The organism is Endozoicomonas sp. ALB032 (assembly GCF_049310125.1).
Classification (GTDB): Bacteria; Pseudomonadota; Gammaproteobacteria; order Pseudomonadales; family Endozoicomonadaceae; genus Endozoicomonas_A.
This window is the reverse complement of the sequence record NZ_JBLYNW010000001.1, coordinates 1,717,501-1,775,171: the sequence shown is the minus strand read 5'-3', so window position 1 is coordinate 1,775,171 and position 57,671 is coordinate 1,717,501. Positions and strand designations below refer to the sequence as shown.

Genomic DNA, 57,671 nt, shown 5'->3' with positions numbered 1-57,671 from the left:
GAAACAGGCACTCTATGGGGCTGCGTGACAGTGGAGGTAGAAACTGCCTCCAGTCACTCTTCAGAAAGCCAGTCATACTGTCTCCACTCAAATCAGCCGATGCGTTTCCTGTCTATTCGGCACAGACAGAGTAAAGTCGACATGACCAGACCTGTGATTAATTTTCTCGTGCTTTTGCCCAGACGCTCTGCCATGGGATTGATCAAGGTGTACCGTTACTGCCTGAGCCCTATTATGGGCAGGCATTGTCGCTTTTACCCCAGCTGTTCCAGCTATTCACAGGAAGCTCTCCAACATCATGGTTTTCTGAAAGGCAGTTTTCTGACCTTGAAACGACTGCTGCGTTGCCATCCCTGGCATCCAGGAGGTTATGATCCGGTGCCTGCTCCCTTGGACAAGCAACGCCGGTCATCAGACGATCATATTCATCACCAAGACTCTTTGGCTCGGACATCATGGATCTGCAAAGAACACTCTTGATAGGTGCTATAGCCGTTGTTGGTGTGTTTACACTTCAGCAATGGAATGAAGATTACAATCAGACCCGGCCGGCCAGCGATGCTGTTGTGGCTAATGTCTCCACTTCTCAAAGTGGTTCTGATTTACCCACTATCTCACCATCATCTTCCTCTCCGGAAATTCTGGATGACAAGGTTCAGACTTCTGCTCAACTGATCAACGTTAAAACAGACACACTGAACCTTCAGATTGACCCCGCCGGTGGTGACATTGTCGGACTCAGCCTGCCCAAATACCCAGCCTGGCTGCCTGAAGAAGGCGAGAAAGCTACGCCTTTCCAGCTACTGGTTAACAGGCCCAACTGCACACCGGGTGAAGTGACCTGTGTCTACACTGCCCAAAGCGGCCTGATTGCTACTGATGGTCCCACCAACGATCAGAATCAGAGACCCCTCTACAGCACTGCACAGACCAGTTACACCTTGCCAGCCGGTCAGGACCAGCTGACGGTTAAACTGACTCGCAGCACTGGCGAAGTTCAGGTAACCAAAAGTTATACTTTTAAGCCCGGCTCCTATGAAGTCGTATTGGCTTACGAAATCGCCAACAACAGCGACAAGGAATGGCGTGACACCTTCTATGCTCAGCTGAAGCGGGATGGTTCAGAAGACCCAAGCTCAGTAAACTCCAGCGCCCCCATGAATACCTACCTGGGGGCGGCTGTTCGTTCTATTGATGAGCCATACAGAAAGCTGCCTTTCGATGATTTCCGAAAAGAGCCTTTCAAGGAAAGAGTCGAGGGTGGTTATGCAGCCATTCTTCAGCACTACTTTGTCAGTGCCTGGGTACCCGCTCAGGACAAGCCTCACAATTATTACACTCAGGAATCCCGTAACAATGAATACTATAGGGTGGGTTTCTACAACGACCCTCTGGTAGTCAATCCTGGTGAGAAAGTTGTCACCGGTGCAACGCTTTATGCTGGTCCTAAAGATCAGCCTGCCCTGAAGAATCTGGCGGATGGTCTGCAGCTGACCATGGACTTCGGCATGCTGTGGTTCCTGGCTCAGCCACTGTTCATGTTGCTGCAGTTTATCCATTCTCTGGTAGGCAACTGGGGTTGGGCAATTATCCTGCTGACAGTTTGTGTGAAAGCGGTATTCTATCCACTGAATCAGGCCAGCTTCCGTTCTATGGCTAAAATGCGCAAGCTGGGGCCAAAAATGCAGGAGCTGAAAGAAAGATACGGCGACGATCGCCAGAAGATGTCTCAGGCCATGATGGAGATGTACAAGAAAGAGAAGGTCAATCCAATGGGTGGCTGCCTCCCGATTCTTGTCCAGATGCCAGTATTCATTGCCCTCTACTGGGTGTTGCAGGAGGCTGTAGAGCTGCGTCAGGCACCCTGGCTCGGCTGGATTCAGGATCTGTCCCAGATGGACCCTTACTTCATCCTGCCGTTGATCATGGGTGCTTCCATGTTCGCGCAGCAGATGCTGAACCCGACACCTCCTGACCCTGTTCAGGCTAAAGTGATGAAGTTGATGCCGCTGATTTTCACCATATTCTTCCTGTGGTTCCCGGCAGGTCTGGTACTGTACTGGGTAACCAACAACATTCTGTCGATTATTCAGCAATACATCATTACCAAAAAGATCGAGAAAGAAGGCTCCTGAGTCTGAAAATCTCAAAAAAAACGGACCGCAATGGTCCGTTTTTTTAGATCCATGACGGCCATGGCACCAGCAGCCACCTTAGATTAGACTAATCATTTTTCTCATTTCTCAGCCAGTAATTGCTATGTCCGATCTCCGTGCACTCCATAAAGACACTATTGCCGCTCAGGCAACCGCTCCCGGAAGAGGTGGGGTGGGGATCATCAGGGTCTCAGGCCCTGAAGCTTTGTGGGTTGCCAGAGAGGTTCTGAAAATGGAGCCCAAGCCTCGTTACGCTCATTACGGTCCTTTTTACGATGAGCAGGATGAGGTTCTGGACGAAGGACTGGCTCTTTACTTTCCTAATCCAAATTCATTTACTGGAGAGGATGTCATAGAGTTCCAGGGACATGGTGGTCCTGTCATTTTGGACTTACTGTTGAAAAGAATTAATGCCCTTGGGGTCAGGCTGGCCAATCCCGGAGAGTTTTCCGAAAGAGCCTTCCTGAATGACAAGATGGATCTGGCGCAGGCCGAGGCCATCGCAGATCTGATCGACAGTACTTCAGAACAGGCAGCCAGATCGGCATTAAGATCACTGCAAGGCGCTTTCTCCAGAAGAGTCAACGAGCTGGTCGAATCCCTGATTGAACTGAGAATTTACGTTGAAGCTGCCATCGACTTTCCCGAAGAAGAGATTGATTTCCTGGCCGACGGCAAAGTGGCAGGCGATCTCAAAACCATCATCAGCCATCTTGCCCAGGTCATGAGAGAAGCGGGTCAGGGGGCTATTCAACGTGAAGGTATGACCGTAGTGATTGCCGGACGTCCCAATGCCGGTAAATCCAGCCTTTTGAATGCGTTATCAGGACGGGAGTCAGCTATTGTAACGGACATTGCCGGTACCACCCGTGATGTCCTCAGGGAACACATCAATATCGATGGTATGCCCTTGCATGTCATTGATACCGCCGGTCTGCGAGAGACAGATGATAAAGTCGAACAGATTGGTGTAGAACGTGCCTTCAGGGAAATAGAAGACGCTGATAGAGTACTCCTGATGGTGGACGGATCAACCACTGACGCAACCGATCCTCACGACATATGGCCTGAGTTTGTTGATCGACTGCCTTCCAGAGAAAAGCTCACTGTGATCCGTAACAAGATTGACCTGACAGGCGAACAGGCAGGCATAGAGGACGTTGAAGGGGTCCCCCTGATCAGGGCCTGTGCTATGAGAGAACACGGCCTGGACGCTCTCAGAGTGCACCTGAAAGCCTGTATGGGCTATGAGGGCGCCATGGAGGGTGGTTTTTCTGCCCGGCGCAGACATCTGGATGCGCTGCGAAGAGCAGAGGAGTTTCTGGATAACGGTCAGAAGCAGCTTGTATACATGGGGGCAGGTGAACTTCTGGCTGAAGATCTGCGACATGCCCAGAAGGCCCTGGGCGAGATTACCGGCGAGTTCTCCAGCGACGATTTGCTGGGCAGGATTTTCTCCTCGTTCTGTATTGGCAAGTAGGTGAAATTCAGAGGTTCAGTTTACTTTTTTAAGGTTTGCTCTGAAGTTTCAGGCTCTGCCTCCGTGGGTTTATCACCGGGTGGAGCCAGAAAGATCTTCAGGCGCTGCTTTGGTGTCAGGTGTTCACCTTTTGCTTCTCTAAACATATCCCGCCATTCAGAGAAGGTAACCGTCAGAGGGTTATGGCTGTTGACAGGCTTACTGACCCCGTAGCGCACAGTTTCTACTTCTGGTTCAAAGGTACCGAATAGCTTATCCCAGACGATCAGAACACCGGCATAGTTTTTATCGATGTAATGAGAGTTGATACCGTGGTGAACCCGATGATGGGACGGTGTGTTAAAAATAAGCTCGAACTTGCCAAGACTGCGAACCCACTGAGTATGGACAAAGAACTGAAGCCCCAGATTAAGCAGCACTGCAAAGATAACCCATTTAGGCTCAAAACCAATGATGACTAAAGGAACCCAAAACAGCCACATACCGGCAATTGGGTACATCAGGCTTTGGCGAAACGCGGTGCTGAAATTCATTCTTTGCGAACTATGATGTGCGACATGGGCAGCCCACATCCAGCGTATCCTGTGGCTGGCACGATGAAACCAGTAGTAGCAGAAATCCTGTAAGATCAGCAAAGCAACAAAGGAAGCTGCGTTCATTTCAATCTCTAGTAACTTCCAGCCAAAAAGCCAGAAATAGAGTTTGACGATCACCAGGCCTGTAACGATATCTGCCAGTTGATGCATACCTGCTAATGAGAAATTGCACAGTACTTCTGGCAGTTTATAGGCGGAATTTTCCGGAAGCATTCCGCCCCTTTGGCCGATGAAATATTCTGCCAACATTAAACCAATAAACAGCGGAGCCAGCAGCATCAGCAACCATTCGGGATGGTCAATAATCATTTGAAACTCCATCTTCTGCTTTCGTCAATAAGGGTTAACATTTGGCATAGTGATCTTTACTTTGCCCGGGTAAGTAGCCAAATAAACTAATGCTCTTTTGGGGCTTTAAGAGAGGCTTTCAGGTTGTCGAGCCAGAGCGTGATTCTTTTCTTGTTCGCGCCAAGATCGGAGTAGCCGTAATGTGAGCGAGAGTAAATGGCCAGTGTGCTGGTATCTTCCCCCTGACTATAAAAACGTACGGTAATGGTATCCGGATAGCCCATGAAAGGGGTTCTCTGAACGTAGTCGACCTGCTGACCATCGTCACTTGTCCGCAAGACTTCTACCTTCTCCTGACTTTGGGCAAGGTCTGAAAACCGCTCTTGCAGCTCTGTGACACCAACGTTCAGAACAGGGCTGATCTGATGGGGCTCTGCTAAAAACTTGCCTTCTGGCAAAACCAGATATTGATTGGGCTTTTCGTGTAGTTTTAATGTTTCAAAATCAATGACCCGGTCATCAATCGCTGTGAAAAGGAAGTCCAACATCAGATTTTCTCCGAATCAGTTTTCAGGGCGTCAGTATGACGGATCTGAGTGGAGCCTGAAAGACCCCTGTATGCGTTAAACCTCCCTAAGCTCATTTCAGGGCCTCAAGCATAATCAATATCCCTGATCACACCTTCGTCAGAAGTTTCCAGCAAAATCGGTTTGTGGATTTTGAGAATAGATTTAGCACCTTCATCACCACTGAGCAATGTTAAATCAGATTGCAGAAAAGCCGGAAATAAAACGGGATGAGCAGGGACGGGATCTGAATCTTCAGATTGATAGATTGGCCTGATGATTTTCTTGTACTCATTGTTTTTAAAGCTTTTTGTGAGCTGCCTGTAGGTGTCAAATTCAATGTAAGGCATATCTCCCAGGCAGAGAAGGATGTTTTGATCTTCAGGAATATTGTTAATAGCTATAACAATGGATGAGCTCATACCTCTTTCAAAGTCAGGGTTTTCAGTGTAAGCAAGACCGTATTTGTCTAATGAATGTTTAAGAATGTCATCCTGAGGCCTGACGATCACTAAAACCTGATTAACATGGGGCTGGACATTCAACGCACTAAGAATGGCCATTGGGATGCCGTTAATCTCATGCATCATTTTATGGCCATTAAATCGCGAGCCTTTGCCTGCAGCTAAGATAACCGCTGTTATTTTCTCGCAAGGGTTGAATTTTTTGATGTTAGCTGATGTCACAGGCGGTCGTCTGACTTATTTGATCTTCTTTCTTTTCCAGCGCCTTACCAGGCTGTATGCCATTTTTAATGGCAGTGATTTCAGCAAGAATAGAAAGTGCAATTTCTGCGGGGGATTTACTACCGATATTTAATCCAACCGGGCCATGGAGCTGGTTAACCTCAGCATCACTGAAATCAAAGTGCTCCCTGAGTCGTCTGCGACGCTCCTGATTGTTGAGTCTTGAGCCAAGAGCACCAACATAGAATGCATCGCTTTTTAGTGCTGTTAGTAAGGCCATGTCGTCTACTTTCGGGTCATGGGCTACTGCGACAATGGCAGTGCGGACATCGACATTTAAATCCTGAATGACATCATCGGGAAAGCCTTTTAATAACGGCAAGTCTTTTAAGGGCCAGTTGCTTCGATAATCAGGTCTGGGATCGCTAACCAAAACTTCAAATCCAAGGCCTTGTGCAAATTCAGCCAGATATCGGCCGGTTTCACCGGCACCAATCACCATTAATCGCCAGATTGGTCCAAAGACGTTTTGCCAGTGGGTTTGTGACAACCCTGGTTCTTGTTGCTTCCAGGGCTTATAAATCACTTGACCCGTTTCAAGGCTTACCTTTCTTAAGCAGGTTTTTCTCGCTTCAATGTGATCAATAAGAAATTTAACGTCTGCTACTTCATTGAGAGGCTCCGCCATGAGTTCCAGAGCCCCTCCGCAAGGTAATCCGAATCGGTGACGTTCTTCAGCAGTTTCTCCGTACATGATTTTTTGCACGAATCTGACAGGGTTTTGGGCTAGCTGTGCAATTAAATCTTCTTCAACACATCCGCCACTGACGCTACCAAAAAAGCGACCAGAAGAACTTACCACTAAAAGGGAACCTACCGGTCGGGGTGAGGTGCCCCAGGTTTTAGCGACACTGACCAGGGAGATTTCATCACCTTGTTCAAGACAAGATAAACAACCTTTCAGAACGTCTAATTGTGAACCTTGCATAGTGAACCTTTGCTTATACATTCCAGGCAGGATTCCGTCCCTCAGGCAGCCTCTGGGCAGTAAACTGCTGCAATACCTATCCAGCGGTTTGATGCTGAGGGACGAAGCTCGACAAATCAACTGAGTTTAAGAGGCAAGCTTCTTAAACGATTACCTGTTGCTGCAAAGATGGCATTGCCCACAGCCGCTGCAATTGGCGGCAGGCCTGGTTCACCTACACCGCTTGGTGCTTCATCACTGTCAACGATGACTACATCAATTTCTGGTGATTCATGCATTCGCAGTATCGGGTAATCATGGAAGTTACTTTGAACCACTGCACCGTCTTTGAGTGTGATCTCTCCGTAGAGAGCAGCGGTTAAACCAAATAAGATGCCACTTTCCATTTGTTGGATAACTATTTCGGGGTTAACCGCTAAACCGCAATCTACCACACAAGTCACTTTGTGAACTTTGATTTGGCCGTTGTTCACAGATACCTGTGCGATTTCTGTCACATAGGACATGAACGAAGTATGAGCTGCTACGCCATGATAATGACCTTCTGGTAAAGGTTTTCCCCAGCCCGCTTTGTTGGCAGCAATTTTTAGAGTGTTCGCCAATCGAGGATTATTTTTCAAGTGTTTAAGGCGATAGTCGACAGGATCCTGTTTTTGCAAAATGGCGATTTCATCCATCATGCTTTCTTTAAAGAAACCACTGAATGAGTGACCAACACTTCGCCAAAAACCTATGGGCAGTCCCGGATCAACCGTGACATGGTCAACGGATTTATGGTCGGCATCATAGTCTTCGAATAAGCCTTCTACTGAAGTAGGATCTACCGTCCAGCCATCAAACAGGCCGTAACCGGCTTTACTGATCCAGTCGACCATACCGTCAGGCAGGAATGCTGGCATCATGGCATCGGCCAGTTCATCCATGGTATAAGGTATGACGTTTGCACCAGAGCGCTTAACGTTCCAGCTGTCGATATTACCGTCTTTATCTAAGCCAACTTGAAACTTAGCCAGGGTCGCAGGGCGGTAATAGTCGTGTTTTGTATCATCTTCGCGACTCCAGATCAGTTGCACTGGCAGGCCTGATGCCTTGGCTATGGAAACGGCTTCGGCAACAAAGTCGCTTGATATACGACGTCCGAATCCTCCCCCGAGGAATGTACTATGAATCGTGACATCATCTTTTGCTACATCACCATAAAAAGCACCCAGTTTGGCGGCAATTCCGGGGTTTTGGCTTCCTGTCCAAATGTCTAATTTGTCACCCGTGAATTTCGCAGTACAATTCATAGGTTCCATGGTGGCGTGAGCCAGGAAAGGGGCCCAGTATTCTCCAGATACAAGGGTGTCGGAAGCTTTTAAGGCATTGCGACCCTCTCCTTCTTCGTGTGCATTATCCGCTTCATCGCTATCCAAAGCTTCTTTAAAGAGTTGTTTACCGTTACCTGCTTCAGTGGCAGCGCTGGAAAAGTTTGAAAGGGTTTCAGGTAATTCCCACTGCACGTCTAACAGAGGTAAGGCCGCTTTTGCCTGATAGTAATGATCAGCAACCACTGCTACACCGTTGAAGATTCTGACAACAGCTTTTACGCCGGGCATGCTTTTCACTTTGCTGTCATCAAAGCTTTTCACAGTGCCACCAAATACCGGGCAACGCTTTAACACAGCCCGGTGCAGGCCCTCAAATTCTACATCCAAACCAAATTCCGCCAAGCCTGTGCTTTTTGCTACAGCATCAAGACGTTTTGAGTATTTACCAATATATTTGAAGTCTGCTCTTTTCTTGATGGGTGTGTCTTCAGGAAGGCTCAATTGAGAAGCCGCTTCGCTGAATGCACCGTAAGGTAGCTTTTTACCTTTGGCTACAATCATTCCATTATCAGTTTGAATTTGATCAACTGACAAATGAAGTACCTTTGCTGCAGCTTGTCGAATAACCATACGAACATTTGCCGCCATTTGGCGAAGTGGAATGAAATGAGTACGAATACTGTTGCTGCCACCTGTTAGTTGCAGCCCATATTCCGGGTTTGCATATTCTTCGCAGGCGCCAACCTGTTTAACCTTGATTTTATCTGGATGAACGTCGAGTTCTTCTGCCAGCACTGTGGTCAGGCCTGTGTATACGCCCTGTCCCATTTCCGAGCGGGGAAGATAAAAATAGATTTCATTATTGCCGGTAATTTGCAGCAAAGCATTGGGTTGCAGATCACCGGTCATATTATTGTGGGATTTATTGCTGGCACAGGCAGTCAGTGGAATTCCAACGACCAGACCGCCACCAATAATGCCCAGTTTTTTGAGAAAGCTACGGCGGGAGCTGTTTTCTAATGCCTGTTCGTTTTTCGTTAGCAATTTTTTTTGCTCAGTGACACTCATGATTGCACTTCCTGTGTGTCCAGTGAAGAAGTTGCCGTTGGATCAAACGGTTGCACGGCTTGCAAACGGCCTTTGCCATTTCTTAAATCTGCTGCTGCATTTTTGATGGCTTTTTTCACATTAGGATAAGTACCGCAGCGGCATAGGTTGCCGCTCATGGCGTTGTCGATGTCACTGTCACTGGGGTTTTTATTCTGGCTTAGTAATGCGGTAGCACTGATGATTTGCCCGCTCTGGCAATAGCCACATTGTGGAACGCCGACTTCTACCCAGGCGTTCTGTAAAGTGGACATCATTTCTGGATTACCAATGCCTTCAATGGTGGTTATATTTCTATTGGCCACGGCCTGAACGGGCATAATGCAGGTTCGGGAACTCACACCATCGATTAACATGCTGCAGGCACCACATAAGCCCATACCGCAACCGAATTTTGTACCTTTCATTTTTAAATGTTCGCGAACCACCCAAAGCAAGGGTGTATCGCCCGGTGCGTCTACATTGACTGTTTGTCCATTGAGTTTAAAGCTAATCACTTGTCCCACCCGGCTGTGCCAGTTTCTTATCTGGCTCATAAGTTTTGATAGACTTTGAGCCATTTATTATTTTTGTGGTTTACAGAAACCACTTTATATCCGTCGTTTATACTGCTTAAACAATTGTCCCGGCAGCCCGGCGAAAGTGGTATCAGTTGTGGGTCATTATACGGAACTCTACCCACAAACATAGTGGGAAATCTGGTCACATTTTCAAAGACGACAATGGCCTTACAGAGAGAGCGGGCATGAATGGTTCATAGAAGCAGTTCGGATCAGACTGACAACCTGATTTTGTTTTCAGGATACTCAGGCTTGGCTGCAGCGGGTAAAACATAAACTCTGAAGCATCAGATTGAATCCCCTTTCTGATCAAACAGAAGCAGGTCGTGAGGTCTTACCGAAATATCCACAGGTGTGCTTTCAGGGAACGGGGTTGAGTTTTCCACAACCAGAACATTTTCTTTCAGCTTAACCTCGGTCCTTAATCGGGTTCCCATAAACTGCTGGCTTTTGATCTGGGCAGGATTCACCGGTTTTTCGCACCGACACCTTTCAATCGAAAACATTTGTGGACGGATAAACAGCTCCGCAGTCTGACCGGGGTCTGCTGAAATATCAGTGGATGACTCAACGACACCGACTGGTGTTGAAACGGTGCGACTGTTTATTACTTCACAGGGCAGGAGATTTCCAGACCCCATAAACTCTGCCACAAAACGAGATGCCGGGCGGTTATAGACGTCGAAAGAGTGACCTCGCTGCAGAATATTGCCATTGTGCATAATGGCAACGGAATCGGCAAAGGCAAAACCTTCATCACGGTTATGGGTGACAAACAGTCCAGTGACTTTCTGTTGCTTGAGAATATCCCTGACCTCCCTCACCAGTTTCTGTCTTACCTGACTGTCAATATTGGAAAAAGGTTCATCCAGCAACAACAGGGAAGGGTTGTTAGCCAGGGCTCTGGCAATGGCAACACGTTGCTGCTGGCCGCCGGAAAGTTCATGAGGATAGCGCTTGTCCAGGCCAGAAAGGTTGACCAGCTCCAGCATGGCTTCCACACGCTTACGGGTATCTCTGCGGGAAAGGTTTTTCAAACCAAAAGCAATATTGTGAAACACGTTCAGATGAGGGAACAGAGCGTAGTCCTGAAAGATCATCCCCATTCCACGCTGTTCCGGGGGCAGTGTTCCATGGACTGAACTGACGACCTGACCGTGCAGGGAAATGGTCCCTGCAGAAGGCTGAAGAAGACCTGAAATGGCTTTTAAAAGCGTGGTTTTGCCGCAGCCGCTTCGACCCAGCAGGCAAACAATTTCTCCCTGTTCTACCTCAAGGCTCAGGTTAGAGAGTACTTCTGTCTGTTCATAACGGCAGCTCAGGCCAGCAATTGTCAGGGCGGTCATTTTTGTTCTGCCTCCAGTGAACGGTTCAGAAGTATCAGTGGTATCAGCCCGGCCAGTACCATTATCAATGCTGCCAGAGCAGCCTCTTCCAGTCTTTCATCGGAAACAAACTGGAAAACCCGGGTAGCCAGTGACTCAAAGCCAAAAGGTCTTAAAAGGAGAGTCGCCGGCAGCTCTTTCATGGATTCGATAAAAACCAGCAGAAATCCGGTCAACAAGCCTTTGCGAATCATGGGAATATGAACGCGCCTCACCATTTCTGAAGGTTTGCATCCCAGTGTTCGGCTGGCCATATCCAGAGACGGGGAAACTCTTCCCAGGCTGGATTCAACACTGCCAACGGCCACGGCAGAGAAACGAACGGTATAGGCGAAAACAAGCGCAAATATCGAGCCACTGAAAATCAGGCCAACGGGCGGTAACTCAAAGGCCATAATCAAATCATTCAAACCGTGGTCAGACAGGGTTAATGGGGTTAACACCGCTATCGCCAGAACATTTCCGGGAAAGGCATATCCGCTAGAAACCAACCGGGAAGGAATATTGGCAAAGCGACTGCCCTGAAGGCGCTGATACAGTCCCAGAAATAAGGCGACCAGTGTTGCAGATGTGGCTGCGGTTAATGAAACCTTCAAACTGTTGAAGCTGTAAGTCAGCCATTCCTGGTTCCAGGAATCACTGAAATATCGGAAAACGTAATCCAGCAAAATAGCAGCAGGTAGAAGAAAGCCCAATATGACCAGCATCCAGCACCAGAACAAGGCCAGGGCCTTTTTCCAACCCCTCAAAACGGAGGCTTTCCTGTGGTCCTGCCCGGTGCTTTTCTGGTACAGCTGTTGTCTCCTGCGACTGAAGCTTTCCAGTGAGATCAGCAGCATCACTGCAACCAGCATGATAGCTGAAAGTTTGGCAGCGGCATTCAAACTGCCATAACCCAGCCAGGTATCATAGACAGCTGTCGTGAGAGTCGGTACAGCAAAGTAATCAACCGTGGCAAAATCACCCAGTGTTTCGATACCCATGAGGGCAAGGCCGGTGACAATAGCCGGTCTGGCCATGGGGATTGAGACCCTCAGAAAACTGGAAACAGGAGAGCATCCGAGCAACCGGCTGGCAAGCATCTGACTCTGGGAATGTTCAAGAAATGCGGTTCTGGCCAGTAGATAAAGATAAGGATAAAGCACTAGCGCCAAAATGATGACTGCGCCACCCAGACTGCGAATATCCGGGAAAAAATAATCCGCAGCACTCTGCCAACCCGTTAAATCCCTCAGCAGTCTTTGCACAGGGCCTGCGTATTCCAGCAGGTCTGTATAGATATAGGCGACCACGTAAGAGGGCATGGCCAGAGGCAGTACCAGAAGCCATTGCAGATAACGTTTACCGGGAATTTCACAGTTTGCCATGATCCAGGCTGCAGGAAGGGCAAGGATCAAACCCAGAATACCGACACCCAGGATCAACAATACGGTGTTGAGGATATAAGTGCCCAGCACAGTATTTCGCAGATGAGCAAAAATCTCACCGCTAGGCGCCGAGGCCTCATAGACCAGAGCCAAAAACGGAGTAAAAAGCAGAAGAGCCAGCAACCAGCTGCCAGCTCTCCAGAAGATCGAAAGGCCTTGTCTTGAATATGACTTATCAATGCCACACTGCAAAGAGAGTGGTGATAAGTCATTTTCCTGTGTTTCTAAGGCGGTAAGCACCTGTTTCATGAAAGTCTGTTTAAATATCTGTCCGAACTCTGCCAAGCGGCCAATTTTACAGAAAACGGAATGAATATCAGTAAAATTTGCATCTGTCTTTCAAACAGCAACGCAATTAGGGCCCCGGCCTGCAAAATTGCTTTTACGTCAGAAAATCGCCTTAACGTGCTGATATATCTGAAATAAATGGCTTCATCGACAGCTTCCATTTGTTCGTCTGCAAGTGCCGAATGAAAGCACTTGCAGATGTAGTCAAGTCAGAACAAATTAGCCTTGTTTACTCGGAAACCAGTATGAGCCTCCTTTGGGGATGTGGCCTTCTTTACGACCGTATTTTTCTCTTATAACTTCTATTGCTTTTTCTGAAATAACTCCGGGAGCATAGTCCATCATTGCAACAAACTCGTCGAATGAGGGATGCTCTTTCCAGTAACCATCATCTATCGCTCTTTCCAGAGAGCGGTCAAAATGAGAACGGAATACTTTTAAAGCTGCATTTATTTGCTCGTCGAGCCCAAACGCCGAATGTATGGCGCTGTATGCTTTTTCCTTAGAGTCTTCTCTATCAACAAAACCTTCTGGCTTATAACCCAATGCCTTCACTGCCTTTTCATAATTTAAGTGGCGATCTTCATGCCATTTCAAGTCGTCAGCTATGTCTGCACAATACGTGAACCCACAATATTTGCATTTAGCCATGCCTGATCCTTGGTCCTCTTGCAGAGAAGCAATATATTTTTTATGCAGTGTAATCGCCTCATGATAATGTCGAAGCTTTGCTAGTTTCTGAGCTGCATAATCCAGTCTCTGAGAGTGTCCTAAGTCAGGATGGGTTGTCTTGAGTTTCTTTGCAAAAAACTTAATTTCGGCAAGCCAAAGGTAGCCATAGTGGTTGCTATTGCTCATAGTGGAACCTAATCATAGTGTTAGATATTCCGTAGTCCACTTAAGGAATGACCTTGATCAGGCCGCAACTGAGGAGGTAGTGCAAGATGCTTTGCCAATGTGGACAGCAGGCTCCTACCCAAGCCATGAGGCAAGATTAACGGCTTAATTTTGTGAAATCAATATTTCCGATACCTGTGTGTCACTGCGCTATTCCTCACCTTGAGAGCGGTTTTGATAATGCTCTGTATTCCCGAAGATATTTCTTGACCAGCCAATCTTTACCATGCTGTAAAGTGACAGCACCCGAATCGTGCAACTGCCGTCCATACTGCACAAGTTTTTGAATGTCACTTTCATATATGAATCTTGAAGCAAGTATTTCTCCTTGGTTTGGATGAGAAAAGGTTTTCGGATTTGCGAGCCAACGGCTTAATCTGGAATCTTCAGGGGATAATAAAAATAAAGCTTTTATTGCCCTGATCATACCCACATAAAATAACCTTCTTTCTTCTTCTAAGCCTAACTTTTCCAATGGATTATCATTGCTAATGTCAAAATTTCCGGATGGAAATTGCTCGTCATATAAGTCAGCCATAATGACATATGGAAACTCTAAACCTTTTGATCGATGGCAAGTCATAAGACTTACTGAGTTTTCATCTTCTATTGGTAACGGACTGATTAATTGACTAATGAAAACATTAGGGGCAATATTGTTATCACTCAGTACCTGTCCGAATAAAGATAAAGTCCTAACCCTGTGATTTGAATCAATAGTTGAATTTGATTTTTTATCCCATAGAGAGAATAAATCAGCAGTTCTTACCATATGATCAAAAATAGAAAAAGCCGATATTTCTTTTTGCTTTATTTCTATATTGTGTAGCTCTTTCATTATTTTTGATAATTCAGATAAGTCTTTTTTGTTTAGCTCTCTGGCTGCTTGCTCAAGGACAATACATAGATTGATAGTATCATCTTTTGCAATCTCTTTTGCTATTTTCTTTGCATCAGAAATTTTTAAAAATGGACTCATACCTCGAAGGAATCGGCTAATAAAGTTATCGTTTCTAACTCTTTCCGGGCATAGTTTCTTGTGCATTAAGAAATGCATTAGTAAGCCAATGGTGCAGAAAACATCTTGACTTGAATCATCATGTTTCGTCTTGCCTTTATAAGGAATACAAAATAACCTCATCAAAAATTGTATTAACAAAAGTTGAGCATTATTTCTCGTCAAAACGGAAATATCACTAAGAGGTATATTCTTGTTTTTCATTGTCTGAATAAGAGTAATCAAAGAAATACTTGGCTTATTGCTTTCTATTAATTTAACTTTTGTATCTGGTGTTGATAGGTGAGAAATACAGATTTTTTTCTCTCTTTTCTGATTGTTATTAATGACCGAGTTTGCAACCAAGGATAATGAATGTCCGAACCGAAATGTAGTGGTCAGTTTGTAAAATGAGCTGCCAGGGAAGGTTCGCAAAAATACTTCATCACTCATCAGGTCTGGCCTAGAGCCTCTCCAGCTATAAATACACTGGTCTTCGTCACCAACAGCATTTATGACTCCCCCCGTTTGACATAGGGAAGTAAGCAGCCTGTTTTGACCAATATTGATATCCTGATATTCATCTACCAGTATGTATTGATATCTAGGCAAACTGAGATCAGTAGAGTACAAGGTATTAACCAAATCTGGAATCCAGTCCTCCTCAGTACGAATATTATGAGCCAGCCGTTTCTCTTCAAAACCCTTATAAGCTCTCTCAAAGAGTTCTTGTTCTTCTGTCGTTTCTATGTATGGGTTGTAACACTCTGCCTTTAGGTTTCTAACCTTATCTATAAACTCTTCAGTCAGCTTATACTCATCATACTCTTTACGCTCTTTTTGAGCGTATTCCCTCAATGTATCTCTTAATAAATGTTTGCGAATTTCTTTATCTTCATCAGCTTCACCCTTAAAAATATTAAGATAGCCGTATTTTGAAGCTTTTTTTAATTCTTCGAGAGCAAATGAATGAAATGTACAAACCCTAACATTATTAGGTATAACCTTTTTGTTATGAGGGATGTTGAATCTCTTTTCAGACAGTTTTTTTGAAAAACTATCTCTTGCATCTCGATTAAACATCAAAACTAATATATCTTGCGGTGCTATCTTTTTTTTGTTTATTAAATAGCAAATCCTTCCAACCAAGGTCTTGGTTTTTCCAGACCCAGGAACTGCTCTGACAAGCATGTGGCCATTTTCATGTGAAATAACTTTTTTTTGTTCATGCGTATAATAAATCATGATTGAATTTCCTTATACTCAATGCATCGAGTAGCTTCAATAGGAAAAACAGCCTGACTTTTCAGTGTACAAAATATTTTTTTATAACTGCTGTTTATCTGTGAGTGTTCGCAGCAATAGCATCGAACCTCAATGTAACCTTTGCTTTGAGACTTTCGATATAACTTGGCGATTTCAGTCTTACTCGGAAAATCGTCACTGTAGAGTGTTGCTATGAATTGACTGGTTGCTTCCTGCTCTTGTAATGCTGAAAGTTTGATGTCTGTTATTGATAGGTCTGACTGTTTATTTACAGTGATTTTTTTTGCACTTGTTGGACATTTCTCTATTAGGCACTGCTTTGCTTCAAATTCAGACAATATAAAGTTGTAAAATTTAACTTCATCACCGCTTTTTATTCCGTCTGACCAAAGAGATTCAATTTCAAGAGCATCCTGAATCTGGAATTCTATAATTTTTGCTCCCGTAGAGATTTTCTTGTCTTCACACTGGTGTGTAACAGCAAACTCTATGAGCAATAAACGCTCAGGATTGTTCGATGAACTTAAAAGTAAATCGGGTCTTATTTTGTAATCATATCGATCCAGAACCACTTCTTTTTGTGGGCATGATATCTGGTCAAAAGACCGTGTTAGGTCATGAGTAATAAGCTTTTCATATCGACACTTCAGTGACTCGCAGTTGGTTTGGACTGTTGGGCAGATCTGTATTGAGTTAACATGTATATAAAACGGTCTTTTTTCTTCCAATGCAGCTTGATAATCGCGGTGGAAGAGGATTTTGCCTAATTTGTGTAGGTATGTTTCTCCTGTGCAGGGTGGAGAATTATAGTGCCGGAAATAGTTTATTCTTTCGCCTTCTGTTTTTGCTACCATTCTTTCCTGGCAATTCAGGCATGTATAACGTCTGCTTTTATGTGCGCTGTTAATGTGAAGAACAACACCATTTTCGTTGTAAGCGTAAGGATAATGAGGCTCTTTCATAAGGATTTTGAAGAGTTACATGCCCGTTCTGCCGGATGCAGGAAGCCATCGGTAAAGTGTTGGCACAGAAACGCCAAGGTTCGCAGCAACTTCTTTGGGAGGAATGCCGTCAGTCAGCAGCTTTTTAGCAGCCTCAATTTTTGAGTCTGTCATCTGCCGTTTGCGCCCCCCAATCTTTCCTCTCTGGCGTGCAGTTTCAAGACCGGCCTTAGTGCGCTCAACAATCAATTCACGTTCCATTTGAGCAAGGCTTGCCATGACATGGAAAAAGAAGCGTCCTGCTGTTGTTGTAGTATCAATGCTGTCTGTGAGACTGACAAAATGGCAGTCCTGTTGTTCAAGCTCATTTACCAAGGTAATCAGACTTCTGGCACTTCTCCCAAGGCGATCCAGCTTCCAGACAACCAGGGTATCCCCATCACGTAACACTTCAAAAGCGAGTTTTAAGCCCTCTCGGTTACTCTGTGTTCCGCTGGCTTTGTCTTCATATATCTTTGTGCAGCCAGCTTCCGATAGAGCCTTCCGCTGTAATGAAAGATCCTGATCTTTTGTTGATACTCTTGCGTAGCCGATTTTCATATCAGCCTTCCTTGATCATCTCTGTAAAATCAGACCACTGCTCAACTCTGAAGGCTCTGATATCTCTGACAGAAGCAGGAAACCAGGGAAGTGCTTTCAAAGCCGTGATAGCGCGGAATAAATTCGCCATGTTCTCGTCGTCTGTGACGTAAAGGCTTCCCTGAACTCGTCTGAAGCCAAAGCCAGATAGCGTGGAGCCAATCTCAACATAAGCCTGTGGCACACCTTTCGGGTGATGCTTTTCAGTCTCAGCGACAACCAGATCAAAGGCAATGGCGAACATCAGTGAGCTACCGGATCATTTTTGATATTTGAATACCTGTATTCAGCTTCTTCTCCAGACTCAGGAATCTGAATTAAAACAATCCAGTCATCCTGATCGATCGGTCTGACAGGCGCAACAATTTTGTACGCAGGACCCAACTCGCCAAATCGTCGATACTGACCGATTAGTTGGGGATCAGGGAATCGATCTTGGGGCATTTTTTGGTCTCCTGATTATCAAAACTCATTTAAGAGTATGGAATCGAGAATTTAATTTCAAGAATAGTTTTTGAGAATCAGAAAGCAAGATTTTTCGGGACAGATTCTGAAACTCGGCTATCTTATCGAAAACCAACGTTTTTGAGAATAAAGATAACCGCCACCGATGGTCGCAATTCATGAAACGGCTTACCCGAGGCTGCGCTCTCGTACCACTTTTGATGATCTGGATGGTTCGATCTGGGAGCCTAAACCTGATGAAATGGACTGGATTAATGGTCAGGTAAAAAAGCCTCTGCACCGCCAAGTACTTTTGACCATGCTGAAGATGTTTCAGCATTTGGGCTATCACACAAGTTTTGATGACCTGCATGATGGATACACTCAATATTACGGGAAGATAACAAAGAGCCGGAGTTCCGATGCAGAAGTCAGAAAACACCGAGACTCTTCCGCAAGAAGCATTTATCTGCGTCTGCTGAGAGACCGCTTCAAAGTAAAACCCGCTGGTAGAAATATCTTCATACAACTGGCCTATGAGTCAGCCAAAAGCAAACACCACCTGGCAGATATCATCAATGAAGTCCTCGAAAACCTGATCAAGGACTCTTATGAGCTTCCCCCCTTTGATGCACTTGCACGGGTAGCAAGTGACCAGCGCCGAAGGATCAATAAAGAACTCTACAGCAATTACCTCGATTCTATTGATGAAAAATCCAGACAGGTTCTCTCATCATTACTAAATGAGGAATCCTGGGAGAAGCTGAAAAAAGAACCAGGAAAACTGACGACAAAAAACACAACCAATACGCTGGCAGTGTTGAGCTGGCTTCGCAAGCAACAGGCAGGTTTACCCAATTTACCGGATATCACACCGGGACTTACAATTGGAAGCCCGCGCTCTGGATCGTTCGGAAATGGCGCGATTGAGAAAGGGTAAGCAAGAGCTGCTGCTGACGATCCTACTCCGTTACCGACTTTCCCGCACCCTTGATGATGCGGCTGATTTACTGATCAAACTAATGCGGCGCATGCATACTCGGGCAGATAAGAAGCTGAAAGACTGGCTGAAAAATAAAACGAAACAGCAGGAGCAGCTTATCGGGCAGCTGAAGGATGTTACCGTTGCTTACCAGGGGAGTAGCAGAAACGATCAGCATAAACTCCGGAATATAGGCACAGCCCTGAAACACAATCCGCAGGAAGTGAACGACTCCTGCGACCAACTACTGACCTACTCAAGCAACAATTACCTCCCGTTTTTGTTGCCTATGTTCATAAATCATAGAGCAAATCTGTTTGATGCCCTGAGCTTACTGAAGGTGAGAACGCCTCATAGTGATTATGAGCTGTTCAAAGCCATACTGTTTATCAAGAAACACGAGACATCACGTAAAAGCCATATTGATGTATCCAACAGCTCTGTATCCCTAAAGTGGATACCTGCAAGAAAGTGGTGGACTTCAGTCACAGATACCAAAAAGAAAGGCGAACCCGTTACCAAAGTACATCGCCTTTATCTTGAGCTATGCCTCTTTACTCTGGTTGCAGAAGCACTCAGGTCTGGCGACTTGTTTGTTGAAGACAGTGAGAATTTCAGTGATTTCAGAACGCAGTTTATCTCAGAAGAAGAGTATCAAGAGCAGTTCGAAGATTTCTGTCAAATGATGGGCTATCCCTCCAATGGTGCAGACTTTTGCAGGCAGCTCAAAGCCAAGCTTCACGCCGTTTGCAAAAAGGCTGATGAGCAGTTCCCTGATAATACTGAAGTGCAGATCATTAATAAAAAGCTATGTATCACCCCAGTCAAGGCAGAGAAACCAACACCTGAGCAAGAGGCTCTCGCATCCCTGATCAAAGAGCGTATGCCGCCCAAAAATATTCTGGATGTACTGTCTGAAACTGAAAAGTGGCTGAATCTCAGCAAGCATATCCGGCCTTTGTCGGGCAATAAATCCAGAATCGACAATACAGAAGAACGCTTTGTCCTCAACCTGCTTTGTTACGGCTGTAACCTTGGGCCAGTCCAGCTGTCCCGCTCAGTTCAGAATATCAGCCGCAAACAAATTGCACGGCTGAAACTTAAGCACTGTTCCGAATACACTCTCATCAAATGTATCCGAGATGTCATCAATGGCTATAACCAGTTCTTGTTACCTGGCTACTGGGGAACTGGCAAAAGAGCATCTGCTGACGGCACTAAATGGGATGTGTACGAAAATAACCTTCTGTCCGAGTACCATATTCGGTATGGAGGCTATGGTGGCATCGCCTACTACCACCTCAGCGACAAATATATCTGCCTCTTTTCCCGCTTTATACCCTGCGGTGTTTACGAGGCAATTTATATCCTGGACGGGCTTCTGGAGAATGACTCGGACATTCAACCTGATACCGTCCACTCTGATACACATGGGCAAAGCCTTGCAGTCTTCGGTCTGGCTTATTTGCTGGGAATTAAGCTTATGCCCAGGATAAAGAACATCAAGCGGTTAAATTTGCACCGGCCAGAAGCTGGCGCCAGGTTCAAGCACATTAACGGTATCTTCGCAGAGCCTATCGACTACAAGGTAATCGAAAGAGAGTTTCCAGAAATGTTGGGAATTGTCATGTCAATCAAGGGCGGTAAGCTCACCGCATCAACTATTGTTCGTCACTTAACTGGAAAGAGCCGGAAAAACCAGTTGTATTATGGCTTCAGGGAGCTTGGCAGGGTCATACGAACCCAGTTTTTGATGGAGTATATAGCGGATGGCGGCTTACGCCGTATGATCAACGCTTCAACCAATAAAAGTGAGCACTTCAACAAGTTTTCTGACTGGGTTTTCTTCTATAACAAGGGCGTGATTCGGGAAAATGACCGTCACGAACAGGACAAAATCATTAAGTGGAATCACCTTGCCACTAACATGCTCATTTTTTATAACGTCGAGGTGATGACGAGAGTATTGAAGGAGCTGAGAGAAGAAGGACACAAGATCGCTGAAGATGATTTGAAGCACCTGTCTCCTTACATAGAGAGTACAAACCGGCTGGGAGACTACCGTCTTGAGTTAGCCAAGCAGGTACGGCCTCTGGATTTTTCTATTTCGGTACTGTGAGCAACCCTTTCAGAATGTCACTGAAATCACTTATTATTTGGCACAATAGTTCTGAACATTAAAGGCGGCGAAATGCCTGGATACTATCAATACCGTTTTAATCTTGATCTTCGTGCCAGCGACAAAATCATCAAGAAGACAGCTAAGCTTAACCGCCTGAAATCGTGGTCGTTCGAGGACCATATCCATCACTATACCAACTACATCGAACCAGACTTCATTAATACATTAGATTTCGGAATTTGTTGTGAAGAGTATTACTGGCGTATTGGTCAGCGCCGTATGATATTTCCCAAGGATGCAGACGTTCTGAACATGCTGTTACAGGCGAAGTTTTCCCTATCAGCGGTTGAAGGTTTTCGGTTGCCCTATGATCAGTTTATTTTAGCGATCCCGAAGGAATATAAGTTTGCCGAATTGTCTATAACGGGAGTTCTGGTGACGATGTGCCGGAATACTGACGAGATGAATGAGAAAATTGATCCACTCATCAAGGTATGCAGCAAAGGCACCGAGTCGGCACAAACGCCTCCTGGTCGCAAGGGAATGCTGACGTTTAATTTTCAGTTTGCTCATGATCCGGCAACAACATATTCTCGCATATCTGTAAAATTAGAAGATTTGCCACGTATTCTGTCTGCAAACCGATATCAGGACCTTGCCGACATTCTCCCAGGGTTTGCTTCAAGAGGATATCTTCACACGGAGCGTTGTGATAATGCGGAATTGCAGGCTCATTATGAGTTGCTGAAACTGGTGGTGTCCATGTCAGTGTATGTTATGTACGCACGCAGCAATGATCGCCACGATATTTTGCAGGATGGACTGCCAGGAAAGTTCAGCAATCACCAGTTTGCATCTCTGGGTCATCGTCGTAGCAAACATATGACTTTAGGCAGTATGTCTGGTGTTAGGGAAAATAGAACATCCCCGAACAGCCACTACAGGTCATGGCATTTTCGTCAGCTGGTACATGACAAGTATTATCAGAATGAATATCAGGGCATGGAGAAAGGGAGCCGGATCGTTTTTGTTTCTGATACTTTGGTTTCCAGCAAGGCCAAGCCAGTAACATTGGTGGGTTAATCTTTGTACCCCTGTATTGTCGATCTGCAAAATAGCATTGCTTTTGCAGATCGAGGAGCGTACCAATATTATTAAGCAGATACTGTGTTCAGGCAGGCGTAGTTACCAGCCTTGCACTTAGTATTCACCATGTACAACTTATTGTTAAGGTAAGCGCGGATTAGCGCTTTGTCCATTGGGATATGAACAACCGGAACTTCGTTTGCAGCAGCGGCTAGGCTGGATAATTTTGCCATCAGGTCTGCAACTGTTTTTTTGGGAGTATTCCCGTTGTACATTGCCTCTCGGCTTTTGAAATCTGGGTATACGACAATGATAGGAAGCCCGATACTGGCTGCGTAAGTGATTTCCTCTCGGACTGCAACAGAATTTTTTGTGTGCCCACTTAAGAAAAGGATCATGTTCTTGGATGCTCGGAGGCGTTCACGCAACCGAGGCTTCAGGGTCTTTTCCCAGTCGCTACCGTCACGGACGTTATAGGTTTTACCGTGAGAATCCACAAATGGAAAGGTAGGATCTTTTCCTTTCCATGCTCTGAGCATGTTGTAGTGGCAAAAATCTTTAGCCAAATTTGCACCAAGACCACCTTCTTTGAACGTGCCATCATTTACATAAAATGCCGCATAGTTTCCGGTTCTATTCATAGTCGCATTAGCTCCCTGTGTGTTCGAGTTCAAGCCTGATTTTTGTTAAATCAACTTTGTCCTTAACGGACTCGTGAAGAACGATTTTTAGCCCACCTGGTAGAGTGAGCTTCCTGTTCAGCGACATTGTGATAAACATGTTTTTCAATAGTCGCTGAGGGGTATCCACACCAGCCTGACCACCTCCCATTAGCGGCATGCAGACAGGACGGGCTTGAGCGTGAGTATGAATATGTTCGGATAACCGGGCAAGGACGCGAGTGTACTCATCCCAGGTAACTTCGGCACGATCCTGTTCATTAAATCGGGTCATGGCTATGAGGAGAAAGCTCTTGCCTTCACAGTCAACCCTGACGGCTGTACCCAAATCATAACTATTTTTGTTTCCGCGCCGACGGGCACTGTTTACCTTTGGTATTAGTCCCTTGAGCCCTTTCTGGATTTCCTTTTTCAGTGGATTTTGATCATCTTTGTAATATCGCTCAATAAACTGGCCGTGAAGGGTGTTTTTGGCAATTATGCGGTCATCAACAATAGTGTCGAAATACTCGTTAACAGGAATTACGATGAGTCCGGATTCTTTGAAGATATCACCAAACTCAATCTTGGTATCTGTGTTATCCGTAAGGCTAAGCTCGATATTGTTTCTCCGGCGGATGATGAAAAGTCCGACAGCAACGGCTATCAGCAATATAAAAAGAAGAGTATATAGTTCGCGCCCCTCCCGAAAGGTCGGCAGTCCTGATGCTGCCAACACATCAGTACCAGTGATAATCAGACCGAGACAGGACAAAGCCCCCATTCTAAACGCATGAAACTTGACCACCAGAGTTCCCTCTCAACTTTATGCTTAAGCACGAATATTGCCACCCTGATGAATTTGGCTCAAGTCTATGAAAAACTTAATAAGTTAGAGGCTGGGTACTTTGATAAAAGACTGCTTGAAGTCATTTTCTGGAGTAATGACAAATGGCTTGCGTGACTCAATCCGCATTGCCGATTTCTATGTAAAACAGTGTGTTAGCTGTATTTTCTGACGTAAAAGCAATTTTGCAGGCCGAGGCCCAATTAGGCGTAGACTTGCCTTTTAAATGCCTGCTCTCAATTGTGTACGGTAATAATGCACACCAAAGGTAGAGGTAATTTATGAAAAGTGTCAGCGTTAATCAGTTCAGGGATAACCTGAAAAGTTTTGTAGAGAAGGTTGTGGGCAACAGCACTCCGCTTAAGGTCACTCGGCGCGGTGGAGAAGACTTTGTGATGATCAGTGCTGATGACTGGGAGCAGGAACAAGAGACTCTTTATGTGCTGCAGAATAGTAGCTTGATGCGGCAGATTGCAGACTCACAGAGTACACATAGCCAGGGTGAGGGCTATCAGCCAAGTGAAGAGGATATCAGTGAGATCATTGGTCTTTGAGGGTAATACTTGGCAGGTATACGAAGCTCTACGCGAGAAAGTTGACATCCTCCCCACCCTGAAGAGGGGGTCGCAAAACTCTCTCCGCCGTGGGAACGCGCTGACTCCCGTCATTGCCGGCTTCATTCCCGCGAAGGCGGGAATCCACACTGACTCACCACCAGAACCGTACTGCCCGGTGTCCCCCTGGCCTTGTCATCCCCGAGAAGGCAGAGATCCACCGTTGGCGCTGGATTCCCGCCTTCGCGGGAATGACGACTTCAGAGCGAGAGAACGAGCTGAAGTTTTGCGACACCCTCTGAAGAGGGTGTCGTAAAAGCCAAAATTCAAATCCAGTAGGACGGGGATTCCTGTTAGTCACCTGCAGGTTCCTGTTTCACAGTTCGTTGCTCAGGGAACAAGCGGAGCCGCCCTGGCTTGGTTCTCGCATACAAAGTAGTGAACTAAATCATTTCCTTTCTGTCTAAATATTAGGGCGATAGTACAAGTTACGAATAATTTACCCCTTCTCTTGAGATTGCCTTTAGAACTGTCATGAAGCATTAAATTTGCAAGGCAAATGAGCTAACCACAAGGACGGTATTAACAACAGCTACAACTTAATAAAGGACGATTAATTATGGATAATGTAAAAACTTTTGCTACCGGCTACGGCTATAGCTATCTGCCCGGTGTAATAGCTGCTGAAAATAGCTCCCCCACCTCAAGAGCTGTAAAGCCCTCACCAGTAAAAAATGGTGGTGAGATGAGCGTCGCTGACAACCCCAAAGAAATGACGGATTCAAGCGGGCAAACGCAGAGCCTGATGAAAAGGAAAATTGAAAATTCTAAAACTGCTGCAGACGGTGCAGTCATATCTGCACAAGGCTCAGAACAAAATCGTCCCTGCTCTGATAACCCTGACTTCCGATCTGATGATTATATTGTGGCAAATCATTTCGCATCTTTACGTCCGATAACTCCCTCTTACGAACGCTTCCCGGTAGGTGACAGTAGTAAGCCCATGAATGAACAATTTGCCAATAAAACGATTCATTGGCTCCAGCAACTTAACACATCATACGAAGAGCGGAGCTCAGTCATGACAAGATTTCGTGAAATACCTAAGACATTGGTCATAAGTTACACCTATTCGAGCAGTGGTATACCCAGTGCAACCTTTACGTACGATTCTTCTCGTTTGCCAGAATTGCTGGAAGAAAGAAAACGTCTGGGTGTTTATTATGCTGAGGATTATAAGGCCTACGAACTTCCCGAGCTGTCAAAAGCCAGCGGCTTGGGATTGCTCTCACTGCCAAAATATTTTGATCATACTTTCAGATCCAGCTTTGTAGCAAAGGATAACGGGCGTACACCCAGTGAGTGTCTGAATGCTTTTTTTCATGGTCCTACCATTTCAGACTGTGCGACAACTATTCTGGCCTGTCAGTATCGAGCCATTGAATCGATCATTGGCACCGACGAATTCAACCGAATCTTTGGTGCACCGGTCTCAAAGTTCAGAATTTCCTGCACGATTATGTCGCATACCAGCAAAAACTCTTCTAGCCTCGCGAATATTGCTGAAAAATTAGAACCGATCGACTTGAGCAACCCTATCTATAATCTGTTTCACGATCTTAACCGCACTGACGATAACTGCCCTGTCAGGAAACTGTCAGAACGGGATATCAAAAAGGGTGATCTCATCTACATTCAGGGCGTAGCGATCTACATGGAGAAACATAAATTCGGTACTGCTATAGGTTTTAATCTGATATGCACCGGGCAAAATAGCAGTGGACAGAATCTCTATCTGGGGTTTGGTCCGGATAAATTTGATGAACCGAAAACCTACGACCAAGTCAAAAAAATACTGATTGATGGTTACAACAAACCACAGAGTCCTGAAACAATCCATGCAATTAAAAGGGGGGGAACGCATTATGCAGACCTGAAAGACAGTATTCTGCCCTATGACTCCCCTATTGTTGGTATCACTCGTGGGCTTCGCTTCAGTAATGAGCGATGGGAAGATTTTTTGTCGCAGTGCGATCAAGTCTGGCATTGCCAACCACTGTTGCCTGTCACATCGACTATGGAACCAAAGCCGGTGCATCAGGTTTCACCGTTCACCATTGAAAATCTTGATTCTGATTTTGATCAATTCAAAGCCGACTCAATACAGCAGAAACTGATGAAAGGTACGGCCCTGAAGTTCGCACACACTGTGATAAATAATCAGTGTGAAGCCTCGCATAAAAAGCCCATGGGACTATTCTTGAGCGGATCAGCGGGAATAGGAAAAACACATCTATGTACAGCGGTTGCCAAAAAAGCAGCCGAATATGGTGTTGACACCCTTTATATAGACGATTTTACAGCAGGTACTCTGTTCGAGGACTTAGAGGGTAATGAAACGCTATGGGCTGAAAAGATCGACGAAAAGCTTGCCGGAAAGGAATTGGTGGTCATCGATGATGCCAACGGCTTACTTAGCAAAAAACTTCTGGCAAAAACAATGAGACATGTGATGACTCATAACAAAGCCATCATGGTCAGTTCAAATGTTCATATTCCTGCCAAAGATGCAACCCCTGGCATTATTGATCCCTTAACCAGGAAAGCTCATAACTTTCTTTACCTGAGCGATTTGCAGGGAGACAGTCACCGTTCCCAATGGTGGCATAGCCCTGAAGTTCAGACGGCTGATGCATTATCGCAACTGGGTCAGTATCAAGGCCCCAGGGCGGCAGCAGTCATCACTGAGAGGGCTATATCAATAGACGAAATGGCCAAAATACTCAGTATTCCGGAAGAACAGATCCGCCGGGTGGGTCCCCCTCTTTTGCCCGGACTCCCACAAAAAGCAAGCCCCGATTCCCATCTCAGCGATTTATCCAAAACACAGCATCAGGCTGTTTTTATGGAGTGTGATGCTGCTGGTGGTAAAATTAAAATTGAGCAGTTCATAAATATTGTTCAGAGAGTACACGATGAAGGCTTAAAGCTGGTGGTTAAAACCGAAGACCGCTCATTATTGTTAAAAGATGTACTGAATTATTTAGAGAAAGATTTCAGTATTAGAAAGTACAGGATCCGTATTGCTGACCGACTCAAGCATATGTTCCGGGATTTTTCGGAATCCGGACTGTAAAGTTGACTCGGGGCTCGGCCCCCAGAATTGCTTTTAGATTGAAAGCTAAGGCGCCGAAGCCTCGACCAAAGTCAGTCATTAGCAGAGCAAGAAGCCAGGCAGATCGTCGGATTTGGACTCACCCCATGAAACGACCAGTCAGCTTCAATTACACAATTTAGTACATTAGGGTTCAAATTCATTTGAGCCCCCTTCAGCAGTGAACTAAATCATTTCCTTTCTGTCTAAATAAATAGAGCGATAGTACAAGATTCGGATAATTTACTCCTTCTTTTTAGAGTGCCTGAACAATGAGTCAGAAAATATGATTTCGTATGGTTGAGTACTTAACCAGAAGGACGGTATTAACAGCAGATGCAACTTAATAAAGGACGATTAATTATGGATAATGTAAATGTTTTTGCTACCGGCCATCAGTCAGGTGTACCTCTCCAATACGGAAAAACAGTGACTAAATCATCTGAAATAACGGCTGAAAATAGCCCCTCTCTCACCACTTCCGGTTCCACCTCTAGAAGTGTAAAACCCTCGCCAATAAAAAATGGTGGTGAGATGAGCGTCACTGACTACCCGAAAGAAAGGGTGGATTCAAGCGGGCAGACGCAGAGCCTGAGGAAAAGAATAATTGAAAATTCCAGTACTTCGTTCTCCGCAAGCGGTACTGTCATATCTACACAAGGTTCAAAAGAATACCGACCCTACTTCTATGACCCTTTCGACGAAGTTGATCGGGGTATTCAAGAACACCATATTGAATCTTTGCGCAAGATAACTCCCTCTTACAAATCCTTCCCGGCAAGTGTCAGTAATAGGCCCATGGATGAACTATTTGCCGAACATACGATTCATTGGCTCCAGCACATTAACACATCATACGAAGAGCGGAGCTCGGTCATGACAAGCATTTATGATTTTTATAATTTTCATAAAAAAGCACCGTTAGAAAAAGTCAGTGTTACCAAATTGAACACTGGCTTAGACTCGACAAGTTTTTCTCTTTCTGACTCAGCCAGGGCAGACTGTTCTCCTTCCTTTGCTCAGATGTATGAGGGGATAGAACGGCTGGAGTTAAGAAAACGTCTGGGTATATTTTATCCTGAGGATTATAAGAAATATGAACTTCCCGAGCTGTTATACGGTATCTACCTCGGGCGGCACACACTACCAGAATTTTTTGACCTGGGTAACAGAAACAGCTTTGTAGCAGTGGATAACGGGCATACACCCAGTGAGTGTCTGAATGCTTTTTTTCATGGTCCTACCCTTGCGGACTGTGCAACGGCTTTACTGGCCTGTCAGTATCGAGCCATTGAATCCATCATTGGCACCGACGAATTCAACCGGATCTTTGGTGCACCGATCTCAAAGTTCAGAATTTCCTGCACGATTATGTCGCATACCAGCAAACACACTACTAACGTCGGGAATATTGATCCAATCGATGCCAGCAACCCTATCTATGATCTGTTTTACAATCTTTCGCTCAGTGACGAAACCGGCACTAATTTAACTGGCAGGGAACTGTCAGAACGGAATATCAAAAAGGGTGATATCATCTACATTCAGGGCGTTGAAAGCTACCTGGAGAAACATAAAAGCGGTTGTTCTATAGGTTTTAATCTGATGTGCACCGGGCAAAACAGCAGCGGACAGAATCTCTATCTGGGTTTTGGTCCGGATAGATTTGATGAACCGAAAACCTACGACCAAGTCAAAAAAATACTGATTGATGGCTACAATAAACCACAGAATTCTGTGACAAACTATGCAATCAAAAAGGGGGAAACGCAGTATGCCCGGCTGAAAGACAGTATTCTACCCCATGACCACCCTATTATTGGCATCACTTGTGCGCTTCGCTTCAGTAATCTGTTCTGGGAATATTTTTCGTCGCAGCGCGATCAAGTCTGGCATCATCAACCGCGGTTGCCTGTCACACCGACTATGGAACCAAAGCCGGTGCATCAGGTTTCACCGTTCACCATTGAAAATCTTGATGCTGATCTGGATCAATTGGAACCCGACTCAGAACAACAGGAACTGATGAGGGATATGTCCCTGAAGTTCACACACGCTGTGATTAATAATCAGGGTGGAGCCTCGCACAAAAAGCCCATGGGACTATTCCTGACTGGATCACCGGGAATAGGAAAAACGTACCTTTGTGTAGCTGTTGCCAAAAAAGCAGCCGAATACGGTGCCAACGTCCTTTACATAGACGAAGCTATGGTAGGCGATCTGTATATGGACTACCAGGGTAAAGAAGAGCAATGGGCCAGAAAGATCGACGAAATGCTTGCCGGTAAGGATTTGGTGGTCATCGATGATGCCAACACCGGATGCCTTAGCAAAAAATTTCTGGCAAAAACAATGAAACATGTGATGACTGATAAAAAAGCCATCATGCTCAGTTCAAATAATTATATTCCTGTCAAGGATGCAACCCCTGACGTTATTAATCCCTTAACCAGGGAAGCCCATAACTTTCTTTACCTGAGCGATTTGCAGGGGGACAGTCGCCGTTCCCAATGGTGGCACAGCCCTGAAATACAGGCTACTGATGCAATATCGCAACTGGGTCAGTATCATGGCCCCAGGGCGGCAGCAGTCATCACCGAGAACGCTGTATCAATAGACGAAATGGCCAGAATGCTCAGTATTCCGGCAGAACAGATCCGTCAGGTGGGTTCCCCTATTTTGCCCGAACTCCCACTAAAAATAAGCCCCGATTTCTTTCTCAGCGATTTATCCAAAACACAGCATCAGGCTGTTTTTATGGCGTGTGATCCTGTTTATAGACGTGATGTTGAGCAGCTCATAAATATTGTTCAGAGAGTACACGACGAAGGCTTAAAGCTGGTGGTAAAAACCGAAGACCGCTCATTATTGTTAAAAGCTGTACCGGATATCCTGGAGAAAGACATTTATCTTGAAACGTACAAGCTCCGAATTGGTGACCGATTCAAGCATATGTTCCAGGACTTTTCGGAATCCGGACTCTAGAGTTGGCTCGGGGCTCGGCCCACATAATTGCCTTTACATTGGAATTTAAGGCGCCGAGGCCTCGACCAAAGTCAGTCATTAGCAGAGCAAGAAGCCGGGCAGATCGTCGGATTTGAACTCACCCCATGAAACGACCAGTCAGCTTCAATTACACAATTTAGTACATTAGGGTTCAAATTCATTTGAGCCCCCTTTAGCAGTGAACTAAATCATTTCCTTTCTGTCTAAATAAATAGAGCGATAGTACAAGATTCGGATAATTTACCCCTTCTTTTTAGATTGCCTGAAGTACTGTCATAAAGAATTAAACTTGCCAGGCAAATGAGCTAACCACAAGGACGGTATTAACAGTAGATACAACTTAAAAGGACGATTAATTATGGATAGTGTAACTTTTACTTCTACCGGCTATCTGCCCGCTGTACCTTTCCAATTCGGAAAAACAGAAAATAGCCCCACTTCCACCACTTCAGGTTCCACCTCAAGAAGTGTAAAGCCCTCGCCAGTAAAAAATGGTGGTGAGATGAACATCGCTGAAAACCCGAAAGAAAGGGCAGATTCAAGCGGGCAGACGCAGAGGCTGAGGAAAAGAATCATTGAAGAGTCTAAAACTGCCGCAAGCAGTACTGTTATATCTGCACAAGGTTCAAAACAATATCGTCCCTCCTCTAATGCCTCTGTCTCAAAAGCTGATGATGCTATTATGGCAATTCATTTCAAATCTTTAGACGTGATAACTCCCTCTTACAAACCCTTCCCGGTAAGTCACAGTAACAAGCCCATGGATGAACAATTTGCCAATAAAACGATTCATTGGCTCCAGCAACTTAACACATCATACGAAGAGCGGAGCTCAGTCATGACAAGCTTTTATGATCCCGTCCCGTTTATGGACGAAAGTTCTACCCAATGGGACAATAGCTTTGTCACGGCAACCAACAATGCTTCCAGTTCGCCAAAAGTCCTGGAAGTAAGCAAACGTCTGGGTGTTTTTTATGATGAGGATTATATGGACTATGAACTTCCCAAGTTGTCAAACGGTATTAACCTCGTGAAACACACTCTACCAAAATATTTTGATAGGACTTATATAAACAGCTTTGTAGGAAAGGATAACCGGCATACCCCCAGTGAATGTCTGAATGCTTTTTTTCATGGCCCTACCATTGCAGATTGTGCGACAACCATGCTGGCCTGTCAGTATCGAGCCATTGAATCCATCATTGGCACCGACGAATTCAACCGGATCTTTGGTTCACCGGTGGCAAAATTTAGAATTTCCTGCACGATTAGCCAAAGCTCTTCTGACTTCGTGAATGGTGCTGAAAATTTAACACCGATCGAAATCAGCAACCCTATCTATAATCTGTTTTACGATCTTTCGCACCTTCACGAAACCGGCATTACTTCAAGTGACAAGGAACTGTCAAAACAGGATTTCAAAAAGGGTGATATCATCTACATTTCGGGCGTAAGTGACTACATGAAGAAACATAAATTGGGTAATGCTATAGGTTTTAATCTGATATGCACCGGGCATAACAGCAGCGGACAGAATCTCTATCTGGGGTTTGGTCCGAATGAATTTGATGAACCGAAAACCTACGACCAAGTCAAAAAAATACTGATTGATGGTTACAATAAACAACAGGGTCCTGAAACAATCCGTGCAATCGAAAAGGGAGAAAGGCATTATGCCCAGCTGAAAGACCATACAGTACCCCATGACCACCCCATTGTTGGCATCACTTGTGCACTTCGCTTCAGTAATAATTACTGGAAATATTTTTTGTCGCAGTGCGATCAAGTCTGGCATTGCCAACCACTGTTGCCTGTCACATCGACTATGGAACCAAAGCCGGTGCATCAGGTTTCACCGTTCACCATTGAAAATCTTGATTCTGATTTTGATCAATTCAAAGCCGACTCAAAACAGCAGGAACGGATGAAAGATACAGCCCTGAAGTTCGCACACGCTGTGATAAATAATCAGTATGAAGCCTCGCATAAAAAACCCATGGGACTATTCCTGAGCGGATCAGCGGGAATAGGAAAAACACATCTATGTACAGCGGTTGCCAAAAAAGCAGCCGAATATGGTGTTGACACCCTTTATATAGACGATTTTACAGCAGGTACTCTGTTCGATGACTTAGAGGGTAATGAAACGCTATGGGCTGAAAAGATCGACGAAAAGCTTGCCGGAAAGGAATTGGTGGTCATCGATGATGCCAACGGCTTACTTAGCAAAAAACTTCTGGCAAAAACAATGAGACATGTGATAACTCATAACAAAGCCATCATGGTCAGTTCAAATATTCATATTCCTGCCAAAGATGCAACCCCTGGCATTATTGATCCCTTAACCAGGAAAGCTCATGACTTTCTTTACCTGAGCAATTTGCAGAGAGCCAGTCGCCGTTCCCAATGGTGGCGCAGTCCTGAAGTTCATGCTGCTGATGCAATATCGCAACTGGGTCAGTATCAGGGTGGCAAGGCGGCAGCAGTGATCACTGAGCGCGCTGTATCAATAGAAGAAATGGCCGGAATACTCAGTATTCCGGCAGATCAGATCCGCCAGGTGGGTTCCCCTCTTTTGCCCGGACGCCCACAAAAATTTAGTTCAGATTACTTTCTCAGCGATTTATCCAAAACACAGCATCAGGCTGTTTTTATGGAGTGTGATGCTGCTGATGGTAAAATTGGAATTGAGCAGTTCACAAATATTGTTCAGAGAGTACACGATGAAGGCTTAAAGCTGGTGGTTAAAACTGAAGACCGCTCATTATTGTTAAAAAGTGTACTGAATTATTTAGAGGGTGACTTCTATATTAAAGATTACAGGCTCCGTATTGGTGACCGACTCAAGCATATGTTCCGGGACTTTTCGGAATCCGGACTCTAGCAGCCTGTCGGACTTAAGACTGTCCTACACGGCAACTGCTCCTGCGTTGCTCTAGCTCCTGCATCCATGCAGTCGTGCGGTTGCAATAAATTGGTCTAAAAATCTCTGTTTCTTGCAATCCTCGCTACGGACGCTTAAGTCCGACAGGCTGCTAGCAGAATTGCTTTTACATCGAAGGATAAGGCGTCAAGGCCTCATAGACCAGAGTCAGAAGCAGAGAGCCAGCAAGCAGCCGCCGACTCTCCGGAAGGTCGAAAGGCCTTTTAATTACAGATCAAAACGGACTTCGTCTAACAGTTTCTGAGCGGTCGCATAGTTCTCTGCCAGCTTGTAAACAGGCAGATCGTCGGATTTGAACTCACCCCAGGAAGCAACCATTTTGGAAACCGGTACATCAGGATTTACAGGGTATTCCATGTTGACTTCAGCGAAGGTGGCCTGAGCTTTTTGACTGGCCAGGAATTCCATTAACTTAACGGCATTGTCTTTGTTGGGAGCGTATTTGGTCAGAACCATACCACTGACGTTGACGTGAGAGCCATTGCCTTTCTGATCAGGGAAGTTGATGTAAACGGACTCAGCCCATGGACGCTGTTCTTCATTGGTCATCATCTTGCCGAAGTAATAGCTGTTACCGATAGAGAGGTCGCAAACGCCTTCCGTGATAGCTTTTACCTGGGCACGGTCATTACCCTGAGGGCGACGGGCCAGGTTTTCCTTGAAACCTTCAAGCCATTCTTTAGTCGCTTCCTCACCATTGTGAGCGACATAAGCAGCAACGAGACCTACGTTATAGGCGTTTTTACCACTGCGTGTGCAGATTTTGCCTTTGTACTTTGGATCGGCCAGATCGTCGTAAGTGATGCCTTCCGGCTTCTCTGAACGTTTGGTGCTGTAGATATTTCTGACACGCTTGGTCAGGGCAAACCATTCACCCTCAGGGTCTCTATACTGGGCAGGAATGTCGTTATTGATTGATTGGCTGTCAACGGGCTGGCTGAGATCCTTTTCAACCAGATTCATCAGTCGGCTGATGTCTGTCGTCAATACCAGGTCAGCGGGGCTCAGTTTGCCTTCACGTTCGAGACGCTCACTCAAACCTTTTTTGGCAAACACCATGTTGACTTCAATACCGGTGTCTTTGGTGAACTCTGCGAACAGAGGTTCAACCAGAAAAGGCTGACGATAGGAGTAAACATTAACCACTTCTGCGGCCAGGGAGATAGCAGATGCAGCCATAAGACCTGCTGCTAAAAGTGCTGAAGAGACTTTATTTTTCAACATGGACGACAACCGTATTTTTATAATATCAATCTAAATAGGAAACATTATCATTCGCGCATTCTACAGAAATTTCGTCTTATCGCCAGTTTTTATGAACATAAGTACTAACTTTTTTGTTCTATTCGCATACCATATTTCACAAATAGCATTCATTAATTTGGAATAGTTTTTGGAATGAAAGTTCAAAACATTGTTGTCAATCCACCCAACTAAAGAGCAGGACCAGGATTCTGGGTTGAGCGAATGCCCTTCCTTATGGTTGAGGTGTCCTTGAGCTTCCATAACACTCTGCGTCTTATCTGATCTTCTTTTTCTCCATCCCTTCAGAAATTATCAGTCTGCGAAAAACCTTCCGACTATTCGAAGTCGCTCATACCCTGTTGTGGATAAAAAATACCGCTTTATAAGTCTAAATACGCTTCAAACGCAGGTTTTATCAACCTTTCATTGGCGTGGTTCTGTTAGAAATGCCTTGTGGAAAGCTACATAGAGAAACTATTTATAGATACCGGGATAAGATATTGATAAATTTCGATTGTGGAAAAAGGCTCTTTTATCCACAAGAAAACTACACCTTAACCGAAAGATTCCAACAGTAGACTGACACACTTATTCATTTTTTAAAATATTGATATATATATACTTTTTTTACTTATCCACAGAAACTACTCACACTATTTATAATAAAAATATCTAATAAACACTACGTTAAAGACGGCTATTGTTTTTAATGTTACTCACAGGTAAGGACCTCTAGAAGCAGTAGGAAGACGACATACAAGATTTCGGGCTTTACGACTGAACCCCTGGCTGATAAGGCACTATGCTTTACGCCAATAGGAACAGAGCCTTTAACTGAACGAGTCCTCATCGGGAAAAACAGGCGGAAAGGCATTTGTCATAAAAGATGCATGTTGTGGACAAAAGAGCTGAGGTATAATCCGCCTCCTTTTTACCAGACCCATAAACGAACAAAGGTGATGTGACCTTGGCAGTGGACTTTCCAACCCGGTTTGATGTGATAGTGATTGGTGGTGGCCATGCGGGCACAGAGGCTGCTCTTGCTTCTGCACGTATGGGTGTTAAAACACTCTTGTTGACCCATAACATCGAAACTCTGGGGATGATGTCCTGCAATCCTGCCATCGGTGGTATTGGCAAAAGTCACCTGGTGAAAGAAGTGGATGCCCTGGGTGGTGCCATGGGTCGGGCTACGGATTTGGCGGGTATTCAGTTTCGGGTTTTGAATGCACGAAAGGGGCCAGCTGTCAGAGCCACCCGTGCCCAGGCTGATCGGGCACTTTATAAAGAAGCGATCCGAAACATTCTGGAAAACCAGGACAACCTATGGATATTCCAGCAATCCGCTGATGACCTGATGGTTGAACAGAGTCAGGTTACCGGTGTGGTGACCAACATGGGGGTTCGTTTCCTTGCAACCAGTGTGGTCCTGACTGCAGGAACTTTTCTGGGTGGACGAATTCATATTGGTCTGGAAAATCACAGCGGTGGCAGAGCTGGAGACCCTCCCTCTATAGCCTTGGCCAATCGATTGAGAGATCTTGATCTGGCCGTTGAGCGTCTGAAAACAGGGACGCCTGCCCGTATTGACGCCCGTTCTGTTGATTTTTCGATGATGGCAGAGCAACCGGGTGATACTCCGGTTCCGGTCATGTCCTATCTGGGCTCTGTCGAACAGCATCCCCGTCAGGTGTCTTGTTATATTACCCACACCAACGAACGGACCCATGAGATCATTCGTAGTGGTCTTGACCGTTCACCTATGTTTACCGGGGTGATTGAAGGTATTGGCCCAAGATACTGTCCTTCTATTGAAGACAAGATCACCCGCTTTGCCGACAAGTCTTCACACCAGGTATTCCTTGAGCCAGAAGGTCTGAATACCAATGAGCTCTACCCCAATGGGATTTCTACCAGTCTTCCCTTCGACGTTCAGGTCGATCTGGTGCGTTCCATCCCTGGTCTGGAAAATGCGCATATTACCCGTCCGGGTTATGCCATTGAATACGATTATTTTGACCCGAGAGGTTTGAAATATTCTCTTGAAACAAAAGCGATCGGTGGTTTGTTCTTTGCCGGGCAAATTAATGGCACTACTGGCTATGAAGAAGCTGCGGCCCAGGGACTGTTGGCTGGTTTAAATGCTGGACTGAGAGCGCAGGGTAAAGAGAGCTGGTGTCCTCGCAGGGACGAAGCCTACATTGGCGTTCTGGTGGACGATCTGATTACCAATGGCACCAGTGAACCCTATAGAATGTTTACCAGCCGTGCCGAATATCGTCTGATTCTGCGTGAAGATAATGCCGATTTGCGTCTGACAGAAAAAGGTCGTGAGCTGGGTCTGGTGGACGATGAGCGCTGGTCGGCATTCTGCGACAAAAAAGAGCGAATTGAGAAGGAACATGAACGCCTTCGGACCACATTCATTCATCCAGAGACCGAAGCTTCTGCAAAAATCGACAATAAGCTCTCCAAGCCCATCAGTCGTGAATACAGCCTGCAGGAACTACTGCGTCGTCCCGAGCTGACTTATGCGGATGTTGCCGCACTCTCCGGTGAACCGGAAGCTAATCCCCAGGTCTGTGAGCAGGTTGAAATTGCTACCAAATACGAAGGTTATATCCATCGCCAGACGGAAGAGATTGATCGTCTGCGCCGTTATGAGGGCACAAAGATTCCTGAGGCTCTGGATTACAGTGTGATCGAGGGGTTGTCTAATGAGCTGAAGCAGAAGCTTAATGATGACAGGCCTGAAACTCTGGGACGGGCTTCCCGAATTCAGGGGATGACGCCCGCAGCGGTTTCCTTGCTACTGATTCATCTTAAAAAACGCTCGATGGTTGCCTGATTTTGACCCGCTGACGCAGGCTTGACTTTCTGGTCGAGAAATCAAGCCTGCTTCGATTCGGGAATCGGTTACTCCTTTTCAGAGCCAAGTCACGGTATGACTGGCGCTTTGTTTTTAGAGGATTCCGCGGAGCCACTCGTCCTTTTTTTACCGAATAGGGCGTGACGGGTTGAGTGATCAGAGTGGGTTTCCTGATATTCAGAGTCGATGGTGAAAAGTCAGTGATTAACTGAGTCTGCTCTCTAACAGTCAATCTGGTTTCTGACGGATCACCTGAGAAAAGATCAACCGCTGACTTAAGCCTGCTCAGAATAGTCTGTGAGAGTCGTTTGATTATTTTTTTCATAAGTTTGTTGATAACGCATTGTGTGACTTCCCAGAGAAATTAGTAGAGGCACAGCCAAGAGTTTATCATCACCATCTCTTGTCTGATCGACGATTTGTACTCCGACCTTTTCTTTAAACCTATCCGCCAAACCGGTTGTTCACCATCGAGAAGGTTTAATTTCAGCCTGCAAAGTCGCAAATCGGGTTCGATACTGTTTTTTTATCAATAAGACTATGAAAATTAACGTGCAATCAGAAGGTTATGAATTCGACTGAATCTGCTATTTGCAATACACTATCCATCAAGCCGTGAGGCTGTGAATCCATGTACCCTATCTGGACTGTTTCTTGATGTCTTTTCTGTCCTTACGTGAACGCATCTGCGAGGGAGCAGTTGCGCAATCTCTGATACTGGCGGACAGCCAGGCAGACTTGCTGACAGGTTATGTAGAGCTGCTTGCCAAATGGAACAAAGCTTATAATCTGACCGCCGTCAGGGATCCGCTGGAAATGGTGTCACGACACATACACGACAGCCTGAGTATTGCGCCCTTTATGGAAGGGGATCATCTGATGGACGTAGGTTCCGGGCCCGGTCTGCCAGGCATACCTATGGCGATCCTTAATCCAGAAAAGCACTACACCCTGTTGGACAGTAATGGTAAGAAAACCCGTTTTATGACTCAGGCCAAAACAGAGCTGGGTCTTGAAAATATCACAGTGGCGAATTGCCGGGTAGAATCCTTTGAGGCAATCCAGCCATTTGACGTTATTATGTCCAGAGCATTCAGTTCTCTGGCTGATATGGTGAATGGCAGCCACCATCTGATCAAGGCAGGTGGTAAGTTTCTGGCAATGAAAGGCCTGTTCCCGGAACAGGAACTGGTCGATCTGAAGCAGCTAAGACCAGAAATTTCCCTGCTGGAAAGCCATGCCCTTGACGTCCCGGGTTGTGAAGCACAGAGGCATCTGGTTATCCTGAAGGCTGACGTGTAATTTAAACAGACAGCTTTTCACAAACATAAAGACGATACGGTAGCGATTGGCAGTGGGAAAAATTCTTGCGGTAACGAACCAAAAAGGTGGGGTAGGAAAGACCACTTCCTGCATCAACCTGTCCGCCTCTCTGGTAGCGACCAAGCGAAAGGTGTTACTGGTTGATATGGATCCTCAGGGAAATGCCACGACGGGAAGTGGTATCAATAAACATGACCTGGAGTATTCCTCCTATCAGGTTCTGACCGGGCGATGCGCCATCGATCAGGCTATTGAGAACGCTGAAGATGCGGGCTACGACGTAGTTCCCACTAACGCTGACCTCACTGCCGCTGAAGTAGAGCTTATGTCGATGGAAGCCAGAGAAACCCGACTGAGAAGTGCTCTGGCTTCTGTCAGTGAACACTATGACTATATTCTGATTGATTGCCCACCGTCGCTTAATATGCTGACGCTGAATGCTCTGGTGGCTGCAGAAGGCGTTATTATCCCGATGCAGTGCGAATATTATGCGCTGGAGGGTTTAACTGCCCTGATGGAAACCATTACCGGTATCAGACAGACCATTAATCCGAAGCTCCATATTGAGGGGCTACTCAGGACTATGTACGACCCCCGAATGGGTTTGACCAACGAAGTATCCAGACAGCTGATTGGTCATTTTGGTGATCAGGTTTATCGTACCGTTATTCCACGGAATGTGCGTCTGGCTGAGGCCCCGAGCCATGGCAAACCAGTGCTGGCTTATGACCGAACCTCCAGGGGGGCGGTAGCTTACCTGGCGCTGGCGGGTGAGCTGGTTCGCAGACAAGAGGCTCTTAACAAGGGGCTCAAGACTGAAAGGAAGACAGGGACCTGATGGCTAAAAAACGTCTTGGCACCAATTTAAGTGCATTGATGGGAGGCGCTAACCTCTCATCATCGGTTTCCGATGAACTAACCAACCCGACAGAAACGCCTGAAGGCGAAACACTTCAGAATAAGGAACTTAAAGAGATTCCTGTCGAGTTTATGGTGCGTGGCAAATATCAGCCGCGTCGGGATATGCATCCGGATGCGCTGGAAGAACTGGCTGAAAGTATCAAAGCCCAGGGCATCATGCAGCCTATTGTGGTTCGTCCTCTGTCCCGGAATCGTTATGAAATCATTGCCGGAGAGCGTCGCTGGAGAGCCGCACAGCTGGCTGGTCTGGCGGAGGTACCAGCCTTGGTTCGGGATGTTCCTGACGAAGCAGCCATAGCGATGTCTCTGATTGAGAACATTCAGCGGGAAGATCTTAATCCCATTGAAGAAGCCATTGCGCTGTCCCGCTTGCAGAAAGAGTTTGAACTGACGCAGCAGGAAGTGGCTGAGGCCGTGGGTAAATCCAGAGCAGCAGTAGCCAACATCTTACGTCTGATGTCTTTGAGTTCTGACGTGAAGAAAATGCTGGAATACGGTGACCTGGAGATGGGTCACGCCCGGGCTCTGTTGCCCCTGTCTGATATGGAGCAGCTGGAAGCCGCAAGAACGGTTGTGGCCAAAGGACTCTCAGTTCGCCAGACAGAAGCTCTGGTGCGTCGCATGATGCAGGAAAAAGAACAGGGCAAGAAAAAAACCTCGATGAAAATAGATCCTGACATCAAGCGTCTGGAAGATGACTTATCGGATCGTGTCGGAGCCAGGGTTGCCATTACTCATAACGCCAAAGGCAAGGGAAAACTGGTGATTTCCTACAATAGCCTGGATGAACTGGACGGGGTTCTGGCGCATATTCAATAAGTGTCCGATACCCAATAAACACTAGGCAGGTTGTTCGCAAAACCCTGATACCAGCGTGATTGTCAATTAACCTGCCCGTTTTGTGGCGATAATATTGCAGGTACCGGAGAGGCGTTTGTTGCTTTCGCTTCCCCGGATGAAAATCGTCAGATTTTGGCAGATTATATTAGCCGAAGGAAAAGGTCAGGCTCCTAGGAGCCTGACCGAGAATAGCGCCCGTAGCGAGGACGGCAGAAAATTGAGGATGAAAATTCGGTTTTGTGAGGAGAATAGCGAGCTATTTGACGAACAAAAGCGGATTTTCAGACCAATTTGCTGCCGCCGCAGTAGGGCAGTCTATTCTCGGTCAGGCTCCTAGCAAGATAGACCTGAATGTGACAGTTGAAACGGCTCCCGGCAAAAAAGAGAAGTTATTACAGGTAAAAAAACGGCTGCATAAAGCAGCCTAATACCTTGTCGTACACTGGTCAGCTTGGAAAAAGCTATCGGATTTTGTCCTGATGATCACGGGTTTAAAGAAACAAAATCCGATACCATTTTCACAGCATCGATTAATACATTACCAGATGCTGATAATAGATATTTTGTACATTTATTTTATCTTGTTGTGTTTTATTCTGATCCCTCTTATAGCTGCTTATCTTTCAATGTCGGAGGTTGAAGGTAGCGGCTATTTATAGCGCTTGATGATGGTGAACGAATTATAGAGTTCTGAAAGTCTTTCTGGATAATCAATAAAATTACAGGCGCATATAAGTCAAACTTATGGGTTGTGTGTTATTGTTACCGGGCTCCTGAAAACTGGCAAGTTTGTCGGTTATTAAAAAGTAGCTCAATGCATGGTCAGACAAGATTTAGCCTTGAAAAAGCGTTCGAATATTGTCCTGCAATAAGTCGCAGGAGCAGACAAAACCGGGTAACTTTTTCGAAGACCTGAATATTTCAAATGTTTATCTGCTTTACGGGAAAAAGCACCAAGATTATCAAGTGTTGATGAATACTTTCTCTTTTGTTTGCAGTACACAATCTTTTCAAGAACGGATGTTTGTTTTTTAAGATCAACCCAATGCTTTACATTTCGATCATTATATTCTTGGTACATAGCCACTCCTTGTTGGACAATTATCATAAAAATCTTTCTGAGTACGGTTTCAAAGCAACTCTAAGATAAGTGTTATTATTGATCTGCGAGGGTGACTGCATTATAAGGAGTAGGTTTATTCCCTGAATAATCAATAAATCAAGAGAGTCTTATAATGAGCACTTATGAGTGAGTAATTGATAGACAAATGAGGAAAACCTAAATCTACTTAAAAATCTTGACGGTTTTATTACAAAAGTCGTTAAGGTTATCGAGGGATGACGTACTCTATTTTATAATGTGCGTGTAACGAAGGACCTCTTTCATTGCGGGTGTCATTTTTTTAGGCCAACCCAGGTTTTGGTGTCCTGTTCACTAATAACAACTCCTAAAATTTAAGGTGTTAATTTTATCTATGCCACCCGGGATTTCACCGTCCTTTTTGAGCTGGCAATGGATATCGGAGCAGTAAATGCGTATCACATTGAGGCAGCTTGAAATCTTTAAGGCGATCGCCCAGTCCGGCAGAGTTACAGCAGCAGCAGAATCCCTGTTTATTTCGCAGCCCGCTGCCAGTATGGCACTGTCAGAACTGGAAAAGCATTTAGGCCCCTTATTTGACCGACATGCTGGTGCGTCCATGGCATTAAACGACTCTGGTCGATCATTATTACCCATGGCAGCAGAGCTGATTGATCGGGCCTACGAGATTGAAACCCAGTTTATAGAGGACAGCTGCTATAAAGAGGGAACGCTGAAGATATATGCAAGTTCTACCATTGGTAATAACCTGATGCCTCGTATTCTTGGGAGGTTTTTCAAGGAATTTCCCCATATCAGGGCCGAACTGGCGGTCGAAAATACCCGCAGTATTCAGCAGAGAATATTGGCTATGGAGATTGATCTGGGCGTCGTTGAAGGCAGCTGTCTGCACCCGGAAATAGAAGTGATCCCCTGGCGCGAAGATGAGCTTGTTATTATTTGTCATCCTGACCACCCCATGGCCGGGAAGACCGTGGATCTTCAGTCCCTGAAACACGAAGAGTGGATACTCAGGGAGCCAGGCTCAGGAACCCGGGAACTGTTTGATGAAGTCTTGGCAACACGTTTATGTACACCTAACGTTATAATGAGTCTTAACCGGGCCGAAGCCGTCAAGCAGGCTGTTATGGAAGGGTTGGGTATTGGTTGTATTTCCAACCTGGCTATATGGCGGGCCAGGAATGCCGGTCTGCTATCGACCATCAACGTGTCTGACCTGACTCTGAATCGTCATTTTTATCTGTTACTTAACAGGAAAAAATATCGAAGTGGCGTGATCAAGAAAGTCTCTGAGTTTATTTTGCAATGGGATGACGAGCTTTTGGTCCATTAGCTATTGAACGCCATTCATTGGGACTCAGGGGATAATATTCTTCCGAAGTCGTATAGTGTCAACCTTTAAGATATTAGTTGAACGCAGGTGCATGTCACTAGTATACTTTCGCGCGCCGTAGGGGTGAAAAAAAGTTCTAAGATTTTCAGTTGTGTGAAGCTTTGCCATCTGATGTTTAACTGTATTCACACATCGCAAAGGCTGAAACCCCTGGTATTTTCTGAGGGGCGGATCAAGACTTATCAGACCTGTTAAGATACTCAGGTCAAGCGCAGGAGCCTGTGTCTGTAAAGACGACGTGGAGAGTCAAAAGTAAAGAGATGTTTAGAAGTGACAGTCGGGCCAGTTACCCGCATCTGCAACAGCCACATATCTATCGTGTTGTCGTTGCTCAACTGTTGGCTACAGTATCTCTGACATTGCTTTTGCTGCCGCTGGGTAAGTCTTTCGCTATATCCGCTCTGTCAGGTGGTTTGGCATGCAGCGTCCCCAATGCTTATCTGGTCTGGAGAGCATTTCGATACCGGGGAGCCAGTGCGGCACAGAAAATAGTCAGGTCTTTTTATCAGGGTGAAGCGGGGAAGTTTGCCTTAACGGTTCTGGCGTTCGTTCTGATTTTTACACGGATACCGTCAATCGACCCCCTGACGATGTTCGGTGCATTTGCTTTGATTCAGGCGGTAAACTGGCTGACTCCTCTTCTTATTAAGAGTTGAGGCAGGTTTACTGACGACAGATTTATACAATGATGATGGTGTACGGGAAAATTCATGGCGACGACTGCAACTGAGTACATAGCCCACCACCTGCAGAATCTTACCTTCGGTAAGCTGCCTGCAGGTTTTGAACGTGTGGACAATTATGGCAATGAGCTGGGTGTTCTGTCGGAAGACACCTGGACCTTTGCCAGAACCGCTGCTGAAGCAAAAGAAATGGGTTTCTGGGCGCTGCACGTAGACAGTCTGTTCTGGTCTGTTCTGCTGGGTGTGGTGTTCATCTCGATCTTCCGTATGGTGGCCAGGCGTGCATCTGTCGGTGTTCCTACTGGCATGCAGAATCTGGTTGAAATGGTCGTTGAGTTTGTGGATGGCAGTGTCAAAGACTCTTTTCATGGCAGAAATAACCTGATCGCCCCGCTTGCATTGACTATTTTCTGTTGGGTTTTCTTTATGAACCTGATGGACCTGATCCCTGTTGACTGGATCCCGGGGCTGGCCTCTGCTTTGGGCATCCCTTATATGAAGATTGTACCGAGTACAGATCCGAATATTACTCTGGGTATGTCCCTCTCTGTCTTTATGTTAATTATCTTTTACTCGATCAAAGTGAAAGGTATAGGTGGTTTTATTGGTGAGCTGACCCTGCATCCGTTCAGCAGCCCTAACAAAGCTGTGCAGGCTCTGTTGATTCCAATCAACTTCCTGCTGGAATCTGTGACCATGATTGCCAAGCCCATCTCTCTGGCTCTGCGTCTTTTTGGTAATATGTACGCAGGTGAGCTGATCTTTATCCTGATTGCCCTGGTCGGCTACATGCAGCTACCTTTGCACTTTGGATGGGCTGTTTTCCATATTCTTGTGGTCACTCTGCAAGCATTCATCTTTATGATTTTGACCATTGTTTATCTAAGCATGGCAAGCGAAGACCATTAATTATAGATATTGTACGTCAGCTGACTGACGTAGTGTGTTAACTAACCTAAAACTTCAATTTAACAAAGACCACAATAGGTCGGGAGGAAATATGGAACTGGTAGTAGGTCTGACTGCAATCGGTGTTGCTTTCATGCTGGGTCTTGCGGCTCTGGCTACAGCTATCGGCTTTGGTTTGCTGGGTGGAAAATTCCTTGAAGGCGTTGCCAGACAGCCTGAAACGGCACCAATGCTGCAAACCAAAATGTTTATCGTAGCGGGTCTTCTTGACGCTGTGCCAATGATTGCTGTGGGTATAGCCCTGTTCTTCACCTTTGCTAACCCTTTTGTAGCTCTGGTTCAGTAATCGCTGCAGTGAAGATCCGGCTTGGCGTTGAAGTACGGCCGGTCTGAGAGCCGTAACGAAACGAAAAGCCGAATAAAGATCCTGGATGTACTCGTAGGCTGGGTAAGCTGATCTAAACAACTTTGTTGGGAGCGTCTTATTTTGCTAAATAGAAGTAGTACGCTCATCTGAGGCAGGATTTTAAGATTTTACTGGAGCATTTGGAGTTCGCATGAATATCAATGCAACTATCATCGGTCAGACGATCGCCTTTGCTGTGTTTGTCTGGTTCTGCATGAAGTATGTATGGCCACCCATCATGCAGGCCCTCAACGACCGTAAGAAACAAATCGCTGACGGACTGGACGCTGCAGCTCGTGGTCAGAAAGAGCTGGAACTGGCTCAGAAAAAAGTTCTCGAAGAACTGCGTGAAGCCCGTGAAAAGGCTCAGGAAATCATCGAGCTGGCAAACAAGCGTTCTGCCCAGATCCTTGACGAGGCTAAAGAGCAGGCCCGTGAAGAAGCTGATCGCATCAAGGTGGCTGCGCAGGCTGACATTGAGCAGGAAGCCAACAGAGCCCGCGAAGCTCTGCGTTCTCAGGTTGCAGCCCTGGCTGTAGTCGGTGCTGAGCGTATTCTGGGTGAAAATCTGGATGAGTCAGCTAACAGCCGTCTGGTTGATGACCTGGTTGCTGAACTCTAAAGGGGATTGACCATGGAATTGACTACATGTGCCCGTCCCTACGCCAAGGCCGCATTCAAGATAGCAAAAGAGCACGACCAGTTATTTGAATGGTCTCAGATGCTAACTTTATGTGCGAGTATATCCAGGCGTGAGGCTGTGGGCAGGATGCTGAAAGACCCGTCCACCACAGGGGACATGAAGGCAGACGCCTTTATCGAACTGTGCAAAGGCAGTCTTTCGGTTGAAGTCGAGAATTACATTCGGATCCTTACGAATAAAAAACGGATTTTTCTGCTTCCCCAGATCGACGCGATCTTTGAGCAGATGAAAGCACAAGATCAGAGTTATCAGGATATAGTCGTCACTTCGGCTTTCCCGCTGTCCGATGAACAGCAGGACAAAATCGCAAAGAAAGTTGAAAAACGACTTGGTCGATCAGTACGAATGCATACACAGGTAGATACCTACCTGATCGGCGGCGTCATCGTGAAAGCTGGAGACCTCGTTATCGACGGCAGTGTCCGCTCGCGGTTGACCAAGCTTGCCGATGCGATGATTTCATAATTACTTTTTTTTAAGTAAAAAGTTTGGCAGGTAAGCTATGCAACTGAATCCTTCCGAGGTCAGTGACATCATCAAGAGCCGCATAGAGCAGCTTGATGTGTCCAGTGAAGCCCGCAATGAGGGCACCATCGTCAGTGTCACTGACGGTATTGTTCGTATACACGGTCTGCAAGACGTAATGTACGGGGAAATGATCAAGTTCTCCGGCGGTGTATACGGTATGGCGTTGAACCTGGAGCAGGACTCCGTCGGCGCTGTTGTATTAGGTGACTATAGTCAGCTGGCTGAGGGCCAGACTGTTCAGTGCACCGGTCGAATTCTTGAAGTACCTGTTGGCAGGCAGTTGCTGGGACGTGTTGTTGACGCGCTGGGTAACCCCATCGACGGCAAAGGTCCCGTTGAAGCCACTGAAACTTCGCCAATCGAAAAAGTAGCGCCAGGCGTTATTGCCCGTCAGTCTGTAGACGAGCCGATTCAGACAGGTTACAAGTCCGTTGATGCCATGGTTCCTGTGGGTCGTGGTCAGCGTGAGTTGATCATCGGTGACCGTCAGACGGGTAAGACCGCTCTGGCCATCGACGCGATCATCAACCAGAAAGGTACTGGTATCAAGTGCGTTTACGTAGCGATTGGCCAGAAGCAGTCTTCTATCGCCAACGTGGTACGCAAGCTCGAAGAGCATGGCGCAATGGAACACACCATAGTTGTTGCCGCAGGTGCTTCTGATCCGGCATCCATGCAGTTCCTGGCGCCATTTGCCGGTTGCTCCATGGGTGAATACTTCCGCGATCTGGGTGAAGATGCCCTGATTGTTTATGATGATCTGACCAAGCAGGCCTGGGCCTATCGTCAGATCTCTCTGTTGCTGCGCCGTCCACCGGGCCGTGAAGCTTATCCGGGTGACGTATTCTACTTGCACTCCCGTCTGCTGGAGCGTGCTTCTCGTGTAAACGCCGAGCATGTTGAAAAGCTGACCGATGGTAAAGTGAAAGGCCAGACCGGTTCCCTGACCGCCCTGCCAATCATCGAAACCCAGGCAGGTGACGTATCGGCCTTCGTACCGACTAACGTAATCTCTATTACCGATGGTCAGATCTTCCTGGAAACCGATCTGTTCAATGCGGGTATCCGTCCTGCGATGAACGCTGGTATCTCCGTATCCCGTGTAGGTGGTGCTGCCCAGACCAAGATCATCAAGAAACTGGGTGGTGGTATCCGTCTGGCTCTGGCTCAGTATCGTGAACTGCAGGCGTTTGCCCAGTTTGCTTCTGACCTTGATGAAGCTACCCGCAAGCAGCTCGAACACGGTCAGCGTGTTACTGAACTGATGAAGCAGAAACAGTACGCGCCAATGTCTGTTGCTGACATGGGTGTTGTCATCTACGCCGCTGAAAAAGGCTACCTGGAAGGCGTTGAGTTAAACAAGATCCTGGACTTTGAAGCTGCCCTGTTGAGCTTTGTAAACTCTGAATTCAGTGAGCTGATGGCTCGCATCAACGAATCTGGAGATTACAACGGTGAAATTGAAGAGGGTATCAAAGCGGCTATTGAGAAGTTCAAGGCCACCCAGTCATGGTAACAGTTTTCAGTGGTCAGTGGTCAGTGGTCAGTAAAGCTGGCTTACTGGCCGCTGGCCTCGAAAGCCTGGCTTGAGGAACTGAATAATGGCAGGCGCAAAAGAGATCCGGACGCAGATATCGTCCATTAAAGGTACGCAGAAGATCACCAGCGCCATGGAAATGGTGGCGGCGAGTAAGATGCGTAAAGCTCAGGAGCGGAGAGAAACCAGCCGCCCTTATGCCGAGCGTATCCGTCAGGTTGTAGGGCATGTTGCTCACGCCAATGCCGAGTACAAACACACCTTCATGACAGAACGTGAGGTGAAGCGTGTCGGTTTTATCATCGTTTCCACGGATCGGGGCCTCTGTGGAGGTCTGAACATCAACCTGTTCAAGAAAACCATTGAGAGTATGACTCAGTGGAAAGATCAGGGTGCTGAAATAGATCTTTGCCTGATCGGCAGCAAGGCTGTTGGATTTTTCCGTAGTTACGGCGGGAACGTCGTAGCAGCCACAACACATATTGGTGACTCACCCAACATTGCTGATCTGATTGGTGGTGTAAAAGTGATGCTGGACAAGTACGAAAACGGTGAAATTGACCGTTTGTACGTTGTTCACAACCGCTTCGTCAACACCATGACACAGTCTCCTGAGGTATTGCAGTTGTTGCCTCTGGTTCCAGATGAAGATGAGTCACTGAAAAGACCCTGGGATTACATTTATGAACCTGATGCCAAACAATTGCTGGATGGCCTGTTGATCAGGTATATCGAGTCCCAGGTATTCCAGGCAGTAGTAGAAAATAACGCCTGTGAGCAGGCCGCGCGAATGATTGCCATGAAGAACGCAACAGATAACGCCGGCAATCTGATTGATGACCTTCAGTTGGTGTACAACAAGGCTCGTCAGGCTGCAATCACACAGGAACTGTCTGAAATCGTCAGTGGCGCTGCAGCGGTGTAACTAAGGCGGCTGTATAAAAGATTAAAGGGTAGAGGAAAGGCTATGAGTAGTGGTCGTATCTTACAAATCATCGGCGCCGTCGTTGACGTCGAATTCCCCAGGGAAAGTGTTCCCAAAGTCTACGACTCTCTGAACGTCGAAGACAAAGATCTGGTACTGGAAGTTCAGCAACAGCTGGGTGACGGTATTGTTCGTACTATCGCCATGGGTTCCACCGAAGGTGTATCCCGCGGTCTCACAGTGGCTAACAGTGGTGAACCGATTCAGGTACCTGTAGGTACCAAGACTCTGGGTCGTATCATGGACGTTCTGGGTAACCCTATCGATGAGAAGGGCCCTATCGGTGAAGAAGAGCGAGCGTCCATCCACCGTAAACCACCCACCTATGCAGAGCAATCCGCTTCCAACGAATTGCTGGAAACCGGTATCAAGGTTATCGATCTGGTCTGCCCTTTTGCGAAAGGGGGTAAGGTCGGTCTTTTCGGTGGTGCCGGTGTTGGTAAAACCGTAAACATGATGGAGCTGATCCGTAACATCGCTATCGAGCACTCCGGTTTCTCTGTTTTCGCAGGTGTTGGTGAGCGTACTCGTGAGGGTAACGACTTCTACCATGAGATGACCGATTCCAACGTAATCGACAAAGTATCTCTGGTCTACGGTCAGATGAATGAACCACCCGGAAACCGTCTGCGCGTTGCTCTGACAGGCCTGACTATGGCTGAGAAATTCCGTGACGAAGGTCGTGATGTACTTCTGTTCATCGACAACATCTATCGTTACACCCTGGCGGGTACTGAAGTATCTGCTCTGCTGGGTCGTATGCCATCTGCGGTAGGTTACCAGCCGACTCTGGCAGAAGAGATGGGTGTACTGCAGGAGCGTATTACTTCCACCAAGACCGGTTCTATCACCTCTATCCAGGCCGTGTACGTACCTGCGGATGACTTGACTGACCCGTCTCCGGCGACCACCTTCTCGCACCTGGATGCGACCGTTGTACTGAGCCGTGACATCGCTTCCAAGGGTATCTACCCTGCGATCGACCCTCTGGACTCTACTTCCCGTCAGCTGGACCCTCTGGTCATCGGCCAGGATCACTACGACGTGGCTCGTGGTGTGCAGACCGTACTGCAGCGTTACAAAGAGCTGAAAGACATCATTGCAATTCTGGGTATGGACGAACTGTCTGAAACAGACAAGCAGACAGTAACACGTGCCCGTAAAATTGAGCGTTTCCTGTCTCAGCCATTCTTTGTTGCGGAAGTCTTCACCGGTGCACCTGGTAAGTATGTTTCCCTGAAAGACACCATCAGTGCCTTTAAAGGTATTCTGGCCGGTGAATACGATCACCTGCCAGAGCAGGCGTTCTACATGGTGGGTGGCATCGAGGAAGCGATCGAGAAAGCCAAGTCCATGTAATGGCCGGGACGCTCTGCTTTTGAGGAGCGTCACCCCGTGCCGGGAATGGTTCAATCATTTCCGGTCTACCGTCCATGCGAGGACATAAGAGGAGGTGACACAAATGGCGATCACGGTTCACTGTGACATCGTTAGCGCCGAGGAGGAGATCTTCTCCGGACTGGTAGAGATGGTTATTGCTACCGGTTCTCTGGGTGACCTGGGTATTGCCCCTGGCCACACGCCTCTGCTGACTGATCTGAATCCGGGTCCAATCCGCCTGATCACCCAGGGCGGCGCAGAAGAGGTGTTCTACATCTCAGGTGGATTTCTGGAAGTGCAGCCTAACCAGGTTAAGGTTCTGGCTGACACGGCTCTGCGTGCAGACGATATGGATGAGCTTGCTGCTGAAGAGGCCAAGAAACTGGCTGAACAGGAGCTGACTAATCAGAGCGGTGAGTTTGATTACTCCCGTGCAGCCACTCAGCTAGCTGAAGCCGCTGCTCAGCTGCGTACTCTGCAGGCCATTCGCAAGAAGCTTGGTAAATAAGCAACTTGTGTCTTATAAAAAAACCCGGTTTATTCCGGGTTTTTTTATACCTGTAAAAAATCACCCGCGCGGGTACAACGGGATTGAAGTATTTTGTCTTTTTTATTGCTGCATGAAAAACCGGAAACCGTTGCTCCCTAGGTTATTTTCCAAAGAAGGAAGATCGGGTAATTCATCAACGTTAATGATATTGGGTTGACCGGGGAACGGATCTTGCTGATAGGCAAAAGTCCAGTGGTTTGTATTGATGAATACTAAGATCAACGCATTATCGATATGTTGAGGTACATCGGCAGGGTCAATGTCTTCCGGCTGGCCCTGGTTCCACACAGTCACCTGCAAATCAGAGCTGTGGTTGAATTGCGGGTGTATTACAACAACGCTCCTGCCGAATGCCAGTGAAGCGAAGGCAGCCATGGATATGTCAATCCAGCCGTCTGGCCCGTCTGATGATATCTGGGCTAGAAGTTCAGGGGCTAAGGACATAATGCTTTCGGGAACATAACCCTGGTAGTTTGAGGGGGACGCAAGAAAGATTTGTAATGCACGTCTTATGCTTTCTTCATCGTAACCCGGTAATTGCTGTGCTAATGCATGGGTAAAGCAGTGTCCATCGCCGGGAGTATCGCCCAGTGTCAGCTGTTTTTGTTCGAGAAGTTCATTGAGTTGCTTGGCATATTCAGACCCGTCTGTGGTAGTCGTTTGTAGTTTTTGGTGGATGGCAGATAGCTGCTGTGCAATATCTTCACGCGCCAGATGGTTAAATATGAATTTTCTTTTATAACCATCTATGTAATGCATATGGGGATGAACCGTTGCGTCGCCAACGCCGATCGCATGAAAGATCAATGTCCATAGTGCGCTGTGCAGCGGAGAGTAGCTATAAGCAGCAATGAAATTTATGGCATCAATTTCACTGTAACCGGGGCGCAGAAAACCAATGCTGAACATCACCTGCAGCATTTTCGAAATACTTATGTCATCAGTGTCAAGCTTGGCAATCCCTTCATTGAGCAACTCTGGTGCTGTAATGGGAGAGTTTACAACGACCTCCTTGATTCCTTCTGGAAGTCTATTACTACCCGCGCTAACCATAAAGAACCCCCGGGGTTTCTCGCTGTCATCCCTGCTGCGATGATCGGCATTGAGATCTGAGAAATCAGGTGTCGATGTAAAAGAGGGGACATGATTTTCTGTACTAAACCATTGTTGTTGGGTTTGCCCGTTTTTATATTTGTTCGCAGAGTTTTTCAGAGCTGAGTAGCTGACTCCACTGAGCGTAACAGAATCCTGGGGGTTAAAGGGCAATTGAGTCTTATTCTGATCCGGAAGCAATCGCAGTAAAGCATTAATATTTGATATGTGCCGGTTGACAAACAATCTCAGGGCCTGCTCTTGTTCCTGTGCAAATTTCCGTTGCTGTTCCAGCTCCCGGTCCGGGTCCCGCATGAACCTCATTGTCTTTCTCTGTCGCAGCCAGGGAACTGAGCTCATGTAAGTTGATTTTATGGTTTCATACACAGCCCCCTTTAGTTGAATGACCGAGCTGGATAATTTATGCAATTCCCAGGCAGCCAGTTCTTTCTCGCCATCGATTGGCTTGTTCTCAATAATGTCTAACAGCTCAGCTGTTGTCATATTATCGAAGTTAGTGGTGCTTAGTGCTTGTGATAAACGTTTATACAGATCAGCCAGAGTGAAAACCATACCCAGATGAAGTGCATCGTTGAGCCTTCCAACGAATTCTTTTTCCTGATCAGTCAACTGTGTCCATATTTCTTCTGATTCCTGATTGCTTCCTGTTGCCGGATCTGTCTGCATTGGATTACTAACTGGTGTTACCGAATAGGCCAGGAGAAAGTCGTTTTTCGGTTTTGTTACAGAGCCCCCATTGTCAATGAGTATAAGCCTTATTTGCATAGCCATTGAATAAAGCTCTGATGTATTGTCTCGTTTTGAAAAAAAACCGGGAAGCGGATAGATAATGTCTGAATTAAGAAGCTGTATCAGTTTTTCGGGGTATTCAGTGAAGTACTGAAAAAGTAGCCCGGTTATATCGGTTTTATCTTCAACGTTTATGCGGTTAACAAACTGCCAGAAAGAAGGCGTGGCATTGGGATCTTCAGGCTCATATTCAAGCAGGTCGTGAAGGCTTATCACGTTAGAGGCCTGAGTTGTAAGGCGTCCGGTGGACCTTTCCAGTTCAAGGTAACGATAGATTTTATTATTGTAATCGACTCTTGTCAGGTCCTCCCTGACATGGGTGTAAAAATTAAAATGGTCTCTGCATTTCAACCAATGGGCATAGCCATAGGTTGCAGGTAATAGTTTTTTAGCTGAATCAGCACAATGGCTGCTTTTAATCAGCAGAGAGATATCCAGCAGTTTTTTTCTTACCAGCTGATAATAGTGCTTTTGTTCTTCATTTTCTGCCTGAACCGGAGAGGCTGTATACAAAAGAGCGAGTACAAGTGCTTTAAATTGAGGTTTTTTTAATACAGCAGCTATTAATAAAGTTCTTGTTAACGCTGCCCTCAGCTTTTTAATATCCATAGTTTCTTATATCCTGTTTATGATTTTATTTAAGGCTGACAATTATAGTTGAAATTAATAAAAGTGCCGGTATTGCTAATTTTGCGTAAATAAAACCCACCACCCTAATCAGGAATAAATTGTTTGGCACGTAAATCCTAAATTGACACCCTCTAGTTCGGTGGGGTCTCACGCGAATTGAGCATAAATGCTGATTTTAATAAGGGAGAAGCAGACAGAGACTATATAGGGTTATTTCTTTATCAAACTATAAAATCATTGAACGCATATGCCATGCAACAGACTTCATAAGAATCAGTTTTTATAAATCGTTTATATACAATTTGCCGCTGAAATAAACGCTATACTCTCAGCTTTCCCCAGTATTACGGGGCCTTTTATTTCTGGATTCTGGGCTTTACTGCAGTTGCCGCCGAGGAGCTTAAATATGAAACAAGTTTTAAGGGCTTTTCCTGTGACGTTGTTATCCATTTCTGTTATTTACAATGGAATAGCTCTTGCTGGGGTGCAAAGCTCTCTAGAGTACACGTATTCATATTTGAGTAACTATAAAAAGTTTATTACTGAGCTGTGTTTTATGGGGGGGGTTGATGGGTTAATGTTTGGAATAGGTTTTATGCTCGGGCGCAGTGCTGCTGAAGAAGCGGAAGCGGGCGAGAACGCGGAGAAAAAAAATCCACGGGATTTCCCATTGAGTCATGGTACTGTCAGCAGCAATTTAAATGCGGTAATGCGGACCACGCCAGTAACTCAGTATTACCAGAAAACAATTATCAACCAGTACAATCTGGTTCCATTTAATATTAGTGATGATAACTATGCTGACCCAGAGAAAAAGCTGGAGTACCTCTGGGCAAGGGCTACTTTCCTTGATGTCTATCCCAAGGACCTTATTAAAGGTGACCTCGAGCCAGCACTGTTTCCATTAAACACTGCATACGATCTGGCTTATACCTACGGGTCTGCAACCGAGCTTTGTAACTCTCCACTGCCGAAACCTTTAACCAAAAAATTCCGCTGCAATGATCAGCAACTGACCGGATTTTGTCGAATCAAGTTCATGCTCAATGGCAAGATCAGTACTCTGGTTGGTATGTTGGCCAACACACCCGATAATGTCAGCGGATGCCTTTTATCCAGCCGAAAAAGAGATAATTTCCTGGTGTCGTTGGGGGGTGAAACTCTGTTACCCAGAGATATTCTGGTCACCGACAAAAAGTATTATCAGATTAATGTTACATATGACAATGTCTCCTATCGATTTCAGGATTGGCTCTTGAATCTACCACCCTTTGCATCAACAGTGCTGTTATCTGGAAGTTTGCGTCATGAAAGTCTGTGCAAAGATGGAGTCAGTCCTGGAGTCCAATGGTACAACGATGGCGCTCATAGCAGCGAGAATCGATGCGAAGGCCTGGCAGCTGAGGCAGAGCCAGCAGGCAAGATATCCCACTTTATCCCTGTACGACAGAAAGCTGATAAAAGCAGACCGTCTCCTGTGGTATGGCAGAAAGTGCCATCACAACAAGACAAAGGGACAGTCAGCATCGAAGTTCAGAAATACTTTTGTTCCCCCAGAAAGCCTTACAAAGAATTTATACTGGGCTCCTTGGCAGGAGAGGGACCTGATAAATATTGTAGATACATTGGTACCAGTGGAAAAAGTGGTTACGTTGCTACCAATCAGAATGGCAGTACTGCTTCTGATTACCTGACTCCCTTGGTTGACGCTAACATTCGCTGGCAGGCTTTTGAGAGTGAGCTGCCTGATAAGGCTGTTATTGCCGGATATAGCTATTCAAGTTCAGGCAAAGAAGTTAGCAAAGTGCCGCAATATTTTTGTCGTTTTATGAACAATGGTTTCAATACCTACGGAAAGTATTTTAAGGAGGGCAAAGTCTGTAAAGCTTCATTTGCAACGCCGAGTGGAGACTCCCACGCTCTAGTTGATTCAAAGACCTTTGAAATTCTGGTCGGGGAATGACGGAATCAGTTGAAAGGGAAGTGTGTATTCCTGAAAATCTTTGAAACCAACTGGTCAGGTACTTTGTTCATAAGGATCAGTTTTTACAAATCATTTCTATACTATTTGCTGTTGGAGTAGACACTACACTCTTGGCTTCTTTGAGAGTTATTGTGGAGGAGCTTGGCTATGAAGCGAGTTTCACGGGCTTTATCTGTGCTGGTGTTATCTATTGCTGTCACTAACAATGCTATCGCTGTGGTTGGAGTGCAAGGCCGTGAGTTGCTTACGTACTCGTATTCACAACAATTAAAGGATTCAAAGTTATTTAGGGTACTGGCTATATTGGGCTTATCTGTGTTCGTTTTTGAGGTGGGGTTCTCGGTTGGGCATTATTCTACGCTATATGCTTTAGATCTTGAGAAAGCTGACAAAGCTGACAAAAAGAGTCCCGATAATCCACCATTGGCGCAGAGTAATGTCAGTCCCGGTTTCAGAGAGCCGATGCGTAGCACGCTGGCTACTGAGCATTATCAGAAAACCATTATCGACCAATATAACCTGCTTCCTTTTAATCTCAGTGAAGATAACTATACCGACTCAAATAAGAAGTTGAAGTACCTGTGGGCAAGAGCGACTTTTCTTGATGCCCAACCCTTGCATCATAATGAAGGTGACGTCCAACCAGCTCTAATTCCATTAAACACTACCTATGATCCGGCTAATCCCTACGGATCTGCAGACGAGTTTTGTATTTCTCCATTGCCGGCACCTTTAACCAAAAAGTTTCGCTGCAATGACCAGCATTTGACCGGATTCTGTCGTGTTAAGATCGGCGGGATCGGTAGATTGGTTGGTATGCTGGCTAATACACCTGATAATGTCAGCGGATGTCTGTTATCAAGTCGAAAAAGAGACAATTTTCTGGCATCTTTGGGGAGCGAAACTGTGCTACCCAGAGATATTCTGGTTACCGACAAAAAGTATTACCAGATTAATGTTATTTACGGCAATACCACCTACCAATTTCAGGAATCGCAGGGGCATCCGGTACCCTTTGCGTCAACAATACTGTTGTCTAAAAGTTGGCGTCACGAAACCTTGTGTAAAGACGGTGCCAGTCCCGGGACTGAATGGTACAACGATGGTGCTCATAGCTGTGGGCATGGGTGCGCAGGCCTGACGGCTGATGCTGACTCAGTAGGCGATGTGTCCCACTTTATTCCTGTACGACAGAAGGCTCATAAAAGCAGACCATCTTCCGTAATATGGCAGAAAGTGCCGTCACAAGTAGGTAAAGGCATAATCAACACCGAAGTTCAGGAATACTTTTGCTCCCCCAAAAAGCCTTATAAAGAGTTTATACTGGGCTCACTGGTAAGAGAGGGGCCTGATAAGTATTGCAGATACATTGGTACCAATGGAAAAAGTGGTTATGTTGCTACCAATCAAGATGGCAGCATCGCTTCCGATTACCTGACTCCTGTGGTTGACGGTAATATTCGCTGGCAGGCTTTTGAGGCTGAGCCGCCTGATAAGGCTATTATTGCCGGGTATAGCTTTTCTAGTTCAGGCAAAGAAGTCAGCAAAGTGCCGCAATATTTTTGTCGTTTTATGAACAATGGTTTCAATACCTACGGCAAATATTTTAAGAAGGGCAAAGTCTGTAAAGCTTCTTTTGCAACACCGAATCGAGACTCCCACGCTTTAGTCGATTCAAAGACCTTTGAAATCCTGGTCAGGGAATGATGGGCCCAATTAAAAGGAGGTTGCAGGCAAAATATTGACCTCCCTTTTGATGATGGTTTCTGGCAATGTAACACCGATAAACTACCCTGCTCTAGGTGGCGGGATATAAGACCCGAAGAGATTAATTAAACACCTCTAATTATGAAGAGTGACTCACTCCAGTTAATTATCATTATGAACACTTATGTTTCTGAAAGCCTTCAGCAGCAAGGACTGCATGTATTCTTCGCAAAAAATTAGGTGTAATCCGATCTTTTGAAAAAGGCGGCTTAAGGGGTAAGCTATGTCTATCGGTCGGGGCTGAAGATGTATCGACTCGGTAGCCAGAGTGTCATTTCAAGAGCAGTAAATTGTAGTTGTTGGCAGTTATCCTGGTGAGTGCAGTTATGCACAACTCGCTGAACGGAGTTTCCATCTTTCTAGTGGAATGTTTAGCGATGTTTTTAAGTCTTTTGTTTCTCTTTCTTGAAATAATCGCTTGACAACGAGCGGCGTCAAGGTAGTATAGTCGCCTCACTGAACAGCGCTGGCAGCTGGTTTGGTCGATTAAAACCTTCTTGTTTTAATCCGGTTCTTTAACAAATTATCAGACAATTCGTGTGGGCGCTTGTGGGAATAGCATCGGTCAACAGAGCATTTGCTCTGAAATGATTTAAATGCTGATCAAGCAAGTGAACATACCCTTAAATTCTATGAGAA

General features: G+C 45.9%; 48 protein-coding genes. 28 read left to right on the top strand and 20 right to left on the bottom strand.

The genetic code is table 11. The features are described from left to right. The first annotated feature begins 99 nt into the window (after nucleotides 1–99). From yidD to mnmE, 3 genes are all read left to right on the top strand, one after another. Nucleotides 100–480: a membrane protein insertion efficiency factor YidD gene (yidD, locus tag ACO6VG_RS05970; RefSeq protein WP_422137051.1), complete on the top strand. Its 381-nt coding sequence runs from the start codon at nucleotides 100–102 to the stop codon at nucleotides 478–480. Next, nucleotides 456–2,135 carry a membrane protein insertase YidC gene (gene yidC, locus ACO6VG_RS05965; protein WP_422139390.1) on the top strand — a complete coding sequence of 560 codons (1,680 nt, stop codon included), beginning with the start codon at nucleotides 456–458 and terminating at the stop codon, nucleotides 2,133–2,135. The genes yidD and yidC overlap by 25 nt, the downstream gene beginning before the upstream one ends. Before the next feature lie 124 nt (nucleotides 2,136–2,259). Next, nucleotides 2,260–3,636 carry a tRNA uridine-5-carboxymethylaminomethyl(34) synthesis GTPase MnmE gene (gene mnmE, locus ACO6VG_RS05960; RefSeq protein WP_422136070.1) on the top strand — a complete coding sequence of 459 codons (1,377 nt, stop codon included), beginning with the start codon at nucleotides 2,260–2,262 and terminating at the stop codon, nucleotides 3,634–3,636. Between the two features lie 20 nt (nucleotides 3,637–3,656). Here mnmE and ACO6VG_RS05955 read toward each other — a convergent pair whose 3' ends face one another. The 15 genes from ACO6VG_RS05955 to ACO6VG_RS05885 all read right to left on the bottom strand — a co-directional run bounded on the left by ACO6VG_RS05955 (nucleotide 3,657) and on the right by ACO6VG_RS05885 (nucleotide 18,021). Further along, the gene (locus ACO6VG_RS05955; RefSeq protein ID WP_422136069.1) at nucleotides 3,657–4,541 is read right to left on the bottom strand and encodes a sterol desaturase family protein; all 885 of its coding nucleotides are present in this window, start codon (nucleotides 4,539–4,541) and stop codon (nucleotides 3,657–3,659) included. 86 nt (nucleotides 4,542–4,627) lie between these two features. Next, nucleotides 4,628–5,068: a DUF1499 domain-containing protein gene (locus ACO6VG_RS05950; RefSeq protein WP_422136068.1), complete on the bottom strand. Its 441-nt coding sequence runs from the start codon at nucleotides 5,066–5,068 to the stop codon at nucleotides 4,628–4,630. A 104-nt stretch (nucleotides 5,069–5,172) separates the two neighbouring features. After that, on the bottom strand, nucleotides 5,173–5,772 hold the full coding sequence (locus tag ACO6VG_RS05945; protein WP_422136067.1) for a nucleotidyltransferase family protein: 600 nt from the start codon (nucleotides 5,770–5,772) through the stop codon (nucleotides 5,173–5,175). Continuing rightward, nucleotides 5,759–6,760: an XdhC family protein gene (locus ACO6VG_RS05940; protein WP_422473142.1), complete on the bottom strand. Its 1,002-nt coding sequence runs from the start codon at nucleotides 6,758–6,760 to the stop codon at nucleotides 5,759–5,761. The genes ACO6VG_RS05945 and ACO6VG_RS05940 overlap by 14 nt, the downstream gene beginning before the upstream one ends. Before the next feature lie 116 nt (nucleotides 6,761–6,876). Beyond that, complete coding sequence (locus tag ACO6VG_RS05935; RefSeq protein ID WP_422473140.1) at nucleotides 6,877–9,138, bottom strand: molybdopterin cofactor-binding domain-containing protein; 2,262 nt, start codon at nucleotides 9,136–9,138, stop codon at nucleotides 6,877–6,879. After that, entirely contained in the window at nucleotides 9,135–9,674 is a 540-nt protein-coding gene (locus tag ACO6VG_RS05930) for a (2Fe-2S)-binding protein (RefSeq protein WP_422473138.1), read from the bottom strand. The genes ACO6VG_RS05935 and ACO6VG_RS05930 overlap by 4 nt, the downstream gene beginning before the upstream one ends. A 350-nt stretch (nucleotides 9,675–10,024) precedes the next feature. After that, a complete protein-coding gene (locus ACO6VG_RS05925; protein WP_422136063.1) occupies nucleotides 10,025–11,083 on the bottom strand; it encodes an ABC transporter ATP-binding protein in 1,059 nt (352 codons plus the stop codon). Next, a complete protein-coding gene (locus tag ACO6VG_RS05920; protein ID WP_422136062.1) occupies nucleotides 11,080–12,798 on the bottom strand; it encodes an ABC transporter permease in 1,719 nt (572 codons plus the stop codon). The genes ACO6VG_RS05925 and ACO6VG_RS05920 overlap by 4 nt, the downstream gene beginning before the upstream one ends. Continuing rightward, nucleotides 12,795–12,998, bottom strand: coding sequence for a hypothetical protein (locus ACO6VG_RS05915; protein ID WP_422473136.1), 204 nt, complete (start codon nucleotides 12,996–12,998; stop codon nucleotides 12,795–12,797). The genes ACO6VG_RS05920 and ACO6VG_RS05915 overlap by 4 nt, the downstream gene beginning before the upstream one ends. A 58-nt stretch (nucleotides 12,999–13,056) precedes the next feature. Further along, the gene (locus ACO6VG_RS05910; protein WP_422136060.1) at nucleotides 13,057–13,695 is read right to left on the bottom strand and encodes a hypothetical protein; all 639 of its coding nucleotides are present in this window, start codon (nucleotides 13,693–13,695) and stop codon (nucleotides 13,057–13,059) included. A gap of 196 nt (nucleotides 13,696–13,891) precedes the next feature. Further along, nucleotides 13,892–15,976: an ATP-dependent helicase gene (locus ACO6VG_RS05905; RefSeq protein WP_422473134.1), complete on the bottom strand. Its 2,085-nt coding sequence runs from the start codon at nucleotides 15,974–15,976 to the stop codon at nucleotides 13,892–13,894. Then, a complete protein-coding gene (locus tag ACO6VG_RS05900; protein ID WP_422136058.1) occupies nucleotides 15,973–16,959 on the bottom strand; it encodes a hypothetical protein in 987 nt (328 codons plus the stop codon). The genes ACO6VG_RS05905 and ACO6VG_RS05900 overlap by 4 nt, the downstream gene beginning before the upstream one ends. Nucleotides 16,960–16,974: 15 nt before the next feature. After that, on the bottom strand, nucleotides 16,975–17,538 hold the full coding sequence (locus tag ACO6VG_RS05895; protein ID WP_422136057.1) for a recombinase family protein: 564 nt from the start codon (nucleotides 17,536–17,538) through the stop codon (nucleotides 16,975–16,977). A 1-nt stretch (nucleotide 17,539) separates the two neighbouring features. Next, nucleotides 17,540–17,821, bottom strand: a complete 282-nt coding sequence (locus ACO6VG_RS05890; RefSeq protein ID WP_422136056.1) for a virulence factor — start codon at nucleotides 17,819–17,821, stop codon at nucleotides 17,540–17,542. After that, complete coding sequence (locus ACO6VG_RS05885) at nucleotides 17,821–18,021, bottom strand: DUF5397 family protein (RefSeq protein WP_422136055.1); 201 nt, start codon at nucleotides 18,019–18,021, stop codon at nucleotides 17,821–17,823. The genes ACO6VG_RS05890 and ACO6VG_RS05885 overlap by 1 nt, the downstream gene beginning before the upstream one ends. A 166-nt stretch (nucleotides 18,022–18,187) precedes the next feature. Here ACO6VG_RS05885 and ACO6VG_RS05880 point away from each other — a divergent pair, with 166 nt between their 5' ends. The 3 genes from ACO6VG_RS05880 (at nucleotide 18,188) to ACO6VG_RS05870 (ending at nucleotide 22,208) form a co-directional block, all read left to right on the top strand. Next, nucleotides 18,188–18,961, top strand: a complete 774-nt coding sequence (locus tag ACO6VG_RS05880; RefSeq protein WP_422136054.1) for a DUF4158 domain-containing protein — start codon at nucleotides 18,188–18,190, stop codon at nucleotides 18,959–18,961. Then, on the top strand, nucleotides 18,939–21,122 hold the full coding sequence (locus ACO6VG_RS05875; RefSeq protein WP_422473130.1) for a Tn3 family transposase: 2,184 nt from the start codon (nucleotides 18,939–18,941) through the stop codon (nucleotides 21,120–21,122). The genes ACO6VG_RS05880 and ACO6VG_RS05875 overlap by 23 nt, the downstream gene beginning before the upstream one ends. A gap of 72 nt (nucleotides 21,123–21,194) precedes the next feature. Continuing rightward, nucleotides 21,195–22,208, top strand: coding sequence for a hypothetical protein (locus tag ACO6VG_RS05870; protein ID WP_422136052.1), 1,014 nt, complete (start codon nucleotides 21,195–21,197; stop codon nucleotides 22,206–22,208). 71 nt (nucleotides 22,209–22,279) lie between these two features. On the opposite strand, the gene ACO6VG_RS05865 is transcribed toward ACO6VG_RS05870, so the two are convergent. Both ACO6VG_RS05865 and ACO6VG_RS05860 read right to left on the bottom strand, forming a co-directional pair. Then, nucleotides 22,280–22,852 (bottom strand): TIR domain-containing protein, encoded by a 573-nt coding sequence (locus ACO6VG_RS05865; RefSeq protein WP_422136051.1) that lies wholly within the window; start codon nucleotides 22,850–22,852, stop codon nucleotides 22,280–22,282. 7 nt (nucleotides 22,853–22,859) lie between these two features. Then, a complete protein-coding gene (locus ACO6VG_RS05860) occupies nucleotides 22,860–23,678 on the bottom strand; it encodes a macro domain-containing protein (protein ID WP_422136050.1) in 819 nt (272 codons plus the stop codon). Nucleotides 23,679–23,998: 320 nt separating this feature from the next. Here ACO6VG_RS05860 and ACO6VG_RS05855 point away from each other — a divergent pair, with 320 nt between their 5' ends. From ACO6VG_RS05855 to ACO6VG_RS05835, 5 genes are all read left to right on the top strand, one after another. Further along, entirely contained in the window at nucleotides 23,999–24,271 is a 273-nt protein-coding gene (locus ACO6VG_RS05855) for a type II toxin-antitoxin system Phd/YefM family antitoxin (protein WP_422136049.1), read from the top strand. Then, a complete protein-coding gene (locus ACO6VG_RS05850) occupies nucleotides 24,252–24,587 on the top strand; it encodes a hypothetical protein (protein ID WP_422136048.1) in 336 nt (111 codons plus the stop codon). The genes ACO6VG_RS05855 and ACO6VG_RS05850 overlap by 20 nt, the downstream gene beginning before the upstream one ends. 303 nt (nucleotides 24,588–24,890) lie before the next feature. After that, nucleotides 24,891–27,407 carry an ATP-binding protein gene (locus ACO6VG_RS05845; protein WP_422473127.1) on the top strand — a complete coding sequence of 839 codons (2,517 nt, stop codon included), beginning with the start codon at nucleotides 24,891–24,893 and terminating at the stop codon, nucleotides 27,405–27,407. 381 nt (nucleotides 27,408–27,788) lie between these two features. Continuing rightward, nucleotides 27,789–30,410, top strand: a complete 2,622-nt coding sequence (locus ACO6VG_RS05840) for an ATP-binding protein (RefSeq protein WP_422136046.1) — start codon at nucleotides 27,789–27,791, stop codon at nucleotides 30,408–30,410. Nucleotides 30,411–30,789: 379 nt separating this feature from the next. Continuing rightward, nucleotides 30,790–33,315: an ATP-binding protein gene (locus ACO6VG_RS05835; RefSeq protein WP_422473125.1), complete on the top strand. Its 2,526-nt coding sequence runs from the start codon at nucleotides 30,790–30,792 to the stop codon at nucleotides 33,313–33,315. A gap of 267 nt (nucleotides 33,316–33,582) precedes the next feature. Here the strand turns inward: ACO6VG_RS05835 and ACO6VG_RS05830 are convergent, their stop codons facing one another. Then, nucleotides 33,583–34,554, bottom strand: a complete 972-nt coding sequence (locus ACO6VG_RS05830) for a Fe(3+) ABC transporter substrate-binding protein (RefSeq protein WP_422136044.1) — start codon at nucleotides 34,552–34,554, stop codon at nucleotides 33,583–33,585. Between the two features lie 1,039 nt (nucleotides 34,555–35,593). On the opposite strand from ACO6VG_RS05830, the gene mnmG reads away from it, so the two are divergent. From mnmG to ACO6VG_RS05805, 5 genes are all read left to right on the top strand, one after another. Next, on the top strand, nucleotides 35,594–37,468 hold the full coding sequence (gene mnmG, locus ACO6VG_RS05825; protein ID WP_422476257.1) for a tRNA uridine-5-carboxymethylaminomethyl(34) synthesis enzyme MnmG: 1,875 nt from the start codon (nucleotides 35,594–35,596) through the stop codon (nucleotides 37,466–37,468). Nucleotides 37,469–38,146: 678 nt separating this feature from the next. Beyond that, on the top strand, nucleotides 38,147–38,791 hold the full coding sequence (rsmG, locus tag ACO6VG_RS05820; protein WP_422136043.1) for a 16S rRNA (guanine(527)-N(7))-methyltransferase RsmG: 645 nt from the start codon (nucleotides 38,147–38,149) through the stop codon (nucleotides 38,789–38,791). Between the two features lie 52 nt (nucleotides 38,792–38,843). Then, nucleotides 38,844–39,650: a ParA family protein gene (locus ACO6VG_RS05815; RefSeq protein WP_422136042.1), complete on the top strand. Its 807-nt coding sequence runs from the start codon at nucleotides 38,844–38,846 to the stop codon at nucleotides 39,648–39,650. After that, entirely contained in the window at nucleotides 39,647–40,552 is a 906-nt protein-coding gene (locus ACO6VG_RS05810; protein ID WP_422410706.1) for a ParB/RepB/Spo0J family partition protein, read from the top strand. Before ACO6VG_RS05815 ends, ACO6VG_RS05810 begins: the two co-directional genes overlap by 4 nt. A gap of 281 nt (nucleotides 40,553–40,833) precedes the next feature. Beyond that, the gene (locus ACO6VG_RS05805; RefSeq protein WP_422473123.1) at nucleotides 40,834–41,001 is read left to right on the top strand and encodes a hypothetical protein; all 168 of its coding nucleotides are present in this window, start codon (nucleotides 40,834–40,836) and stop codon (nucleotides 40,999–41,001) included. A 383-nt stretch (nucleotides 41,002–41,384) separates the two neighbouring features. Here the strand turns inward: ACO6VG_RS05805 and ACO6VG_RS05800 are convergent, their stop codons facing one another. Beyond that, on the bottom strand, nucleotides 41,385–41,654 hold the full coding sequence (locus tag ACO6VG_RS05800) for a hypothetical protein (RefSeq protein WP_422473121.1): 270 nt from the start codon (nucleotides 41,652–41,654) through the stop codon (nucleotides 41,385–41,387). A 451-nt stretch (nucleotides 41,655–42,105) separates the two neighbouring features. Here ACO6VG_RS05800 and ACO6VG_RS05795 point away from each other — a divergent pair, with 451 nt between their 5' ends. The 10 genes from ACO6VG_RS05795 to ACO6VG_RS05750 all read left to right on the top strand — a co-directional run bounded on the left by ACO6VG_RS05795 (nucleotide 42,106) and on the right by ACO6VG_RS05750 (nucleotide 50,707). Then, nucleotides 42,106–43,008, top strand: a complete 903-nt coding sequence (locus ACO6VG_RS05795) for a LysR substrate-binding domain-containing protein (protein WP_422473119.1) — start codon at nucleotides 42,106–42,108, stop codon at nucleotides 43,006–43,008. A gap of 320 nt (nucleotides 43,009–43,328) precedes the next feature. Then, on the top strand, nucleotides 43,329–43,724 hold the full coding sequence (locus tag ACO6VG_RS05790) for an ATP synthase subunit I (RefSeq protein WP_422473117.1): 396 nt from the start codon (nucleotides 43,329–43,331) through the stop codon (nucleotides 43,722–43,724). 54 nt (nucleotides 43,725–43,778) lie between these two features. After that, the gene (gene atpB, locus ACO6VG_RS05785) at nucleotides 43,779–44,660 is read left to right on the top strand and encodes a F0F1 ATP synthase subunit A (protein ID WP_422473115.1); all 882 of its coding nucleotides are present in this window, start codon (nucleotides 43,779–43,781) and stop codon (nucleotides 44,658–44,660) included. A 91-nt stretch (nucleotides 44,661–44,751) separates the two neighbouring features. Further along, nucleotides 44,752–45,006: a F0F1 ATP synthase subunit C gene (atpE, locus tag ACO6VG_RS05780; RefSeq protein WP_257253757.1), complete on the top strand. Its 255-nt coding sequence runs from the start codon at nucleotides 44,752–44,754 to the stop codon at nucleotides 45,004–45,006. Nucleotides 45,007–45,217: 211 nt separating this feature from the next. Then, complete coding sequence (locus tag ACO6VG_RS05775) at nucleotides 45,218–45,688, top strand: F0F1 ATP synthase subunit B (protein ID WP_317144277.1); 471 nt, start codon at nucleotides 45,218–45,220, stop codon at nucleotides 45,686–45,688. A 12-nt stretch (nucleotides 45,689–45,700) separates the two neighbouring features. Continuing rightward, complete coding sequence (locus ACO6VG_RS05770) at nucleotides 45,701–46,234, top strand: F0F1 ATP synthase subunit delta (protein WP_422136035.1); 534 nt, start codon at nucleotides 45,701–45,703, stop codon at nucleotides 46,232–46,234. A 37-nt stretch (nucleotides 46,235–46,271) separates the two neighbouring features. Continuing rightward, nucleotides 46,272–47,813, top strand: a complete 1,542-nt coding sequence (gene atpA, locus ACO6VG_RS05765; RefSeq protein WP_422136034.1) for a F0F1 ATP synthase subunit alpha — start codon at nucleotides 46,272–46,274, stop codon at nucleotides 47,811–47,813. An 85-nt stretch (nucleotides 47,814–47,898) separates the two neighbouring features. Then, complete coding sequence (gene atpG / locus ACO6VG_RS05760) at nucleotides 47,899–48,759, top strand: F0F1 ATP synthase subunit gamma (RefSeq protein ID WP_422136033.1); 861 nt, start codon at nucleotides 47,899–47,901, stop codon at nucleotides 48,757–48,759. Nucleotides 48,760–48,801: 42 nt separating this feature from the next. Further along, nucleotides 48,802–50,178 carry a F0F1 ATP synthase subunit beta gene (atpD, locus tag ACO6VG_RS05755; protein ID WP_317144281.1) on the top strand — a complete coding sequence of 459 codons (1,377 nt, stop codon included), beginning with the start codon at nucleotides 48,802–48,804 and terminating at the stop codon, nucleotides 50,176–50,178. Between the two features lie 103 nt (nucleotides 50,179–50,281). Then, complete coding sequence (locus ACO6VG_RS05750; RefSeq protein ID WP_422136032.1) at nucleotides 50,282–50,707, top strand: F0F1 ATP synthase subunit epsilon; 426 nt, start codon at nucleotides 50,282–50,284, stop codon at nucleotides 50,705–50,707. A gap of 102 nt (nucleotides 50,708–50,809) precedes the next feature. On the opposite strand, the gene ACO6VG_RS05745 is transcribed toward ACO6VG_RS05750, so the two are convergent. Further along, nucleotides 50,810–53,260: an OTU domain-containing protein gene (locus tag ACO6VG_RS05745; protein ID WP_422139377.1), complete on the bottom strand. Its 2,451-nt coding sequence runs from the start codon at nucleotides 53,258–53,260 to the stop codon at nucleotides 50,810–50,812. 427 nt (nucleotides 53,261–53,687) lie between these two features. Between ACO6VG_RS05745 and ACO6VG_RS05740 the strand changes: the two genes are divergently transcribed. Further along, nucleotides 53,688–55,244 (top strand): hypothetical protein, encoded by a 1,557-nt coding sequence (locus ACO6VG_RS05740; protein ID WP_422136030.1) that lies wholly within the window; start codon nucleotides 53,688–53,690, stop codon nucleotides 55,242–55,244. A 168-nt stretch (nucleotides 55,245–55,412) separates the two neighbouring features. Beyond that, the gene (locus ACO6VG_RS05735) at nucleotides 55,413–56,972 is read left to right on the top strand and encodes a hypothetical protein (protein WP_422473113.1); all 1,560 of its coding nucleotides are present in this window, start codon (nucleotides 55,413–55,415) and stop codon (nucleotides 56,970–56,972) included. Nucleotides 56,973–57,671 lie beyond the last annotated feature (699 nt).

Coding starts and splice junctions, on each gene's coding strand:
- yidD (WP_422137051.1), top strand. CDS start 100: ATGCGTTTCCTGTCTATTCGGCACAGACAGAGTAAAGTCGACATGACC.
- yidC (WP_422139390.1), top strand. CDS start 456: ATGGATCTGCAAAGAACACTCTTGATAGGTGCTATAGCCGTTGTTGGT.
- mnmE (WP_422136070.1), top strand. CDS start 2,260: ATGTCCGATCTCCGTGCACTCCATAAAGACACTATTGCCGCTCAGGCA.
- ACO6VG_RS05955 (WP_422136069.1), bottom strand. CDS start 4,541: ATGATTATTGACCATCCCGAATGGTTGCTGATGCTGCTGGCTCCGCTG.
- ACO6VG_RS05950 (WP_422136068.1), bottom strand. CDS start 5,068: ATGTTGGACTTCCTTTTCACAGCGATTGATGACCGGGTCATTGATTTT.
- ACO6VG_RS05940 (WP_422473142.1), bottom strand. CDS start 6,760: ATGCAAGGTTCACAATTAGACGTTCTGAAAGGTTGTTTATCTTGTCTT.
- ACO6VG_RS05935 (WP_422473140.1), bottom strand. CDS start 9,138: ATGAGTGTCACTGAGCAAAAAAAATTGCTAACGAAAAACGAACAGGCA.
- ACO6VG_RS05925 (WP_422136063.1), bottom strand. CDS start 11,083: ATGACCGCCCTGACAATTGCTGGCCTGAGCTGCCGTTATGAACAGACA.
- ACO6VG_RS05920 (WP_422136062.1), bottom strand. CDS start 12,798: ATGAAACAGGTGCTTACCGCCTTAGAAACACAGGAAAATGACTTATCA.
- ACO6VG_RS05915 (WP_422473136.1), bottom strand. CDS start 12,998: ATGGAAGCTGTCGATGAAGCCATTTATTTCAGATATATCAGCACGTTA.
- ACO6VG_RS05910 (WP_422136060.1), bottom strand. CDS start 13,695: ATGAGCAATAGCAACCACTATGGCTACCTTTGGCTTGCCGAAATTAAG.
- ACO6VG_RS05905 (WP_422473134.1), bottom strand. CDS start 15,976: ATGATTTATTATACGCATGAACAAAAAAAAGTTATTTCACATGAAAAT.
- ACO6VG_RS05900 (WP_422136058.1), bottom strand. CDS start 16,959: ATGAAAGAGCCTCATTATCCTTACGCTTACAACGAAAATGGTGTTGTT.
- ACO6VG_RS05895 (WP_422136057.1), bottom strand. CDS start 17,538: ATGAAAATCGGCTACGCAAGAGTATCAACAAAAGATCAGGATCTTTCA.
- ACO6VG_RS05890 (WP_422136056.1), bottom strand. CDS start 17,821: ATGTTCGCCATTGCCTTTGATCTGGTTGTCGCTGAGACTGAAAAGCAT.
- ACO6VG_RS05885 (WP_422136055.1), bottom strand. CDS start 18,021: ATGCCCCAAGATCGATTCCCTGATCCCCAACTAATCGGTCAGTATCGA.
- ACO6VG_RS05880 (WP_422136054.1), top strand. CDS start 18,188: ATGGTCGCAATTCATGAAACGGCTTACCCGAGGCTGCGCTCTCGTACC.
- ACO6VG_RS05875 (WP_422473130.1), top strand. CDS start 18,939: ATGGCGCGATTGAGAAAGGGTAAGCAAGAGCTGCTGCTGACGATCCTA.
- ACO6VG_RS05870 (WP_422136052.1), top strand. CDS start 21,195: ATGCCTGGATACTATCAATACCGTTTTAATCTTGATCTTCGTGCCAGC.
- ACO6VG_RS05865 (WP_422136051.1), bottom strand. CDS start 22,852: ATGAATAGAACCGGAAACTATGCGGCATTTTATGTAAATGATGGCACG.
- ACO6VG_RS05855 (WP_422136049.1), top strand. CDS start 23,999: ATGAAAAGTGTCAGCGTTAATCAGTTCAGGGATAACCTGAAAAGTTTT.
- ACO6VG_RS05845 (WP_422473127.1), top strand. CDS start 24,891: ATGGATAATGTAAAAACTTTTGCTACCGGCTACGGCTATAGCTATCTG.
- ACO6VG_RS05840 (WP_422136046.1), top strand. CDS start 27,789: ATGGATAATGTAAATGTTTTTGCTACCGGCCATCAGTCAGGTGTACCT.
- ACO6VG_RS05835 (WP_422473125.1), top strand. CDS start 30,790: ATGGATAGTGTAACTTTTACTTCTACCGGCTATCTGCCCGCTGTACCT.
- ACO6VG_RS05830 (WP_422136044.1), bottom strand. CDS start 34,554: ATGGCTGCATCTGCTATCTCCCTGGCCGCAGAAGTGGTTAATGTTTAC.
- rsmG (WP_422136043.1), top strand. CDS start 38,147: ATGTCTTTTCTGTCCTTACGTGAACGCATCTGCGAGGGAGCAGTTGCG.
- ACO6VG_RS05800 (WP_422473121.1), bottom strand. CDS start 41,654: ATGTACCAAGAATATAATGATCGAAATGTAAAGCATTGGGTTGATCTT.
- ACO6VG_RS05795 (WP_422473119.1), top strand. CDS start 42,106: ATGCGTATCACATTGAGGCAGCTTGAAATCTTTAAGGCGATCGCCCAG.
- ACO6VG_RS05790 (WP_422473117.1), top strand. CDS start 43,329: ATGTTTAGAAGTGACAGTCGGGCCAGTTACCCGCATCTGCAACAGCCA.
- atpB (WP_422473115.1), top strand. CDS start 43,779: ATGGCGACGACTGCAACTGAGTACATAGCCCACCACCTGCAGAATCTT.
- atpE (WP_257253757.1), top strand. CDS start 44,752: ATGGAACTGGTAGTAGGTCTGACTGCAATCGGTGTTGCTTTCATGCTG.
- ACO6VG_RS05775 (WP_317144277.1), top strand. CDS start 45,218: ATGAATATCAATGCAACTATCATCGGTCAGACGATCGCCTTTGCTGTG.
- ACO6VG_RS05770 (WP_422136035.1), top strand. CDS start 45,701: ATGGAATTGACTACATGTGCCCGTCCCTACGCCAAGGCCGCATTCAAG.
- atpA (WP_422136034.1), top strand. CDS start 46,272: ATGCAACTGAATCCTTCCGAGGTCAGTGACATCATCAAGAGCCGCATA.
- atpG (WP_422136033.1), top strand. CDS start 47,899: ATGGCAGGCGCAAAAGAGATCCGGACGCAGATATCGTCCATTAAAGGT.
- atpD (WP_317144281.1), top strand. CDS start 48,802: ATGAGTAGTGGTCGTATCTTACAAATCATCGGCGCCGTCGTTGACGTC.
- ACO6VG_RS05750 (WP_422136032.1), top strand. CDS start 50,282: ATGGCGATCACGGTTCACTGTGACATCGTTAGCGCCGAGGAGGAGATC.
- ACO6VG_RS05745 (WP_422139377.1), bottom strand. CDS start 53,260: ATGGATATTAAAAAGCTGAGGGCAGCGTTAACAAGAACTTTATTAATA.
- ACO6VG_RS05740 (WP_422136030.1), top strand. CDS start 53,688: ATGAAACAAGTTTTAAGGGCTTTTCCTGTGACGTTGTTATCCATTTCT.
- ACO6VG_RS05735 (WP_422473113.1), top strand. CDS start 55,413: ATGAAGCGAGTTTCACGGGCTTTATCTGTGCTGGTGTTATCTATTGCT.